The sequence below is a fragment of the Lysobacter antibioticus genome (genome assembly GCF_001442535.1).
GTDB classification, from domain to species: domain Bacteria; phylum Pseudomonadota; class Gammaproteobacteria; order Xanthomonadales; family Xanthomonadaceae; genus Lysobacter; species Lysobacter antibioticus.
Genome location: NZ_CP013141.1, coordinates 2,883,245 through 2,940,915, shown reverse-complemented (window position 1 = coordinate 2,940,915; position 57,671 = coordinate 2,883,245). Strand labels below are relative to the sequence as shown.

General features: G+C 67.1%; 39 protein-coding genes (2 of these 39 running past the window's edge). 22 read left to right on the top strand and 17 right to left on the bottom strand.

Translation table 11 applies throughout. The features are described from left to right. Positions 1 to 219, bottom strand: the 5' portion of a protein-coding gene (locus GLA29479_RS11835; RefSeq protein WP_057971712.1) for an OmpA family protein. It extends 1,008 nt beyond the left edge of the window; 219 of the gene's 1,227 nt are visible here — the first part of the coding sequence; its start codon is at positions 217 to 219; its stop codon lies off the left edge, out of view. A 222-nt stretch (positions 220 to 441) separates the two neighbouring features. Between GLA29479_RS11835 and GLA29479_RS11830 the strand changes: the two genes are divergently transcribed. Further along, complete coding sequence (locus tag GLA29479_RS11830; RefSeq protein ID WP_057971711.1) at positions 442 to 1,509, top strand: DUF5694 domain-containing protein; 1,068 nt, start codon at positions 442 to 444, stop codon at positions 1,507 to 1,509. A gap of 139 nt (positions 1,510 to 1,648) precedes the next feature. On the opposite strand, the gene GLA29479_RS11825 is transcribed toward GLA29479_RS11830, so the two are convergent. Together GLA29479_RS11825 and GLA29479_RS11820 are read right to left on the bottom strand one after the other, a co-directional pair. Continuing rightward, positions 1,649 to 3,295, bottom strand: coding sequence for a hypothetical protein (locus GLA29479_RS11825; protein WP_057971710.1), 1,647 nt, complete (start codon positions 3,293 to 3,295; stop codon positions 1,649 to 1,651). 218 nt (positions 3,296 to 3,513) lie between these two features. After that, positions 3,514 to 4,590, bottom strand: coding sequence for a type 1 glutamine amidotransferase domain-containing protein (locus tag GLA29479_RS11820; RefSeq protein WP_144436485.1), 1,077 nt, complete (start codon positions 4,588 to 4,590; stop codon positions 3,514 to 3,516). A gap of 172 nt (positions 4,591 to 4,762) precedes the next feature. On the opposite strand from GLA29479_RS11820, the gene GLA29479_RS11815 reads away from it, so the two are divergent. The 12 genes from GLA29479_RS11815 to GLA29479_RS11760 all read left to right on the top strand — a co-directional run bounded on the left by GLA29479_RS11815 (position 4,763) and on the right by GLA29479_RS11760 (position 22,119). Beyond that, positions 4,763 to 5,125: a gamma-glutamylcyclotransferase family protein gene (locus tag GLA29479_RS11815; protein WP_057971709.1), complete on the top strand. Its 363-nt coding sequence runs from the start codon at positions 4,763 to 4,765 to the stop codon at positions 5,123 to 5,125. 108 nt (positions 5,126 to 5,233) lie between these two features. Continuing rightward, entirely contained in the window at positions 5,234 to 6,025 is a 792-nt protein-coding gene (locus GLA29479_RS11810; protein ID WP_057971708.1) for an aldolase, read from the top strand. Positions 6,026 to 7,230: 1,205 nt separating this feature from the next. Then, positions 7,231 to 9,372 carry an aminodeoxychorismate synthase component I gene (gene pabB, locus GLA29479_RS11805; RefSeq protein WP_057971707.1) on the top strand — a complete coding sequence of 714 codons (2,142 nt, stop codon included), beginning with the start codon at positions 7,231 to 7,233 and terminating at the stop codon, positions 9,370 to 9,372. A 2-nt stretch (positions 9,373 to 9,374) separates the two neighbouring features. Next, positions 9,375 to 12,095, top strand: a complete 2,721-nt coding sequence (locus GLA29479_RS11800) for an AMP-binding protein (protein WP_057971706.1) — start codon at positions 9,375 to 9,377, stop codon at positions 12,093 to 12,095. Between the two features lie 10 nt (positions 12,096 to 12,105). Next, positions 12,106 to 13,770 carry a class I adenylate-forming enzyme family protein gene (locus tag GLA29479_RS11795; RefSeq protein ID WP_057971705.1) on the top strand — a complete coding sequence of 555 codons (1,665 nt, stop codon included), beginning with the start codon at positions 12,106 to 12,108 and terminating at the stop codon, positions 13,768 to 13,770. Between the two features lie 32 nt (positions 13,771 to 13,802). Further along, entirely contained in the window at positions 13,803 to 14,615 is an 813-nt protein-coding gene (locus GLA29479_RS11790; protein WP_057971704.1) for a Phenylacetic acid catabolic protein, read from the top strand. Positions 14,616 to 14,619: 4 nt separating this feature from the next. Beyond that, positions 14,620 to 15,990 carry a hypothetical protein gene (locus GLA29479_RS11785; protein WP_057971703.1) on the top strand — a complete coding sequence of 457 codons (1,371 nt, stop codon included), beginning with the start codon at positions 14,620 to 14,622 and terminating at the stop codon, positions 15,988 to 15,990. A gap of 6 nt (positions 15,991 to 15,996) precedes the next feature. Then, a complete protein-coding gene (locus tag GLA29479_RS11780; RefSeq protein ID WP_057971702.1) occupies positions 15,997 to 18,357 on the top strand; it encodes an efflux RND transporter permease subunit in 2,361 nt (786 codons plus the stop codon). Next, positions 18,354 to 19,172: an outer membrane lipoprotein-sorting protein gene (locus tag GLA29479_RS11775; RefSeq protein WP_057971701.1), complete on the top strand. Its 819-nt coding sequence runs from the start codon at positions 18,354 to 18,356 to the stop codon at positions 19,170 to 19,172. The genes GLA29479_RS11780 and GLA29479_RS11775 overlap by 4 nt, the downstream gene beginning before the upstream one ends. Before the next feature lie 8 nt (positions 19,173 to 19,180). Next, positions 19,181 to 20,485 (top strand): DUF1302 family protein, encoded by a 1,305-nt coding sequence (locus GLA29479_RS11770; RefSeq protein ID WP_057971700.1) that lies wholly within the window; start codon positions 19,181 to 19,183, stop codon positions 20,483 to 20,485. Beyond that, positions 20,482 to 21,390 (top strand): aminotransferase class IV, encoded by a 909-nt coding sequence (locus GLA29479_RS11765; protein ID WP_057971699.1) that lies wholly within the window; start codon positions 20,482 to 20,484, stop codon positions 21,388 to 21,390. The genes GLA29479_RS11770 and GLA29479_RS11765 overlap by 4 nt, the downstream gene beginning before the upstream one ends. Before the next feature lie 9 nt (positions 21,391 to 21,399). Continuing rightward, positions 21,400 to 22,119 carry an iron-containing redox enzyme family protein gene (locus GLA29479_RS11760; protein WP_057971698.1) on the top strand — a complete coding sequence of 240 codons (720 nt, stop codon included), beginning with the start codon at positions 21,400 to 21,402 and terminating at the stop codon, positions 22,117 to 22,119. Between the two features lie 185 nt (positions 22,120 to 22,304). Here the strand turns inward: GLA29479_RS11760 and GLA29479_RS11755 are convergent, their stop codons facing one another. Both GLA29479_RS11755 and GLA29479_RS11750 read right to left on the bottom strand, forming a co-directional pair. Next, positions 22,305 to 22,799, bottom strand: coding sequence for a nuclear transport factor 2 family protein (locus GLA29479_RS11755; RefSeq protein WP_237051733.1), 495 nt, complete (start codon positions 22,797 to 22,799; stop codon positions 22,305 to 22,307). A gap of 353 nt (positions 22,800 to 23,152) precedes the next feature. Continuing rightward, positions 23,153 to 24,607: an XVIPCD domain-containing protein gene (locus tag GLA29479_RS11750; protein WP_144436483.1), complete on the bottom strand. Its 1,455-nt coding sequence runs from the start codon at positions 24,605 to 24,607 to the stop codon at positions 23,153 to 23,155. A 904-nt stretch (positions 24,608 to 25,511) separates the two neighbouring features. On the opposite strand from GLA29479_RS11750, the gene GLA29479_RS11745 reads away from it, so the two are divergent. From GLA29479_RS11745 to GLA29479_RS11725, 5 genes are all read left to right on the top strand, one after another. Continuing rightward, entirely contained in the window at positions 25,512 to 26,393 is an 882-nt protein-coding gene (locus GLA29479_RS11745; RefSeq protein ID WP_144436482.1) for a hypothetical protein, read from the top strand. Positions 26,394 to 26,587: 194 nt separating this feature from the next. Beyond that, the gene (locus GLA29479_RS11740) at positions 26,588 to 34,867 is read left to right on the top strand and encodes an RHS repeat domain-containing protein (protein ID WP_057971695.1); all 8,280 of its coding nucleotides are present in this window, start codon (positions 26,588 to 26,590) and stop codon (positions 34,865 to 34,867) included. Positions 34,868 to 35,193: 326 nt separating this feature from the next. Continuing rightward, entirely contained in the window at positions 35,194 to 36,006 is an 813-nt protein-coding gene (locus tag GLA29479_RS11735; protein WP_057971694.1) for a C2 family cysteine protease, read from the top strand. A 217-nt stretch (positions 36,007 to 36,223) separates the two neighbouring features. Next, complete coding sequence (locus GLA29479_RS11730) at positions 36,224 to 36,754, top strand: hypothetical protein (protein WP_057971693.1); 531 nt, start codon at positions 36,224 to 36,226, stop codon at positions 36,752 to 36,754. 697 nt (positions 36,755 to 37,451) lie between these two features. Further along, the gene (locus GLA29479_RS11725) at positions 37,452 to 38,054 is read left to right on the top strand and encodes a hypothetical protein (RefSeq protein ID WP_144436480.1); all 603 of its coding nucleotides are present in this window, start codon (positions 37,452 to 37,454) and stop codon (positions 38,052 to 38,054) included. A 47-nt stretch (positions 38,055 to 38,101) separates the two neighbouring features. Here GLA29479_RS11725 and GLA29479_RS11720 read toward each other — a convergent pair whose 3' ends face one another. Genes GLA29479_RS11720 through GLA29479_RS11705 form a run of 4 tightly spaced genes read right to left on the bottom strand, consistent with a single transcriptional unit; the run spans position 38,102 to position 42,514 of the window. Continuing rightward, positions 38,102 to 38,761: a DUF2894 domain-containing protein gene (locus GLA29479_RS11720; RefSeq protein ID WP_211264973.1), complete on the bottom strand. Its 660-nt coding sequence runs from the start codon at positions 38,759 to 38,761 to the stop codon at positions 38,102 to 38,104. 6 nt (positions 38,762 to 38,767) lie between these two features. Then, complete coding sequence (locus GLA29479_RS11715) at positions 38,768 to 39,400, bottom strand: OmpA family protein (RefSeq protein ID WP_057916506.1); 633 nt, start codon at positions 39,398 to 39,400, stop codon at positions 38,768 to 38,770. Next, positions 39,397 to 41,778 (bottom strand): DUF802 domain-containing protein, encoded by a 2,382-nt coding sequence (locus GLA29479_RS11710; RefSeq protein WP_057971690.1) that lies wholly within the window; start codon positions 41,776 to 41,778, stop codon positions 39,397 to 39,399. Before GLA29479_RS11710 ends, GLA29479_RS11715 begins: the two co-directional genes overlap by 4 nt. Before the next feature lies 1 nt (position 41,779). Next, the gene (locus GLA29479_RS11705) at positions 41,780 to 42,514 is read right to left on the bottom strand and encodes a DUF3348 domain-containing protein (protein ID WP_425599930.1); all 735 of its coding nucleotides are present in this window, start codon (positions 42,512 to 42,514) and stop codon (positions 41,780 to 41,782) included. A 328-nt stretch (positions 42,515 to 42,842) separates the two neighbouring features. Here GLA29479_RS11705 and GLA29479_RS24530 point away from each other — a divergent pair, with 328 nt between their 5' ends. Then, positions 42,843 to 43,394: a hypothetical protein gene (locus GLA29479_RS24530; RefSeq protein ID WP_144436479.1), complete on the top strand. Its 552-nt coding sequence runs from the start codon at positions 42,843 to 42,845 to the stop codon at positions 43,392 to 43,394. 305 nt (positions 43,395 to 43,699) lie between these two features. Here the strand turns inward: GLA29479_RS24530 and GLA29479_RS11695 are convergent, their stop codons facing one another. The 4 genes from GLA29479_RS11695 to GLA29479_RS11680 all read right to left on the bottom strand — a co-directional run bounded on the left by GLA29479_RS11695 (position 43,700) and on the right by GLA29479_RS11680 (position 50,257). Next, the gene (locus GLA29479_RS11695) at positions 43,700 to 44,176 is read right to left on the bottom strand and encodes a hypothetical protein (RefSeq protein ID WP_144436478.1); all 477 of its coding nucleotides are present in this window, start codon (positions 44,174 to 44,176) and stop codon (positions 43,700 to 43,702) included. A gap of 216 nt (positions 44,177 to 44,392) precedes the next feature. Next, positions 44,393 to 44,863, bottom strand: coding sequence for a DUF4019 domain-containing protein (locus tag GLA29479_RS11690; RefSeq protein ID WP_057916501.1), 471 nt, complete (start codon positions 44,861 to 44,863; stop codon positions 44,393 to 44,395). Between the two features lie 77 nt (positions 44,864 to 44,940). After that, positions 44,941 to 45,777: an OmpA family protein gene (locus GLA29479_RS11685; protein ID WP_057971686.1), complete on the bottom strand. Its 837-nt coding sequence runs from the start codon at positions 45,775 to 45,777 to the stop codon at positions 44,941 to 44,943. Positions 45,778 to 45,934: 157 nt separating this feature from the next. Then, positions 45,935 to 50,257, bottom strand: a complete 4,323-nt coding sequence (locus GLA29479_RS11680; protein ID WP_057971685.1) for a YadA-like family protein — start codon at positions 50,255 to 50,257, stop codon at positions 45,935 to 45,937. 431 nt (positions 50,258 to 50,688) lie between these two features. Between GLA29479_RS11680 and GLA29479_RS24525 the strand changes: the two genes are divergently transcribed. After that, entirely contained in the window at positions 50,689 to 51,030 is a 342-nt protein-coding gene (locus GLA29479_RS24525; protein ID WP_144436477.1) for a hypothetical protein, read from the top strand. A gap of 357 nt (positions 51,031 to 51,387) precedes the next feature. Then, complete coding sequence (locus tag GLA29479_RS11675) at positions 51,388 to 52,848, top strand: sensor histidine kinase (RefSeq protein ID WP_057971684.1); 1,461 nt, start codon at positions 51,388 to 51,390, stop codon at positions 52,846 to 52,848. 55 nt (positions 52,849 to 52,903) lie between these two features. On the opposite strand, the gene GLA29479_RS11670 is transcribed toward GLA29479_RS11675, so the two are convergent. The 4 genes from GLA29479_RS11670 to GLA29479_RS11655 form a co-directional block, all read right to left on the bottom strand. Then, on the bottom strand, positions 52,904 to 55,255 hold the full coding sequence (locus GLA29479_RS11670) for a ligand-binding sensor domain-containing protein (protein ID WP_082638576.1): 2,352 nt from the start codon (positions 55,253 to 55,255) through the stop codon (positions 52,904 to 52,906). A gap of 42 nt (positions 55,256 to 55,297) precedes the next feature. Next, the gene (locus tag GLA29479_RS11665; protein ID WP_082638575.1) at positions 55,298 to 56,011 is read right to left on the bottom strand and encodes a response regulator transcription factor; all 714 of its coding nucleotides are present in this window, start codon (positions 56,009 to 56,011) and stop codon (positions 55,298 to 55,300) included. 348 nt (positions 56,012 to 56,359) lie between these two features. After that, positions 56,360 to 56,653: a DUF2177 family protein gene (locus GLA29479_RS11660; protein ID WP_144436476.1), complete on the bottom strand. Its 294-nt coding sequence runs from the start codon at positions 56,651 to 56,653 to the stop codon at positions 56,360 to 56,362. A gap of 72 nt (positions 56,654 to 56,725) precedes the next feature. Then, a complete protein-coding gene (locus GLA29479_RS11655) occupies positions 56,726 to 57,217 on the bottom strand; it encodes a hypothetical protein (protein WP_057971680.1) in 492 nt (163 codons plus the stop codon). 265 nt (positions 57,218 to 57,482) lie between these two features. Between GLA29479_RS11655 and GLA29479_RS11650 the strand changes: the two genes are divergently transcribed. After that, on the top strand, positions 57,483 to 57,671 hold the 5' portion of the coding sequence (locus GLA29479_RS11650) for a class I SAM-dependent methyltransferase (protein WP_057916493.1). 489 nt of this gene lie beyond the right edge of the window; only the first 189 of its 678 coding nucleotides appear in the window; the start codon lies at positions 57,483 to 57,485; the stop codon falls past the right edge of the window.

Below are 57,671 nucleotides of genomic sequence, written 5' to 3'. Positions count from 1 at the left end.
GATCTCCGGCACCACGATCAGCGGAATCGCCGGGAACGCATCGGCGGCCGCACGATCGGCGCTGGTTTCGGTGTCGGTCTCGCTATCGGCGGCCGCGGATGCGGGCGAGGCGGTTCGATCCGGCTTCGCCGCGGGCACGACCTCGGCGGCCCGATCCTTGCCGCAGGCGGCGACGACCAATGCGCACGCTATCGCCAATAGCCATCCTGAAATACGCATCGCATCCTTCCTTGATGTAGTCGACGCGCATAGATACACGAACGTCCGTGACAGTGGCAAGCGAAGGCGGCGACCGGAGCGGCCGGGAGGGGCCGCAGCCATCGCGCCCGCCCCACCGCGTCTCGCACGCAAGACCGCGCCGATCCGCTCCCTGGTACCTCCCTGCGTGCCTGAGTACCATGCCGGCTCGTCGTCCCGACTGTCGTCACCAGGAGTAAGACCTTGCAAAAGTCACTTGCCGTCTGTGGTTTGTTGATCGGCCTGTTCGGTTGCGGCGATGCCTTCGCGCAAGTCGACCTGTCCACGCTCGACCGGCGCATGGCCGGACCGCCGACGCAGGTGCTGGTACTGGGCTCGGTGCACCTCAGCGGCCTGCCGAAGGACTTCAAGCACGATTCCCTGGCGCCGGTGATCGATCGTTTGGCCGCATTCAAGCCCGAGGTCATCACCATCGAAGCGATCTCGGGCGAGCAATGCGACCTGGCCGCGCGTCATCCGGCGATCTACGGTGCGCAAGGAATGGCGCCGTACTGCCGCAAGACCGACGCGGCGAAGGCCGCAACCGGGCTGGACGCGCCGGCGGCGATCGCCGAAGCGCACAAGATACTGAAGCACTGGCCGGCGGCGCCCTCGCCCGCACAGCGTCGCCATCTCGCAGCGGTGTTCATGGCCGCCAACGACAAGGCCTCGGCCTTGGTGCAATGGCTGCAACTGCCGCAGGCCGAGCGCCGCAGCGGCGACGGCCTCGATGATGTCCTGGTCGCGTCGCTCGAAAAGGCGATGCTGCACAACGACGAAAGCCTGCAAATCGGCGCTCGCCTGGCCGCGCGCCTGGGCCTGCAGCGCCTGCATGCGACCGACGACCATACCGGCGACAACGTCGCTATCGCCGATGAGGCCGCGTACGGAAAGGCGGTCCAGACCGCCTGGGAAGCGGCCGCCGCACCGATGGGCCAGATTCACGAACGCGAGGAAGCCTTGATCAAGAGCGGCGACATGCTGGCGCTGTACCGCTATGTCAACCGACCGGACGTCTTGCGCACCGTCGTCGACGGCGATTTCGGCTCCGCCTTGCGCGACACTTCGCCCGAGCACTACGGCCGGTTGTACGTGGCCGGCTGGGAAACCCGCAACCTGCGCATGGTGGCCAACATCCGCGAGGCCTTCCGCGAACGACCCGCCGCGCGCGTGCTGTCGATCGTCGGCCGCACCCACAAGCCCTGGTTCGACAATCTGCTGGGACAGATGCAGGGCGTGGAGATCGTCGATGCAGAACGGGTCTTGAAGTAAGGGCCTTGAGTAAGCCGCCGATCCCACCGCGGCGAACGGCGCGGACGACGCGCCGGGCGCGAGCCCGGCCCGTCGACGACGCCGCATAGCGATAGCTGCGCAATGGCCGCGACCCAGTCGAGTCGCGGCCGTCCCCGCCTCACTGCGTGATCGCGCGCCGGGTCTGCTCGCCGACGACCTGGACCTGCGTTTCCGCTGGCGCCACCTGCGCGACGGTCGGCGCCCGCTCCAGGCCTTGGGTCGGAGTGAACTTCTCCGCCCGGCTGATATCGACCGGGCCGGACACCATCAACTGCGGGTACTGGTACAACTTGATCGCCGCCAATGCCGCCTTGTCCTGGCGGTGCGAGCATTCTTCCGCGGTTTCCATCTTCCCGTCATTCTTCGGGCGTGGCTCTGCGGTGATGTCGTTGACCAGATGACTGAATCCTTCCAGCTTGCCTTTCGCCTGCTCCAGCCTTTTTTCTCTCCCCGCCTCGCCCTCCTGGCTCGTCCCCGACGAACTAGGAGCTTTGCTCGAGTTCGCCAAGACCTCTTGATACAAACCATAGTAGGTCTTGTACAAGCCGACATGGACATTCATGGTCAAAGCTTGGCGCGCGTGCTGGCCGGTGAACAATCGGCTGGACGTTTCGTACTCGTCGACTTCCGTGCCGAAGTGGCGTTTCGCCTTACCCGCCGACGGTTCGGCGCCGCCGTAGGTGGCGAATCCGTCGGCCCCTTCCATGCGCTTTCTCGCATCCGCTGCGGTGGTGCCGCCGGCGGGATATACCGGGTCGCGCAGCGTCATTACGCTAAGCCTCTCCGGCGCGGTGAAATCGCCCAACCCGAAAGTGAAGGACTGCGCCTTGGCCGCCATCGCCGAGGACGCCACTTCCGGCGTCTCGCGCAGATAACGGGTGGCCCCTAGCATCTCGCGCTTCAGAGTATCGTTGGTTTCCGGGTACACATTGAAGAACGCGTAATCGTGCGTCGCCAAGTGTTGGGTATTGGTGTCGGAAGTATGGGTGACCTTGGCCGCGCGACTCGCGTCGCCGGTCAAGCCCTTGGCGAAATCCTGGATCGCATGGCGATCGGCGGTGGGCAGGATATGACTGGCGATATCGCCGTTGGTCGCATGCGTGGCCAAACCGCCGCCGCCGTAACGCTTCCAGACATCCATCGACGTAGCACCGACCAACTTGTCGTAGGTGGCCAACTCGGGATCGGCGGCGAACAGCTTCTGATACTTGTCGAGCTCGGAGGCGAGCCCGTCCAGGTTCTTCGCGGAAATCGCAGTGAGTTGCTCCTGCGCCCCCAACTTCTTGAACCCCGGCTCACGCGAAGCCGGATGGCCTTTCAACATCGGGCTGGCGACCAGAGTGCGCGCATCCGCCTCCGGGTCGTGCGCGGGCGCGTAGGCCGCGTACAGCTTGGACTCGACCTGGCCGCGCGTCAGCTTGCCATCGCCGTCGCCATCCGGGAAACGAGCGGCCGCGAAGATGTTCTTGGCCAGCGCCTCGCCTCCGTGCGCCTTCGCTTCGACCATGCCGGACAGCCGCTCGGACAGCTTCGCCAGCTTCACCTGCCTGGCATCGCGGTCCGCTTCGCTGGCGCCGTCGAGCAGGGCCGCAGGATAGTTCCTGCCTATCTTCAGCTCCTTGTCCCTGTCCGGCAGCAGTTGCTTGAGCAGATCGGGGTCGTTCTTCTTCAAGTAATTATTGATGTCGGCGACGACTTTCTTATCGCTGAAGTAGAACCCACTCGACCCGTCCAACAGAACTTTCAGTTGCGCGCTCGTGCTCACCCGTTCGATCTCCTTTGCGCTGTTCGGCCTGCGTCGTCTTCGGTTCTGACTTAGCAAGCGCAGTGTTGGACAGCAATCCTATTACAACGAAGGAATCCAAGCACAACGGCCAGCACATTCGTGCCATGCCGCACAAAAGCAAAATCCGCAAAGTTCATCGCCAAGGTGTGGCGCGCCCGGCACGTCGATCGTTCGCGCCCCGATCGCACCAGCGAGCATCACGGCCGGGCCAGACGCTGGATATGGAAGGCATCGCTCCATCGGTACTGCATGGCGGCGACCAGCGCATGCATCAGCAGGATCCGGCGATCCGCCTGCGCGCCGTGGGCCTTGGCGCGATCGGCCGCGTCTCGGCCGTCTCGGTAATAGATGTTCAACAGTCGCACGCCGACCTCTTCGCTGGTGCGCTCGCGCGGCACCGGCGCGTGCCCCATCGCGGCGACCATCGACTCGGCCACCGACCAGGTCGACCACGGGTTCTGCCCGGTGACGAGACGACCGTCGACCACCGTGTTGTCGAGATAGATCGGACCTTCGACGTAGCGGGCGCCGTGGCCGGCGATGCGATCCTGCAGCAGGAACGGAAACAGACGGCGCGCATCCTTCAGCAGGAACAGCTCTTCGTCGTTGCTGAACCCGGTCATGCGCTTGCCCTCGATCAGGCGTCGGCCGCTGCCGAGACGCACCTCCAGCAGGGCGGCGGGGCCGTGACAGACCGCGCCGACGACGCCGCCACCGTCGTGCACCGCGCCGACGATGCGCTGTATCTCGCGATGACCGGGGAAGTCGAACATCGCGCCCTTGCCGCCGACGAAATACACCGCGGCGTAACGGGACGGGTCGACCTGCGCCAACGGCACGGAGCGATCCAGCTTGGCGACGGCCTGCGCATCGTTGAGAAAGGCGTAGTCGGCGGCGACCAGTTCGTCGTCGAGCCGCATCGGCGGTTTGCCGCCGAGCGGGCTGGCGATGTCGACCTCGAAGCCGTTCGCGACGAACACGTAATAGGCGCGCGACAACTCGGTCAGTTCGAAGCCGGCCTTCTTGCCCGAAGCGCCGATGGTGGCGGTGCTGGTCAGCACGGCCAGGATGCGGCCGCGCGATTCGCCGACGCCGGCCCGCACGAAGGCCAGATCGGTCGACCGGCTGGCCGGATCGGCCAGCGGCTGCTCGTCCAGGCGGAAGCCGTCGGCATACCAATAGCCGGCGAGGGCGAGCAGCGACAGCGTGCACACCGTCGCCAACAACGCGGTCTTCATTTTTTTCCAATAGCCGGTGCGCATCATCGCCGCCATCTCTTGATTGCCGTCGCAGGCACCTTAGACAGCCGATGTGAAACGAACTTCAAATCCCGGCTGCGTCGACGACGCCGGTCAGGACGCGTTCGAGCGCCTGAGGCATCGCCGCGGACGCGACCTGCCGGCGCAGGCATGCGAAGCTTGGCGCTCCCCAACTTCCGACCGAACCATGACGCATCGACTTTTCGTGTATGGAACGCTCGCGCCGGGACGGCCGAACGAGCACGTCCTTGCCGGCATCCCCGGTACCTGGGAGCCGGCCAGCGTCACCGGCACCTTGTTGCAGGAGGGCTGGGGCGCCGCAGTCGGCTATCCCGGCATCGTCCTCGACCCGGACGGCGCCGAGGTCGATGGCCTGCTGTTCGAATCCGAGCGCCTGCCCGAACACTGGGCGCGCCTCGACGCATTCGAGGGCGAAGGCTATGAGCGCGTGCTGACCACGGCGAAGCGCAAAGACGGCCGTTCGGTCGACGCCTATATATACAAGCTCAGCGAGCACGGCACGCCGCCCGGCCCGACGGGTGACAGCTGAGGCCGCACTCGGTATGTTCTGCGCCCTGGTATTCGAAGGCGCTGGTTCGAACACGCCAGCTCATCTGTCGCACGAAGCGACGCGAACGGCAGCACGCAAAGGAAGCCCATGGCCACTACCCTGCAGTTAGGCAAGGACGAACTGGTCGCGAAAGCGCTGCGCAGCATGCAGCACCTGCTGCCGGAAACCACCTGGAGCACCCGCCAGAAGCTCGCCCTGACCTGCCGGATCCTGTTCGACGCCGGTCACGACTCCGGCCTGGCCGGCCAGATCACCGCCCGCGCCGAAGTCCCTGGCACCTACTACACCCAGCGGCTCGGCTTGGGGTTCGACGAGATCAGCGAGCGCAACCTGCTGCTGGTCGACGAGGACTTGAACGTGCTCGAAGGCGACGGCATGGCCAATCCGGCCAACCGCTTCCACAGTTGGATCTATCGCGCGCGTCCGGACGTCAACTGCATCATCCATACCCATCCGCTGCACATCGCCGCCCTGTCGATGCTGGAAGTGCCGCTGATGGTCTCGCACATGGACATCTGTCCCTTGTTCGACGACTGCGCCTTCCTCAAGGACTGGCCGGGCATCCCGGTCGGCAACGAAGAAGGCGAGATCATTTCCCAAGCCCTCGGCGACAAGCGCTCGATCCTGCTCGCCCACCACGGCCAGCTCGTCGCCTGCGCCAGCGTGGAAGAAGCCTGCGTGCTCGCCGCGCTGTTCGAGCGCGCCGCCAAGATGCAGTTGCTGGCGATGGCGGCCGGCGAGATCAAGCCGCTGCCGCCGGCGCTGGCGCGCGAAGCCCACGACTGGATCTCCACCCCGAAGCGCAGCCAGGTCACCTTCGCCTACTACGCTCGCCGCGCGCTCAAACAGCACGCCGACTGCCTCGACGCCGCCGGCTGATCCTGTCTACCGATCCGGCGCCGGCCGATGCCGCAGGCATCGGCCGGAGGACGCATAGCGCGGCCTCGTCCATTCCATCGCGTATCCAACACTCGCCGCAGAGGCGTGTGCGCTGACGGCCCGACCGGCGGCTCGCCGTTTCGCGAGACGCGGCCGGCACACGGCTCCGTCGAAATCGCTGGTGCCGCGCATAGCGGATGCTTCGATCGCGCATCGCCATCACCATCGACGTCGACGTCGACGTCGACGTCGGCGCCGAACTTCGGCGTACGGAAACTTGTGCCGAGCCCGTGGTTTCCGCACCGCATCGGCGATGCAATCGCCGACCTCATCACATCGACACCGATAACAAGACGCGATATCGGCCGGTGCGACGAGGCTTTCGTATATCTCGGCACAGGGAACCGACACGTCGTTCGGAACGCATCATGCACCCGGCTCGCGAAGCCGTCGGGCGCATCCGGCGCGCGCGTCGCAAACATGATCAGCGTTATTCATCGCCGATGAACGCAATCACAAATTTGCGATGCAAAAGGCAACCCACATCAAGTTGAAACATCGACGCCTCTATCTATCGAACGCTTACTGCAAAGCCGGCAATCGATCACTTTCGAACACGCCGCCCTCACATTTCTTCATGCCCGGCGATCTCCGAACGCGCAAGACGACAGTCACACGGAAGCCGTACTCCGAAAGTCTTATATCGACCTTCGACTAATGAAAATCCGTATTTTTCACGGCTTTCGCACAAGCGATCGATCAGTTATGAAACACGCGAATATTCCTTTTTTTACGTAGATTCGTTTCCTCAGTTCGGATCACAAAATTTAGTCAACTGCATCGAACAACGCATGTTGACGTTGTTGCTTTGGATAATCGATAGTGAATCGACATGGAGTGCAACGCACAGGGATAGATCGAAAGTGCTTCTGTAACGCCACCCTTCTCCACGACCTCGCGCATCGATGCGCGAAGCCGACGGCATGCCGCCCATAGCGGCCGCCAAAGGCTTCGTCTCCGCGCAGTCGCTGGTTTCAGGGGTCAAACGCAGCAGACCTGTCGCCGCATGAAAATGCGGCCCGGGTGAGTCATTGCCCGAGTTTTATTCGTTTCCGATCGCACGGCGCGCCGCTTCGCAGCGACGCGCAACGACCGACTCTCCACGAACATCCGCCCCCAGCCGATCAGCAAGGAGCCAAGCGCACATGGAAAAGTTGAGAGTGCTTCTGGTCGACAACTACGACAGCTTCACCCACAACATCGCGCACTACCTGGGCGAGGCCAACGGCACGCCGCCCACGGTGGTCGCCAACGATCGCATCGAGTGGGCGCAGATCGACGCCGCCGATTACGACGCGATCGTGATTTCCCCGGGCCCGGGCCGCCCCGAACGCGCCGGCGACATGGGCGTGAGCAACGACGTGCTCGCCATGGCCACCGTGCCGGTGCTCGGCATCTGCCTGGGCCATCAGGCGATGGTGCATGCCTTCGGCGGCACCATCGTGCACGCGCCGCAACCGATGCACGGGCGCTTGAGCGCCGTCGAGCACGACGGCAGCGCGCTGTTCGCCCACATTCCCTCGCCGTTCGACGTGGTGCGCTATCACTCGTTGATGGCGGCCGAGCCCTTGCCGGACGGGCTGCGCGTCACCGCGCGCACCGCCGACGGCCTGGTGATGGCGCTCGAACACGCCAGCCGCCCCCTGTGGGGCGTGCAATTTCATCCCGAGTCGATCCACACCGAGTTCGGCCACCAGATCATCGACAACTTCATCGAATTGGCGCGCAGCCACACCTTGCGTAAGCGCAGGCGCCGCAGTGGCGACAGCGCCGCCGGCAGCGAGCAGGAGACGGCACGGCCGGCGCCGTCGCAGGCCTGGCGCATCCAGTCGCGACGCATCGCCGTCGAGGTCGATCCGCAGTCGGTGTTCCTGGATTGTTTCGCCGCCAGCGATGCCGCGTTCTGGCTCGACTCCAGCGCGGTGCGTCCGGGCTATTCGCGTTTCAGCTTCATGGGCGACGGCAACGAGCCGGGCGCGCACAGCCTGGTGCATCGCGTCGGCCAAGACGGCGACGATGTCGGCGAAAGCGAGCGCTTGTTCGGGCAGATCCGCGACGGCCTGGCGGTCGCCTTGCACGGCGGCGAAACCCTGCCGTTCGATTTCGTCGGCGGCTGGGTCGGCTACTTCGGCTACGAGCTCAAGGCCTTGACCGAAGTCGGCGGCCCGCATCGCTCGCGCCAACCGGACCTGTTCCTGCGCTTCATCAGCCGCTTCCTCGCCTACGATCACCTGGAGCGCTGCTGGCATGCGGTCGCAACCGGCCCGGCCGAGCGCTCAAACGAAGACGCCGCCTGGCTCGAACGCATGGCCGCGCGCTTGGATGCAGTGCCGCCCGCGCCGCCGTTGCGCCACGGCGAGCGCGCAACGCCGGTGGAGTTCCACCTCGAACTCGACCGCGCCGCCTACAGCGAGCGTATAGGCCGCTGCTTCGAGCAGATCGGCGACGGCGAAACCTACGAGGTTTGTTTGACCAATCGCCTGCGCGCACAGGTCGATCTGGACCCGGTCGAGCTGTACCGCCACCTGCGCCAGATCAACCCAGCGCCGTATTCGGCCTTGCTGCGCCACCACGGTTTCGACGTACTGAGTTCCTCGCCCGAGCGCTTCCTGCGCCTGAGCCCGAACGGCGTGGTCGAGATCAAGCCGATCAAGGGCACCCGCCCGCGCTCGGCGCGCGACGAGGACGATCGCGCGGTCCTGGCCGAACTCAAGCACTGCGAAAAGGACCGCGCCGAGAACCTGATGATCGTCGACCTGACCCGCAACGACCTGGCCCGCGTCTGCGAGGTCGGCTCGGTATGGGTGCCCAAGCTGATGCAGGTCGAGAGCTATGCCTCGGTGCATCAGCTGGTGTCGACGGTGCGCGCGCAGTTGCGCGCCGGGCTGGACGTGATCGACCTGCTCCAGGCCACCTTCCCGGGCGGCTCGATGACCGGTGCGCCCAAGCGCCGCACCCTGGAGATCATCGACACCCTCGAAGCCTCGGCACGCGGCATCTATTCCGGCGCGATCGGCTATCTCTCGCTCAACGGCGCCGCCGACCTGAGCATGGTGATCCGCACCCTGGTCCATCAGGACGGCAGCCTGGAGCTCGGCGTCGGCGGCGCGGTGATCGCACTGTCGGATGCCGACGGCGAATTCGAGGAGCTCCTGGTCAAGGCACGCGCGCCGATGCGTGCGGTAGCGCGCTGCGCCGGCGGTGACGCCGAGGCCTGGCGAATTCCCGGCGAGCTTTCGCCGCACACCGACGCACCTGCCGTTCCCGTCGCTCAGCTAGGGACTTAAGCATGCAACGCAGTCATATCGTCACCGGGGCCAATGGCTACCTGGGCTCCCACCTTGTGCTCGAACTATTGCTCGGCCAGCCAGAGGCGCAGGTCGTCTGCATCGCCCGCAGCGATGGCGGCGACGCGCGGCAGCGGGTCGTTACCGCCGTGCGCCTGGCCGCACAGACCTGCGGCCAGGCCCTGCAGACCCAAGCACTGGCGCGCCTGCAGGTGGTGAGCGGCAATCCCTTGCGGCCCGAAGCCAGTCTCGCCGAGCGCATCGCCCAGGCCGTCGCCGGCCGCGGCGACGCCACCTTCTGGCACGTCGCCGCGACCGTACGCTTCACCGAATCCGAAGCCGGCGAACTCGAGCGCATCAACACCCAGGGCGCGACCCACGCGCTGGAACTGGCGATCGCCGCCGGCTGCGGCGACTACAACTACGTCAGCACCGCCTACGTCTGCGGCGACCGCAGCGGGGACATCGCCGAACAGCTGGAGCCGCAGGCGCCGGCCACGTTCTCCAACCCCTACGAGCGCAGCAAGTTCGAGGCCGAGCGCCGCATCGTCGCGCGCGCCGAGGCCGCCGGCCTGGCCTGGCGGATCCTGCGCCCGAGCATCATCGTCGGCCATTCGCGCACCTGGCTCAGCGCCAGCGACAGCGGCCTGTACAAGTTCTGCGAGCTGCTGGAAGACTTCTGGTCGTCGCAACGCGGCGCGGCGGCGCCGCGCAGCCTGCGCTTCGCCGCACCGGAGAACGCGCACCTCAACCTGGTGCCGGTCGACGTGTGCGTGGCCGAGATGCTCGCCATCGACGCCAATACGCACAGCCGCAAGGGCATCTATCACCTGGTCTCGGCCAGCACGGTGCCGACCGCCGACTTCCTGTCCAGCGTGGCCGCGGCCACCGGTATCCCGCTGACGATGGCGAGCGCGCAGGAGCTGGTCGAACAACCGCTGTCGCGGCGCGAAGTCGAATTCGCCCGCCGTGTCGCCCATTACCGCCCCTATCTGTACGGCGACAAGCGCTTCGAGCGCGCCGCGAGCGTGCGTGCTTGCGGCGGCGATCTGCAGGCCGAGCGCCGCATCGATCGCCAAGCGGTGCTGTCGTGGCTGCAGGCCTTCCTCAAACGCAGCCGGGTGCATAGCGATGCTTCGCCGGAAGCGCGGCTGTTCACCCAGCAGCGCGCGTTGCCGGCGCACTTCAACGTCACCGAGCATCTGCTGCAGGGCGCGGCGCGCGCCTACCCGGACAAGATCGCCATCCGCCATGAAGGCGGCGAGATCCGCTACGCCGAACTCGCCGAGCGCATCGCCGCCTGTGCGCGGCGTTTGTCGGCGGCCGGCGTGCACTACCAACAGCGGGTCGCGCTGATCTCGCACGACGGCATCGAGCACGTCGCCGCCTTGCTCGCGGTGATGCACCTCGGCGCGGTCTGCACGCTGATCAATCCGCTGTTGCCGGCGCGCGACATCGCCGCTTTGCTGGAACAGGCCGAGGTGAGCTTGGTGGTCGCCGACGTCATGGCGCGCCAGCGCCTGGCCGAGATCGATGCCGGCGCGCCGCTGCTGCCGCTGGAAACGGTCTGCGCCGCGCCGAGCGGCCCCGAATGCGAACCCTTGTTGGCCTCGCCGACCGGGCCGCTGGACCATGCCTTCGCGGTGTTCACTTCCGGCTCGGTCGGCCAGCCCAAGTTGATCGAGCACCGCCACCTGGACCCGATCGTCGCCACCGAACGTTATGCCGCGCACCTGCTCGACCTGCGCGTCAGCGACGTGCTGTTCTCCGCCTCGCGCACCAGCTTCGCCTTCGGCCTGCAGAACCTGTTGATCGCCCTGCTCAAGGGCGCGACCGCGGTGATCGCACCGCAGAAGATTTCGGCCGCGGTGGTCGCCGAGTTGATCGTCGCCGCGCGTCCTACCGTCATGTTCGCGGTGCCCACCGTCTATCAGTACCTGCTCGACGACGAAGCGCTGTCGAACCGGATCGAGGGTCGCAACAGCCTGCGCCTGTGCATCGCCGCCGGCGAACGCCTGCCGCAGGCGGTGGCGACGCGTTGGTTGCAACGCCACGGCATCCGCCTGCTCGACAGCCTGGGTTCGACCGAAGCCTTCTCGACCTATCTGAGCAACGTCGCCGACGGCGACTACCAGGGTTCGACCGGCAAGCTCGTGCCTGGCTTCGATGCGGTGCTGCGCCACCACGACGGCCGCCCCTGCCGCAAGGGCGAACGCGGGGTGATGTGGCTGCGCGGGCCGTCGCTGTCGGTATCGCGGCAGGACCGTAACGCCGGCAGCCGCTTCCATGGCGGTTGGTACTGCACCAACGATGTGTTCTGGCGCGACGGCGACGGCTACTTCCACTTCTGCGGCCGCCACGACGAGATGTTCAAGGTCGCCGGGCAGTGGGTCTCGCCGCTGGACCTGGAGGAAGTGCTGCTGAGCCATCCGCTGGTGCGCGAGGCGGCGATCACCTCCAGCGCCGACGGCGTCGCCACCGAGGACTCCAGCACCCTGCGCACCAAGGCCTGGGTGGTGTCCGACCAGGCCTCGCCGGGCCTCGCCGAAGAACTGCGCACCCTGTGCAAGACCCGCCTGGATGCGCGGCGCTATCCGCACCTGGTCGAGTTCGTCGACGCGCTGCCGCGCACCAGCACCGGCAAGCTGCAGCGCGCTCCGCTGCGCAGACGCGCCGAGGAACAGTCGGCCGCCGCGCACGCCGCCGAAACCATTCCCGCCTGAGGTAGACCCCATGCTGTCCCGATTGAAGTTCATCTTCGATGGCGGCCTGACCGTCGCCAATGCGCTGGAGAAGTCGATCGCCGTGTATGGCGAGGACTTCGAAGTGCTGCGCTTCTCCGGCTCGCTGGAACGTTTCGGCGTCGGCGGAGGGGCCATCACCGTCGGACAGCTGCGCCGGCTGTCGGACCGGCTGTCGCAGACCCTGCTCAATCTGGGCCTGAAACGCTACGACCGGGTCGCGATCTACCTCGACAACGGCGTCGAGTACCTGATCTATTCGCTGGCGATCATGCGCGCCGGCGCGATCACCGTGCCGATCAACGGGGGCATGCGCAGCGAAGACCTCAACGCCTACCTCGACTACACCGGCGCGCGTCTGGTGTTCATCGACCGCGAGCGGCTGCCGCGGCTGGACGCGGATGCGCTGGCGCAGGGCCGCCGCGTCGCCATCGTCACCGACGCCGTGCAGGCCGGCGGTGCCGGCACCGTGGCCCTGAGCGAATGCCTGGCGCCGCGCGCCGACGGTTTCGCGCCGGTACGCATGCATCAGCACGACGACGTGATGATCGTCCACACCTCCGGCACCACCGGCTTCCCCAAGGGCGTGCTGCACGGTTCCTACAGTCTGGTCCGCGCCACCAAGGGCCAGCTGATGATCCAGCCGATCACCCGCAACAACCGCATCCTGCTGGCCTCGCCGACCAATCACCACATCACCCAGGCCAGCATCGTCAGCTGCCTCGCCGCCGGCGTACCCGGCTACGTGCCGGCAAAGGAAACCCCGGAGCAACTGCTGTCGATCATCGAACGCGAGCGCTGCTCGCTGATCCTCTCCTTCCCCGACGTTTACCAAGGCATGTGCGACGCCGGCCTGTCGCGTTTCGACCTGTCCCACGTCAAGGCCTGGATGGCCGGCGGCGACTCCAGCCACGAAGTGCATATCCGCCAGCTCACCGCGCACGGCGCGATGGCGCGGGTATTCGGCAAGCGCCTGCTGAGTTCGATGTACCTGGAGTTCTTCGGCACCTCCGAAGTCGGCTTCGCCGCCTTGATGAAGGTCAGTTTTTCCTTCACCAAGCGCTTCGACCGCTATGTCGGCAAGCCGACCATGGTCAGCCCCAAGGTCAAGATCGCCGACGAAGACGGCCGCGCGCTGCCGGTCGGCCAACCGGGCCGCCTGATGGTCAAGGGCCCGACTCTGTTCAAGGGCTATTGGAACGCCCACGACCGTTTGCACGGCGTGCATTTCGACGGCTGGTGGTGGACCGGCGATGTCGCGGTCAAGACCCGCGGCGGCGGCTACTACCACCTCGACCGCGAAGTGGATTCGATCCGCGTCGGCGACGGCCGCGTCTATTCGCTGCAGTGGGAGGAACGCATCCTCAAGCACCCGGCGGTGGCCGACGTGGCCGTGGTCGAGCTGAGCCACGCCGACCGCAGCACCGGCGCCGGCGCGGTCATCGAATGCCGTCCCGGCCAGCCGACCGATGCGAACGCCTTCGAAACCTGGCTGCGCCAGCAGGTGCCCGGCAGCGACAGCCTGCGCATCGAAGTGCTGCCGCCCGGCGAACGACTGCCGCGCGGGCTCACCGGCAAGGTGCTCAAGCGCCACGTCCGCGAACGCTACGCCTGCGCGCTCGCCGCGCCCTCCGCTTCAGCCCCCGCATCGATCTGAAACCCCATCACTTCACCGACAAGGACTTCCGCATGAGCAGCACCGTTACCGCCATCGCCGACGCCCACGCCGCGCCGTTCGACTACGCCCCCGGCTCGATCGACTTTCCCGACCTGCCCAACGTCCCGGAAGAGTATCGCCACGAGCTGATCCGGCTGATGGCGATCCAGGCCTATTCCGAAGAAAAGGCCGCCACCGAAGGCATCGAGTGGATCGCCAACGCGCCCGACTACAAGCGCCGCCGCGTGTTCGCCAAGATCATCGCCGAGGAAGCGCGCCACAGTTATCTGATCTACAACCTGCTCGAGCGCATGGGCGTTGCGGAAAAGCAAGCCATCGCCATCGCCGAAGGCCGCGCCCACCGGCCGATGCACGATGCCTCGCTGGAAGGCCCGCTCAGCGTCGGCGACGAGAGCAACGAGTGGATCGACATCATGTTGAACCACATGTTCCTCGACCGCGCCGGCAAGTTCATGGTCGGTAATTTCTGCGAAGCCAGCTTCAAGCCTTGGGCCGAGGCCAACCAGACCATCCTGCGCGAGGAACGCGGCCACATCGGCTTCGGCTTCGCCGAGCTGCGCACCTACCTGGCCGAAAAGGGCGAGACCAACGAGGCGCGGATCAAGATCTCCAACTGGTACGCCAAGGGCCTGAACTTCTTCGGCCCGCCGTCGACCTCGCGCGGCGCGCGGCTCAGCGCCTATGGCCTCAAGCGCAAGGACAACGAGACCCTGCGCAACGAGTTCCGCGCCGAAGTCGAGGACGTGTTCAACGAGCTCGGCCGCCAGGACCTGATCGAGCTGGAGAAGAACGACTTCCCCTACCGCTCCGGCAACGAGGGCTGAGCCCATGGCGCCGACCGCCTCTCGCGACTATCGCCTCGGACGTTTCAATCAGATCTACGCCCACCTCAACCTGATCTGCAACGCCAATTCCTGCGACTGGATCGAGCTGGACTCGGCGCCCGACCTCGCCCTGCTCAAGCGGGCGATCGAGCACACCATCGACCGCCATCCGCGCGCGCGCTCGGTCCAGTACCAGCGCGGCGTGATCCTGGGCTGGCGCCACCTGGCCCAGCGCCTGCCGATCGAGATCGAGCAGCGCAGCAGCATCAACATCGACCCGGCGCGGCTGCGCGCCGAGTTGCTCGGCAATGCCTGGAACGAACGCGTGCCGACCCGCGACGGCCACCCGTTCCGTTTCATCTACACCCGTACGCCCGAGAAACACATCCTGCAATTCCTCACCAGCCACACCTTCACCGACGGCAAGGCCGCGCAGCTGTTCTCCGGCGACATCGCCGAGGCCTACGGCCGCCTGTCGGCGGGGCTGCCGCTGGACGAGGAGATCGTCGACCTGCCCGAGCACAACCACGACCGCTTGTTCCTGGCCAAGCTGCGCGGCGCCGAAGCGCTGCGCCTGGCCTGGAAGGGCGTGGCCGGTTTCTTCCACGACCTGGTCATGCCGGCCGGGCGCCTGCTGATCTCCGGCAAGCGCAGCGGCGAGACCGACGTGCTGATGATCGAGCTGCCGACGCCGATGCTGGAGGCGCTCAAGGCCGCCGGCGCACGCCGCGGCAGCACCATCCATCCGCTGCTGCTGCTCGCTCTGTTGCGCACCGCCCAGGCCGATGCCGGGCGCCAGGGCAAGCGCCTCAAGCACGGCCTGCGCATCGTCGACAACTTCAGCCTGCGCCGCTTCGTCGACGATCCGCGCGTGCACAAGCTGTACGACTGCGTGGCGGTGCCGTACACGCTGGAACTGGACCCGGACGAAGACGACGAGGCGGTGATCCAGCGCGCCAACGCACGCCTGGACGCACTCAAGAGCGGCGAGATCCTGTCCGAGCTGTACCGCTTCCGCCTGCTGTTCCAAAGCTCGCTGTTGCTGCCGAAGGCGGCGACGATCCGTTTCGCCGCCAACGTGCTGACCCGGGCCAATCTGATCTGCACCAACGTCGGCCCGATCGACACCCGCCTGGAGCACTTCGGCCCGATTCCGGTGCGCACCTATTACTCGTTCCCGCAGTTGTTCCCGCCGGGCGAGGTGATGGTGCAGGTCAGTGCCTTCCGCGGCCACCTGCGCCTGGTCTATCTGTACGACAAGGGCCAGATGAGCGAGGCGCAGATGCGCGAGCGCTTCGTCTATCCGCTGATCGCCGAGCTGAGCCGCATCACCGGCGCGAGCTCCCTTCCCGAACACATCGCCGCCCACGGCTGAGCCCCCATGCGCACCCTGATCCTCCGCATCCTCGCCTACCCGCGCACCTGCCTGGTCCTGCTGCTGGCGCTGCTGGCGTTGTCCGGCCTGGCCCTGACCCAGTTGCGCTTCGACAACACGCCCGACTCGTTCTTCATGCGCGACGACCCGGCGCTGATCAAGTACACCCAGTACAAGGCCGACTTCGGCAGCGACGAATACAGCTTCCTGGTGCTCGACGCGCCGGCGCAGTGGACGCCGGCCTTCATCGCCAGCGTGCGCGACCTCGGCGCGCGCATCGAGGCGATGGACAACGTCAACAAGGTCACCACCATCGCCAGCGTGCGCCACATCGCCAGTGTCGGCGACGGCGGCCTCGACGTCGGCCCCTTCCTCGGCGAAGCGCTCGACGCGTCCGCCCTGGCGGCCAAGCGCAGCGAAGCCTTGGCGCATCCTTACTACCGCAACTTCCTGATCAGCGGCGACGGGCGCCATCTCGGTATCCTGGCCGAGACCGGGGTCAGGCCCGGCGAGATCGTCTATAAAATCGAGCTGGCCAAGAAGATCCGCGCCTTGGCGCAAGCGCCGGAGTTCAAGCACCTCGACCTGCGCGTGGTCGGCGCGCCGATCATCGACGCCGACGTGTTCACCATCATCAACCGCGAGAGCGCGATCTTCGGCACCCTGTCGTTCATCCTGGTCTCGGTCGGGTTCTGGCTGATCTTCCGCTCCTGGGCCGTGGCTTTGCTGCCGCTGGTGGTCGCGTCCTTGTCGATCGTGGTGGCGATGGCGGTCAGCGCCCTGATCGGCGCGCCGATCGGCATGCTGACCGCGATCATCCCCTCGTTCCTGATCTCGGTCGGCGTCGGCTCCAGCATCTTCCTGCTCGCCGAGGTCTATCGCCAGTACGCCGCACGCGGCGACCTGCGCACGGCCATCGTCGAAGGCTTCAGCCACTCCGCCGGCGCCAGCGCCTTGTCGGTGCTGACTACCGCCGGCGCGCTGCTGTCGTTCTCGTGGTCGGAGATCCGCCCGGTGCAGGGCATCGGCATCTCGATGGCGGCGGGCCTGGTCGCCTCGTTGTTGATCGGCTGGCTGCTGATCCCGCTGGCGCTGAGCCGCTTCCGCCTGCTGCCGGATGCGCAGCGCGCGGCGCGCTTGCTCGACGGCCGGGTGCGCGGCATGCACTGGCTCGCCGGCTTCGTGACCCGGCGCTGGCGCATGCTGCTGCTGGTGCTGGCCGGGCTGATCGCGATCGCCGGCTTCGGCGTCGCCCGCGTCACCACCGACTACTACTACGTCGGCCTGTTCAAGCCCCACACCGACATCTACCGCTCCTATACCTACGTCGACCAGACCCTGCGCGGCGCCGCCTCGATGGAGCTGATCGTCGACAGTGCCGGCGTGGGCGGCGAGTCGATCAAGGACCCGGCGGTGCTCAAGCGCATGCGCGAGCTGCAGGACCGCCTGGAAGCGCGCTACGGCGCCCTCGGCCTGAAGACCTACAGCATCGCCGACGTGGTCATGGAGATCAGCCAGGCCCTGCACGAGGGCGACAAGGCGGCCTATCGGATCCCGGACTCGCGCGCGGAGGTGGCCGAGTCGCTGATCCTGTTCGAGTCCTCCGGCACCGACGAGCTGACCCGCCTGGTCACCGGCGACTACGCCAAGGCGCGCATCAACCTGCGCATGAAGTACCGGCCCGATTCGCAGTACCAGCCGCTGTTCCGCGACATCCAAGCCGAGGCCGAACGGATCCTGCGCGAGACCCCGCAGATCCGCTCGATCGAAACCACCGGCGTGGTGCCGCTGTGGTCGCGCCTGACCAACTACCTGGCCAGCAACGAGATCCGCAGCATCGGCCTGTCGTTCTTCGTGGTGTTGACGGTGATGGTGCTGGTGTTCCGCTCGGCCACGCTCGGCCTGACCATGGCGCTGTGCAACCTGGTGCCGGTGGGCATCGCCCTGGCGGTGATGGGCTTCGGCGGCGTGTTCCTGGACCCGTTCACCCTGCTGGTGTCGGCGATCGCGATCGGCATCCTCGACGACGACACCCTGCATTTCGTCAAGACCGTGGTCGACCACTACCGGCGCAAGCACGACATGGCCGCGGCCCTGCGCGACACCTTCGCCAGCACCGGCCTGGCGATGCTGCTGCTGTCGAGCGTGCTGGTGCTCGGCTTCGTCATCTACATGCTGTCGGAAGTGCAGAGCCTGGCCAAGTTCGGCGGCGTCACCGCGCTGGCGATCGGCGCCGGCGCGCTGTGCGAGTTCCTGTTCACGCCCGCGGTGCTGATGGGCCTGGAGCGCGTCGGCCTGCTGCGCCACCTGTTACCGCGCGAATCCGACGGCGCCTCGTCGACCCACACGATCCAGGAGACCCCATGATCCGTCCCCTCACCCTGCGCCTGGCCGGCGCGGCGCTCGCCGGCGTCGCGGTCGCGATCGTCTCCTTGGCCGCGCCGGCCCAGGACGGCGCCAAGCCGAGCGCGCAACAGATCTTCGAACGCAGCAGCGCGACCGAGAAAGTCGCCGACTGGCAGGCCGACAGCCAGCTCGGCATCCGCCAGGGCGAACGCGTGCGCAGCCGCGGCGGCGTGGTCTACAACAAGCTGCAGGCCGACGCGGTCGACAGCCATCGCCTGTTCCGCTTCGCCACGCCGGCCGACGTCGCCGGCACCGCGGTGCTGGTGCACGAAAACGCCGCCAGCCAGGACGACCTGTGGATTTATTTCCCCAGCATGGGCAAGACCCGGCGCATCCTCGCCTCGAACAAGAAAGACAGCTTCATGGGTTCCGACTTCGCCTACGCCGACCTGATGGCGCAGGACAGCGCCGATTTCACCCATAGCCTGCTCGCCGACGAGCCCTGCGCCAGCGCGACCTGCTATGTGGTGCAGTCGGTGCCGCGCGATGCCAAGACCGCCGCCTCGCTCGGCTATTCCAAGCTCGTCGCGACCGTGCGCAAGCACGATTTCGCCGCGGTGTTAGTGCGTTACTTCGACAAGTCCGGGCAGGAGTTCAAGCGCCAGACCATCTCCGGCCACCTCGCCGTAGCCAACCAGCCCGGCAAGCTCATCGCCACTCGTCGCGAGATGGTCGCGGCCAAGGGCGGCCGCAGTTCGGTGCTGACCCTGAAGAACGTCAACAGCAATCGCGCCCTGCGCGAAGACCTGTTCATCGAATCGCGCCTGGGCCAGTGATGCGCCGTATGACCCTCGCCGCCGCCCTCGCCGCTGCGTCCTGCGCTTCGCTGCCGGCGATGGCGCAGGCCGGCGTGGACGTCGGCGTGGTCGCCGAGCCCGACGCGGAGTCCACACCCGAACCAGCCGCCAGCGCAGACGTTTCCGAGGATGCAGTCGGCGGCGTGCGCTGGACCGGCACCGCCTCCGGCGCCGCGCTGGCCGCCAGCGGCAGCCGCGATCTCGACGACGTCGGCTCGCGCCTCGGCCTGGCGGCGCGGCTGCGCAGCGAATTGCGCGGCGAGGCCTGGCGCGGCCTGATCGAAGCAGTGGGCGGCACTCGCCAGCTCGCTTATGACGACGCGCCGGTCCTGCGCCAGGGCTTCGTCGAATACACCCACGGCCCGCTGCAACTGCGCGCGGGGCGACAGATCGTGGTCTGGGGTCGCGCCGACCGGCTCAACCCGACCGACAACCTGTCGCCGCGCAATATGCGCGCCCTGGTCAGCGACATCGACGAGGATCGCATCGGCACCGATCTGGTCTCGGCCCGCCTGCAGTTGCACGAACGCTGGTCGCTGGCGGCGCTGCACCTACCGAAGTTGCGCGCGAGCATCCTGCCGGCCTCGTTGTGGAAGCCGCTGCCCTCGCTGCATGGCGACCGCGTCCGCGCTCCCGGGTCGACCAATGCGCTGCGCCTGGACTACGCCGGCAACGGCCTCGATGCCTCGCTCAGCGCCGTGCGCGGCTACTCCATCCTGCCCGCCTTCGCCTATGCCGCCGGCCCGCAGCTGGCGCAGGCGGAAGTGCGCGTGCTCGGCGCCGACTTCAGCGCTTCGCTCGGCGAGCGCTGGGGGCTGCGCGGCGAGATCGCCGACACCCGCTTCGAGGGGCCACCGCCGCCGGGCCTCGGCGATCATTTCTATGCCGTGCTCGGCCTCGAGCGCCATTTCGATGGCGGCTGGCTCGGCCTGGCCCAGTACGTGCATCGGCGCGCCGAGCGCGCACACCCGGCCGTCGCCCAACCCGACTTCGTACTGCGCGCCAATCGCGCGGTCTGGTTCCAGAACCACGCCAACAGCGATGCGCTCTACCTGGGCCTGACCCGCGCGCCGCTGGAAGGCGACCTCAGCGGCGACGTCGGCCTGCTGCAGACCACCCACGGCCGCGGCCGGGCCTGGTTCGCCAATCTCGAATACCGCCTCGACGATCGCTGGAGCCTACTCGCGCGCTGGCAGCACTTCACCGGCCCGGCCAACTCGGACCTCGGCGCCTTGCGCAAGGACCGGCTGATGCTGCTGGAACTGCGCCGCACCTGGGGTTGGCAACGGTGATCTGGCTCGACGGCCAACTGGTGGACGCCGAACACGCCAAGGTCTCGGTGTTCGACCGCGGCTTTCTCTATGGCGACGGCCTGTTCGAGACCTTGCCGGTCTACGACGGCATGCCCTTCCTGCTCGACGAACATCTGCGCCGCTTGCAGGACGGCGCGCGCGCCTTGCGCTACGTCGACCCACCGTCCGAACAGCACTGGCGCGCGGCCGCGGCCGCGGTGATCGGCGCCTGCAAGGAGCCGTCCTCGACCCTGCGTCTGTGGATGAGCCGCGGCCGCAGCGCCGGCCTGTCCTGCAGCGGCGCGCATCGGCCGACCTGGGTCGCCGCCTGTCTGCCGGCGCGTCACTACGAGCCGCACATCCACGAGCAGGGCACGACCCTGTTCGCCAGCCAGTGCGTCCACCCGCTGCCCGACCAGTCGCCGACCGCGCACAAGCATGCCAACTACCTCGGCTCGATCCTGGCCTTCGACGAGGCGCAGACCCACGCCGCCGACGAAGCGCTGCTGTGCAACGCGCGCGGCCAGGTCTGCGAAGGCGCCTACAGCAACTTGTTCTTCGTGCTCGACGGCGAGCTGATCACCCCGCCCTTGAGCGAAGGCCCGCTCGCCGGCATCGCCCGCGCCTGCGTGCTGTCGCTGGCCGCGGCGCTGGGCCTGCGCCACGCCGAACGTCCGCTGGCCTATGCGCGGCTCGGCGAAGCCGAAGAGGCCTTCATGACCAATTCCCTGATCGGCCTGGCGCCGATCCGCCGCGTCGTCGACGCGCGCGGCACCGTGGCCGAATGGGTCCCGGGCCCGATCACGCGCCGCCTCGGCGCGGCCTATGCCGACCTAGTCCGCAAACGCACCGGTGCGGCCTGGCCGCCCGTCCACCGTCCTTCCCACACAACGCAACGATCCTAAAGGAACGCCATGCACGTCATCGAAGACATCCATGCCCGCCCGGACGCGCCGCCCGCGCTGTGGGGCGACCTGTTTCCGCCGGGGCTGCTGATGGAACTGGAACGCCATCCGTTCCTGCGCCGGTGCGGCGAAGGCGAGCGCGCGCTGGAGATGCTGCGCGCCTTCCTGGTCCAGCACAGCTATTACTCGGAAAACTTCACTCGCTATCTATGCGCGCTGATGTCGCGCATGCCGAGCAACGAGGACGTGCGCGCGCTGGCGATGAACCTGGTCGAGGAAACCGGCCTCGACCGTCCCCATGCGGTCACCCACGCCGAGCTGTACCGCCGCTGCCTGGCCGAGATCGGCGTGCAGCCGCGCAGTGCGCCGATCCTGGCCGAAACCTCGGCGCTGATCGAAAGCATGTTCCACTACTGCCGCTCGCCCGACCCGCTCGACGGCCTGGCGGCCCTGTGCCTGGGCGCCGAAGCGATCGTGCCGACCTTGTACGGCGGCATCCTCGACGGCCTGCGCGCGGCCGGCTACAGCAACGAGCAACTGCACTTCTTCGTCCTGCACGTCAGCGAAGACGAAGACCACGCCCTGGTCATGCGCGACATCATCAACCGCCTGCTGCAAGACCACCCGCACCGCCGGGCCAAGGTCGTCGCCGTCGGCGAAGACATGATCCGCCTGCGCATGAGCCTGCTCGACGCGGTGCTGGCGCGGCATCCGGCGGTTAATGGTTGAGGGGCGAACGGGGAGATGCCCGCACGCCTCCCCTGCTCGCTGGCGACTCGACGGCGAACCAGTCCGCTTCGGCTACCGACAACGCGACGGTCGCCGCCCGGAAAGTAGAGGAGCCGCGAACCTGATCGCCGCGAGGGCGGAACACGCTGTCGCTCCACCCCGATACATGCCGCAGCGGAAGCGACCTACTTGCTGGAGCGATGGCCATAACTGAGGACGCGGGTGATCTTCCAGTCGCCGCCCTGCTTGCTCCAGACGATGGTGAAATCGGCCAGGCCGTCGCAGTTGCCGCTGGAAAACTGGCAGAACCGGTGGGAGCCCATTTCGATGGCGCCGAAATCCTTGATCGGATAGACCGTCACCGAACCGGGAATGAGTTCGCGCCGGAATTTTCCGCAGACGTACTTCTCGGTATTCGCGAGCATCTCCTGCCGCGACCACGTCACGCCTCCGGTGTCGTGATAGAACTCGACGTCCTGCGAGAAATACTCGGCGTGCTTGCGAAGCTTATCCGGGGCGCTGCAGTGATTGAAGGCGTCGAATGCGGCCCAGTCCAAGGCCATGATGGTGTCGAGCAAGCGGCTGTCCGCAGGCTGCGCCTCGCTCGAAGCCGCTGGCGCAGACAGCGTCATCGCTGCGGCGACCATGAAGGCGCCGGTCAGTTTTCCGATAATTCTCACGCAGGTCCTCGCAGTGGGTTGACGGCCTAGGCATTCGAGCGGACTGGGCCGTAGCCGCTCCGTCCCGGGAGATCGCTGGCATTCGCGTCGATGACCCGGCCTCCCCCGGCCCGATCGCGCGCGGTCGCGGGCGTTTGCCGGACCAGCCATCCTCGATGCGGTGGAGCATAGGGCCTATCGCCCGGCCCGAATCGGCCGATGCGACGAAACCGGCCCCTCGGCGACGAAAGCCGGGCGGGAAGGGACGAACACGGGATCGCAGGACATCGCCTGGCGGCTTGCCAGGGCACGCCGGGGCATCGCGGCCTCGATGCGACCGCACCGAGGCTCGCCGGGCCGCCCCTACCCCCGCCCTACATCGTCATCGCGTTCTGGGTTCGCTGCTGGGTCTGCTGCTGGCCTTGCTGCTCGCGCTCGTAGGCCAACTGATTCAAGCCCACGGTGCTCTGCTCCAGGCTTTGCTGTTTCGCGCCCTCGACCGGAATCCAAACGTAGTTGGCGTTTCGAGGGTCGCCTTGGATCGCGAACAGCTTGGACTTGTCCTGGTTGTCGGTCGCTACCGCATCGATGCAATCGAGGTTGAAGTTCTTCGCCGCCAGCGTCAGGCTGCCGGCGGCGTTCTTGCGTTCGGACTCGCTCATGCCGCGGCCGACGTCCGTGTTCCCCAGGCAGCCCAGGGCTTGCGCGTAGAGGTCGTGGTCGCGATGCCCCGGGTTGTCCACCCGCATCTCCGGCACTCGATACGCCCGTCCCAAGGCCTGCAATTCGCCGATCGTCTCGGGCGAGAGTTCCTCGTCTTCGTCGTCGCTGGCGATCAGCCCGTCGAACTCTCCCGGCTGCTCGGGCTCTTCCTCGTCGCGGTAGTTGCCTTCCGCATCCATCTCGTATTCGTGCGAGCTGTTGACGCTGCGGCCGACCAGGCGCAGGTTGCTGGTCTCGTTATAGCCGTCCAGGGCGTCGGCCTTGCTGAGCCCGTCGGGCCCGCCGTGCTCTTCCATCTTCTTGGCCAACAGCTCGAACGGCACTTCGTGGTCGATGTCGAGCGCGTCGCGAGTGCACAGTTGGCCGGAGGCCGCGCAATAGAACAACGGCACCGGGATCATCTTGCCGCTGGTCGGGCTTTTCAAGGTCACCGTGTCGACATGGGACTCTTCCAGCTTCGACTCGTACCACTTGCCGAGCACCGCGGCATCGAAACTCAGGCCCTTGCGGCCGTCGTCGGCCGACCACGACTGCTCCATCGTCGTGCGCTTGCGTTTGGCGCCGTCGTTGTCGGGATCGAAACCGGGGCGGTCGGCATCCGCATCGAAGCCGAAGCGCTTCTCGACCCACCCCTTCCACTCCTCCGAATCGGCACCGTGTTCTTCGAGAATTCGGAAGGCGGCTTCGCGCGCGCGATTGACCGGCGCCGGCAGCAAGCGCAGGTTGCTGGTGTCGTTGTAGGCCATGTGCGCATCGGCGTGGCTGGCCACTTCCAACTTATCGAAGTGGTCCTTCCATTGATCGACATGGTCGATGTCCAAGGCATCGGCGCTGTGCCAGGTGTCGGTCTCGGCATGGTGATACAGCAGCAGCGAGCCGGCGTCGGGCACGGTCACACCCTGCGGCGACATGTGCTTCTGCGCCCAGTCGTTGTGCATGTACTCGGAGGTCGCGTCGTAGAAGCCGAGGCTGGAGCGGGTGTCGCTGTCCTTCCAGGTCCGCTCCTGCAAGGTCTCCCCGTGCTTGGTCGGCGACTCGTTTTCCCAATGCACGAGCGTGACCTTTTCGCCGCTGCTCAAGGTCTTTTCTTCTAATCGAAAGCCCATCTCGCCTCTCCTCGTCGGGGGCGCCACAGCGCCCGGGCCGCGAACCGGGCGCATACCCCGGCCACAGCTGAACGACCTCAATTACGCAAAACCGAGCGCAGGCCGGCCAAAGGGCGGCTTCGGCGCGAGCACGTCTGTCTGCAGGTCTCTGGGCACGGGCAGCCCGGCGTTTCTGAATGGGCAGGGGTCGCCGCGTGCGGCTTATGCCTGCAAAGGCTCGTTCAACAATGGGCGCGCAATCCATTGCCCCCTATGAAGAAGAGGGCAAGCGCCCGACGCACGCACGAGATCGACCGCCGCTTCAGCGCGGGGGATTTGCTCGCGCGGCAACGTAGGCCATCGGCATCCATCGCTGTCTCCGTGGCGGCCGTCATTTCGCAGCGTCGACCTTTCGAATGGCACCGTTTCGAGCGCACACCGGCGAGACGAAAACGCGCGCGCGAGAAAGCAATAGCGCGCCGCATTCGCGGCTCACCGCCATCGGTATTTTTAGTCGCTTTCATCGAGCGCATCGACCAGAATCGATGCGAGCGTTTGCGATTTCTAGACCGCTCGTCGCCTGCCGCAAACGCGGATTCCACCGCTTCGCGGCCCGCCGATTCGTCCGATATTTGACCGAACGCAAGTTCGTTCCGCTCAGTCGCTAGCAGTTTCGAATCCCACTGGCGCGACGATGGCCGCGTCGGCGTTGCGGCGGCGTTTCACCTTGACAATCGCCGGCCCGCGGAGGACCCGTCAGCCAACCGTCGTTGCAACCGTCGTCCGGCGCCGATCTCCGATGCATGGAGATCCCGCCCGTCTCCTGCCGCCCGAGCAGCGTCCGATCCCGGTGCGGTAATCGCTTGTTTTCCACACAGCGTGAACGCGGCCCTCGCCGAGGGCCGCCCCTGCCAAGGAGAGTCCCATGGCTTTAGAGATCGCTTCCGGAACCGTGCGCCCCGGCAAGACCTTCGCCCACCAGTTCGCCAACAACATCGCCGCCTACGTGGTGGGCATCCGCTCGTTCAACCTCAGCTACGGCACCGGCACCGACCACTGGATCCGCACCGCCAGCATCAGCCTGTCGCCGAGCGCCAGCGGCCAACAGCTGTCGGTCAACGTCGACGCGACCCTGGTCGACTCCAGCGGCAACAGCATGAACGTCGACGATTCCTATATCGAACTGGTGGCACTGGCCTGGACCGGCACGGCCGATTCGCAACTGTTGTTCACCAACGTCGACGGCGTGCCCAACGGCAGCAGCAGCCAGTCCTATCCGATCCCGGGCACGACCACGCTGATCGACACCGCGGCGCTGGCCGGCTTCGATCTGTCGTACGGCAATTCGGATCACCAGATCCTGCACATCGCCGCGCGCGCCGGCGTATCGACGTCCTCCAGCAGCGTAGCGGTGACCTCCGCCGCCTCGATGTACGACGGCCACGGCAACAACGTGTCGACCGCGACCGTCGACGGCGGCCTGATCGTCAATTGCGATTCTTCGCTGAACATCCAGGCGATCACCTTGCCGAACCTGCAGAACGCCTCCAGCGACACGCGGATTTCATTCGGCGCCAACTACAACAGCTTCCTGTTGCTGCTCACCGGCTTCCAGGTGCAGTTCAATGGCAGCACCGATCACAACGTCCGCTCGTTCGGCGCCGGCCTGATCCTGGGCAATACCGGCCAGGGCTATGCCGAGGTCAACGGCTCGGCCTGGATGCAGGACAACAGCGGCAATCACCAGAACGACGGCGCCAGCTACGCCAGCGGCATCATCATCGGTTACACCAGCACCATCTCGTGAGATCGGCGGCGCGCCACGCGCGCGCCGAGCGGCCGTTCGCGACGACAAGTCGTACGGCCCGCCGCAGGCGCCCTGCTCACTGCAGGGCGTCTGCGGACAGCGCACCGGCAATCGCCTCGCCCGCCACGCACTAACCGAAACCGTCTCGCGCCACGCCGCGAACGCTGGCCGCGCGCACTTTCAGGGAGAACACCATGGCCAGTCCGTCCGGCACCAGCGCACCGAGCATCCGCACCTTCCAGATGGACGCCAGCAGCGTCGGCGTGCTCAAGAACAGCGTCAACCTGTTTCGCGGCGACGTGAACTACACCCAGGACCTGTTCTCGCTGCCGGGGCGCAGCAACAACGACGGCCTGCAGATCCAGCTGACGATGCAGTACCAGAGCAACGTCAATCAGCAGGCGATGACCTGGAACCGCGACCAGCCCACCGGCGTGCTCGGCATGGGCTGGACGCTGCCGCTGGCGCAGATCCGCATGGACGACGGCAACTGCCCCACGCCCGGCCAGCGCAGCTACACCTTGTCGGTGAGCGGCAACGCCAGCGCGATCGTGTTCGACCCGACCGCGCCGCCGTTGTTCTCCATGGACCCGACCTTGGCCTCCCAGCTTCAGGACGGCCAAGCCGTGCCGGCGGCGATCCGCAACGAGTTCGTCTCGCGCGGATTGCCTCTATCCGCCACGGCCGTGGTGGTCGTCGACGGCAGCGCTACCTGGACCTTGCAGGACGATGCGCTGGAGCAGGAGTTCGCACTCAGCCTCGGCGATACGCTGGTCGCCGCCGACGGCGGCGAGGCCTATCAGCTGGCCAGCTACCGATTCTGGAAGGTGCTGTATTACCCGCGTTACGAGCGCTGGTGTGTCACCAACGATTCGGGCCAGCGCATGTCGTTCGGCGGCGGCGTCGCCGCGACCGACGCCGGCTACGCGACCAGCGCCGGCGACAGCATCGAATGGGGCGTGCAGTGGACCGACGCCAACGGTCGTGCGCTGTGGCAGGGCAACAGCAGCCTCGCCCAAGGCCAGCGCCAGTTCGCCCGCGCCTGGCACCTGCAACGCGTCTACAGCATCTTCGGCGAGTCGGTGACCTACGCGTACAACTGTTTCGAGCGCACTGCCGCGGGCTTGCTCGACCAGGTCGAACAGCTCGTGGCCGAGGGCGGCAAGCCCTACACCAAGGCCTGCTACCTGGGCCGCATCAACGACGTGTTCGGCCGCAGCGTGGTGTTCAACTACGGGCAGAAACTGTGGAGCGATGCCACGCCTTCCAGTCCGCGCGAGTACGACGACCCGCACAAGGCCATCCCCAATACCGACCCTAACGGTTTCCAGGACTGCTACGAGACCTTGTATCTGGCGTCCATCGACGTGTTGCAGCCGAGCGGCGCGCCGTTGTTCGCGGTCGAGTTCGAGTACCAGCCCCTGCCCGCCTCGCCGGTGGCCAACGTCGCCGGCGCCTCCGGAGATACCTGCAAGCGCCTGCTCACTTCGATGACGCTCAGCAACGCCGACGGCGACTCCTTGCCGGGCTATCGCTACGGCTACGTGCTCGATGGCGGAACGGACGACAATCTCGGCGCGCTCAACCGCATCGTCTGGCCCAGCGGCGGCAGCGCGACCTACCAGTACACCCAGCAAGCGTTGGCGATCTGCGACCGCACCCTGCCCGCGGGCCCGCCGACGCAGATGCCGAACGGCTCCAACGCGCGGGTTTGGTTCGGCCCCGACTACGCTGTGGTGCTGTGGTGCAACGACGGCCAGGGCAGTCTGTCGATGCAGGTCTACACCTGGAACGGCCAATGGACGGTGTGGCCGCCGGAGGGCAACTCGCCGCTGTTGCTCGACGGCAGCCAGGGCCAGACCGCCTCGAACCTATTGTCGGTGCAGGCGAGCCAGGACTTCATCGCCGTTTCGTATCTGACCAGCACCACCACCAACCTGCATTTGTTCCGCCAGGACATGGCGAGCCCCGGCCGCTGGATCGCCGCTTCGGGCGGCCAGGGCTCGGGCGGCCTCAACTCGCCGACCTGGAGCTGGAACAACAGCAACGGCAGCGTGCAGATCCTGGCCGGCGACTCCTTCGCCTTCGCGGTGCAGTCCAACCCCGCCAAACTGACCTGCGATACGGTGAGGTTCAGCTGGTACTGGCCGGGGCAGAACTGGAACTACCAGCAGCAATCCGGCTTGAGCTACCGCTGGTTCGCCAGCGGCCACGACTACGTCGCCAGCCTGGATATCGGCGCCAACGTCAATCTGGATTGGCTCGACGCCAGCGGCCAGTGGCACTCGGCAACGCCGCTGGCACTCGGCTTCTCCATCGCGAGCACCGATTCGATCGCGCTGGCCGGCGACGCCTCCCTGCTGGCGATCTCGCATCTGCTGGTCGCCGGCACCAACCGCAACAACTACGACCTGTGGCTGGTGCAATGGAACGACCAATACCAGTTCGCCCAGCCGGCCACGAAGTTCTCGTGCACGGATAATTTTTCCGCGCAGCACCCGACCTCGTGGGCGCCGACCAGCGTCGCCAATTCGATGGTATGCGTGGCCGCGAACGTGGCCCGCTTCGACGGCGCCAGCTGGTCGATCGACAGCGCGATGGTGCCGGTGGGTACCACCAACGCCGAACAGCGTTACGGCTACGGCCCCGACTACGTCGTGCAGGTGTTGGTGCAGAGCAATGGCATGCCCTCGGCGCAGGTGCTCGGCTACGACCCCACCGCCGACGCCTTCGGCACGCCCACCAGCGTGAGCGGACTCAGCATTCCGAACAGCCATGCCGCGACCGCCAACTGGGTCGGCGCCGGCAGTCCGGACTATCTGGCGATCGGCACCCAGCTGTTCTTCCGCGGCGTCGCCACCGATTGGGGCGACGCCGTCGCCACCAGCATCGCCGACCTGCAAACCCTGATCGACACCGCGGCGCCGGGCCAGGGCCCGTACGTGCTCAATTCGGCCTCGCTGCTCAACCAGGGGCCGACCTTCATCGCCTGCTCGCTCTACGACCAGGGTGTTCCCGGCGGCACCGCAAGCGCCACCTCGGCCTTCGTGCTGCGCAACGGCGCAGTATTCGGCGGTGCCCAGGTGCTCGGCGAACAGGCGATGTGGACCGCGCAGCAACCGGGCCAGGGCGCCGGCACCTGGCCCGGCGGGCCGATGGCGTTCTTCACCTATCCGGGCAGCGCCGGCAGCCTCGACGCCGCCACCAGCGTCAATCTCAATCGCTATGCCGGCAACGGCATTCTCGGCCCGATCCAGGATTGGCCGGTCGGCAGCATCGCCCTCGACGACGGCCTGTCCGAGTCTTCGACCACGGCCTATGTGTTCGATGCGAGCAGCGCCGCCTGCGACGCCACCGGCAGCATCGTCAAGTACTACCAGTCCACGGTCTATCCCGATGGCAGCGCACAAGACAACGCCAATGGCTCGGTGGTCAGCCGCTATTTGAACGGCAACCAGATCGTCACCGGCGACGATTGGTACGGCATGCTCGATGGCCTGCTCTACAGCGTGACCGCGATCGATGCGAACGGCAGCGAGGTCGGCTCGATCACCAATCAATGGACCGCCTATGTGCAGCGAGCCGGCGACCCGACCGATCCAGGCGTGCCGGTGCGAACGCTGTACGGCGCCTACGTGGTGCAGACCGCGCAGCAGAAACTGGCCGACGGCGTGGCCTCCAGCCGAACCACGTCCTACGTGCCCGCGGGGCTGTCCGCGCCGTATTCCGGCCAACCGGTCAGCGTCCAGTCCACCGTCGTCGACGGCTCCGGCAACAGCGAGGTCGACACCATCGACTACCGCTATGCCTGCGATGCCTATGCGGTCAGCTGCACGCTCAACGATCTGACCTCCAAGATCGAACAACGCACCACTCAGGCGGGCGTCACCACCTCGGTCTCGGCGATGGCGCTGTCGAGCTGGCCGACGCTGTGGGACGAGGTGAGCACGCTCGCCGAAGCCGCCGATTTCGGCTGGACCGCCGGCAGCGATGCGTTTGCGTTCGCCGATTGGACGCCGGGACAGATACCGGCGGGTTGGCAGCCGCTGAGCCTGATCCAGACGCGCGCGGCCGACGGCACGGTGCTGCAGAACGCCGACGGCGCAGGCGTCACCTGCGCTACCACCTATTCCGCCAACGGCAGCGGCCTGCCGATCGCCGCGTTCCGCGGCGCCGTCGCCGGCGAGTGCGCCTGGTGCGGCTTCCAGACCTACGAAAGCACCGATGGCTGGCAGTTGAGCGGCACCCAGCCCGATCCGCAACAAGCCTGGCTCGGCGAACAAAGCTTGTCGCTCGCGGTCGCCGGCAGCGTCTCCACCGCGGTGACGCCGAGTGCAGGCCGAACCGCGTACCGGTTCGCGCTGCGCTATCTGACCGCATCCGGCTACGACGGAGGCAGCGGCGCGATCACCGTCACCGCGGGCGCGACTTCGTCTTCCTTCGATTTGCCCGACACCCAGGGCGAGTGGAGCTATCTCAGCGACATCGTCGCTCTGCCGCAGGGCTGCGACAGCGTCGGCCTGTCCATCGCCAACCCGGGCAACGGCGCGGTGCTGCTCGACGGCGTGCTGCTGATTCCGGTGGGCTGCGATGTCACCGTGCAATCCTGGCAGGCCTCCACGCGATTGTTGCTGGCGAGCATGAACCTCGCCGGCGCCTGCGATTTCATCCGTTATGACCGCTTCGCCCAGACCCTCGGCGCGGTCGGTGCCGACGGCCAATGGCAGGAATTGGACCTGCGTTTCCTGTCGCGCCTGGGCAATGCCGAAGACGTTTTCGACGACGCCAGCCCCAACTGCGAGCTCACCTTGCAGTTCGCCCAGGGCGGCAACACCGAAACCTTCCGCAACGGCAACGATTGGCAGACCCGCTGGGCGCCGAGCGATGCGGCCGACTGGCAGTGCGGCAACGGCACCCTGCTGAAACAGAACGCCACGCCCGCGACCCTGACCTGGCAGGGCGGAAACCCGCCCGACTCGGTCGCATTCTTCATCGAGCTCAAGCCCCTGGCCGCGCCCGCCGGCACCCTGGCGCTGCAATTCGGCGACGGCGAACGCATCGCCTGGAGCACCGCCTCGGGCTGGTCCTGGACGCTCGCCGACGGCAGCGCCGGGCCCGCGCCGCTGGCATCGGCGCCGGGCCTGGGCAGGCAATGGTTGCTGCTGCTCGGCGGCGGCCAAACGCTGTTCTTCGTCGACGGCCAAGTGGTGTTCAGCGCGGCCGCCGCCACCACGCCCGCGCAAGGGTTCGCTTTCGACACCGGCCCCAACGCGCTGCGCATCAGCCAACTCGGGTTCGGCGGCGATCCGCGCACGCTGCTGTCGTACAACGACGGCGCCGCGCGGCTGCGCCAGACCCAGCAGCGCAACGGCGGCGACAGTCTGGTCGCCGCCTCGGTGTACGACGGGCTGGACCGTCTGCTCGCCGGCACCAAGGCAGCGCCGGGCAGCTTCGGCAGCGGCGCGCAGGCGCCGATGCTGACCTATCGCCCCGCCTTCCTGGATGTCGCGGCCTTCCTTGCAGCAACCTCGGACAGTTGGCTCATGCAAGGCGACGTCGCCGATTACTACGCAGGGCAAAGCGACGACGGCGGCATGCGCTCGAACGATCAAGGCTATCCGTACTACGGCTCGCGCTACGAAGCGGCGGCGACCTCGCGCGCGGTCGAAGGCGGCCAGCCGGGATTGCAACTGGCCATCCACGACATCCTCAGCGTGCCCGAATCGCAGCGCCAGACCATACGCACCGCCTACGGCGCCAGCACCGCGACCGATCCGGTAGCGCCGGGCAGCTTCTACGCGACCACCAGCCTCTCGCCCGGCGGATACAGCGCGCGGCAACTGGTGGACACCAGCCAGCGCGCGACCGCGATGGTGCAATCGGGGCAATCGGGCCAACAGGCGGGACAGAGCCTGGCCTTGCCCGGCTATGCCGATGCCGGTGCCGCGGCCACGACGATCTCGCTGCAACTGCCGAACGCATTCACCGCGACGCCGCAATCGGACCCGAGCGCGTATGTGCGCACCACCGTGGTCGACCCGCTCGGACAAGTGGCCAGCTATCAGGATTCCGACACCGGCCAGACCCAGGTGCTCTACAACGGCAAGGGCCAGCTGCGCTTCGTCCAGCCCGCACTCGATTCGGGCCAACAGTACTTGCTGTATCGCCGCTACGACGCGCTCGGCCGCGTGCTCGAAGAAGGCGTGCTCGAAGCGGCGTGGGACCCGGCCGCGTTGAACCCCTACCTCGATGACCCCAACTGGCCCGCCGCGGCCGACGGTGCCGTGCCCGGACGCGTCTATCGTTATGACGGCGATGGCAGCGACCCCAATGCACTCGGGCAGTTGGTCGAAACGACCACCTACAACCCGGATCCCGGCGACGGCCTCGGCGCCTGCACCGTGGTCGAGTCCTGGAGCTACGACGGGCTCGGTCGCGCAATCACCGCGCGTTTGCAGATCGACGGCGCCGCGACACAGGATGCGACGGTAGGCTTCGCCTACAACAACCTCAACGAAGTGGTGCGCATCGACCTGCCCGACGGCGCGCCGCTGCCGGCCATCGTCTACGTCTACGACGACCTCGGCCGCATCGTTTCGATCGGCACACCGCAGGCGCCCGATGCCATCGCCCGCTACACCTGGACCGCCAACGGCCAGTTGCAGACGGCGGTCCGCGGCGCGCTGTCGGAACTGTGGAACTACGATTCGCCCGGCTGCGTGACCTTGCACCAGGCCAGCGTCGGCGGCGCGGTCGCATTCGCGCAATCCTTCAGCTACACCCCCGACCGCCTGGTGCAACAACGCACCACCCAGCTGGCCACCGCGATCGCCACGGGCACGCGCCAGAGCAACTACGTCTACGACGATCAGCAACGCCTGGCGACGGCCACGGTGGTGTCGGGCGATACCGGCAACCTGAGCATCGACAGCATCGATGCGAACGGCAATATCTGGGCCTCCACCGCCGACGGTGTCACGCTGTCGACACCGTGCAGCCCCGGCAACAACCGGTTGGCTACGGCGACTTTCGGCAGCGGCCCCGCTTCGACCTTCGAATACCACGCCGACGGCGCGCCCTCGCAATGGCGCGGCCTGGACATCGGCTACGACCCCTGTTTGTTCTCGACCGCGACCGTCGCCTCGCCGGGCTTCGACACCATCCGTTACGCACGCGGCATGAACAACCACTGCGCGCTGCGGCAGCAAGGCGACACGCGCCGGATCTATTTCTACGGCGCCGGCTCGGCCCCGCTCATGGTCTGGAACGGCGACGCATTGCAAGTCTGCGTCTGGGGGCCGGGCGGGCTGGTCGCGGTGCACGACGGCGCCCTGCGCTATCCGGTCAACGATTATCAGCAAAGCGTCTGGGCGGTATTCGACGACGCCGGCAATGCACAGAACGCGTTCGACTACGCGCCGTTCGGCGCGGTGTTGTCGAGCGCCGGTCCGGGCGACTGGAACCTGTTGTTCGCCGGCAAGCAATACGACTCCGACAGCGGTCTCTACGACTTCGGCGCGCGCCTGTACGACCCGTCGCTGATGCGTTTCCTCGCCCCGGACTCGGCGCGCCAGTTCGCCAGCCCCTATCTGTTCGCCAGCGACAACCCACTCAACTACGTCGACCCGACCGGCAACATCTCGTTGTGGGCCCAAGTCGGCATCGGCGTGGCCATGGTCGCCGTCGCCGTGGGCGGACTGGCGCTCAGCGTGGTGACCGACGGCGCCGCCGCGCCGGAGGCCATCGATGCCGAGATCGACCTGGCCGGCGCAGGTGGCGCCACCGATGTCGCCGCCGGCGCCGGCGCCGATGCCGTCGATGCCTCGGTTCCGCTCAAGACCGCTACCGCGGTGGCCCGCAACGCGCTCAGCGTGGTGATCAATTCCGCTTCCAGCGCCATCTCCGGCGCGGGCATGCAGGGGCTGGAGTACGACGCCCTGCACGGGCGCGACTTCACCGCCAAGGGCTTCTTCTCGGCGATGGGCGTCGGCGCGCTCAGCGGCGCGGTGACCGGCGGATTCAACGGTCTGGCGTCGATGCCGGCGGCGATGGGCGATGCCGCCGCTTGGGGCACGGCCAAGACGATCGCGTTCCGCACCCTGACCCGCGCCGCGACCGGCTTCGTCGGCTCGGCGGTTTCGGAGGTGATCACCGATGCCGTCACCGGCAAGAAGATCACTGCGAGCGACGTGCTGCTGAGCGCGGCCGAGGGCATGGTCGAAGGCGCCGCGGTGAGCATGTACAACGGCTTCACCAGTCTCAGCCCCGCCGACAGCGCGATCACCAGCGAGTCGAGCCGGCTGGTGAAGGCCAGCAACTCCTGGAACAACCTGCTGCAGAGCGCGCAGAAACTCGCCACCACGCAAGAGGCCGTGGTCGGCTACATCGCCGGCGGCTGGCTGTTGGCATCGGGGTACGCGGTGTGGGGTGTCGCCACCGCCACCAAGGGCCGCGGCCAATCGGGCGGCGGCTGATCGGCGGCGACGCATCGGCCGCGCCGAACAGGGACCGGCAATGCTCCCTGTTCGGCGGCAGCCCCCATTGCCGGCGTTCGCCGATACGGCGGCTTCTATCCGCCGCATCGATGCATACCGCGCTCGCGGCCTCGGGCCCGCTTCGCCGAATCGCAGGCCTCGCGGGCGATTCGCGGCACAAACGAGCGTTGTATGACGCACCGATTCGTCGCTCGTCGGCAACGCATCCTGGGGCCATCCCTACTGGGGTACGCCCTAGTTTTGCCAGCCCTCATCATTACGTAACCTGCGCCGGAATCCTCGACAGCTTCCCCCGGAGCAGACTCATGGAACTGAGCAACGCCAATTTCTACGCCTACCAGCCGGTCAACCTGCCCGCCGAAATCGATCACGAGAAGGCCGCCAAGGCCAACGCCACCGAAACGCCGTTCGTGCAGGGCGAGGGCGACAGCAACGCCATCGATCCCAACGACGTCAATCAGGACGGCTACGGCAGTTGCGCGGTGTTGTCGACGATCAAGTCGATCGCGGCGCAGAACCCGGACGTGCTCAAGAACATGATCCGCGACAACGGCGACGGCACCTACACCGTCACCTTCAACGAGTACGACAACGGCTTCCTCGGCATCGGCTCGGGCTGGGACAAGAAAGAAGTGACCGTGGCCGGCCCGTTCGACGGCAAGGCCGCCGACATCGGCGACATGGGCAAGGACGGTCAGGGCGAAGTGTGGCCGGCGATCATCGAGAAGGCCTACGCCCAGTACGCCGACGGCGGCTACAAGACCTACGACGACGGCGAGAGCCCGGCCGACGTGCAGGAGGCCATCCTGGGCCGCGACTCGCGCACCGAAAGCCCGTCCGAGTACGACTCCGGCGAGCTCAGCGACAAGCTGAAGAACGGCGAGGCCGTGGTCGCCTGGACCGCCGGCTCGGACGGCTGGAACGACGAGCAGAAGAAGCTGGCCGCCGACTACGGCGCGGTCGGCGGTCACGCTTACCGGGTCGAGGACGTCTATACCGACGCCGACGGCAACACCCGCATCAAGCTCGACAATCCCTGGGGCCACAGCGACGTCGACATGCCGTACAGCGATTACCAGAAGCTGTACCACGAAGTGAATTCGACGCCCACCAAGTAAGCACCCGCCGCTGAATATCCACGCAAGCCGCACGCCCGTGCGGCTTGCGCGTTCCTGGGCCAAGTGCTTACATGCCGTTGCCGTTCCCATCCAGGCGATCACGCAGATGAACAACAGACTTTTCCTGGCCGTCACGGCCGCGATACTGGGTCTTGCGCTGTTATCCCGCGTCGACGCGCACGAGTATCCACACGCCGCCAAGAAGGCAGGAGCCAGCATGAGCGACAGCATCCAGATCATCCAGGGCCGCACCGCCACGCACAGCCATACGCGACTCGGCCTGGTCAACGTCTTCGACCGCCAGGACGTGCGTTTGGACGTATGGAACGAGGACAAGCGCTGGCTCGGCAAACTCAAGCTCAAGCGTTCGGACGTGTTCCCGATCGCCGGCGGTTTCCTGCGCGTGCAGGACGTCGGCAACGACGGTCAGCGCGACAACGTGTCGCTGGTCGAATTCAGCGCGCCGGGCATCGATGCGCCGGCGAACAAATCGCTGGTCCTGGTCGAAGGCGGCGAACTGACCATCGGCGAGCAAGCCCTGCGCATCGTCGCCCTCGATCGCGACAGCGTCAGCATCGAAACCTGGCCGAAATTGCATCCGCGCGACGTGGTCGATGCCGTCAAGGTCCACCGCCACGACATCGCCCGCGACGGCGAGCTGAAGCTCGACACCGGTTCGCTACGCGTCGCGCGCCTGCAGCCGCGCGCCGGCGAAATGCTGGGCTTCGTCGAACTCGTCCAGCCCTGATTCGAAGCCGCAAGCGACCGTGCGGTCGCGTTCGAAAGTGAGCCGCCCGCAAAGGCCCGAGCCTTCAACCGGCCCGGGCCTTTGCTTTGGCTTTGGCTTTGGCTTTGGCTTTGCCTTTGGCTTTGCCTCTGCTTACGCCGTTGCTGTGCGACGCTTAAGCTTCGCGAAGGCAATAGAAGACCCGGAGGGCGGCGCGCAGGGATGCGCGCCGTTTTTCATCGGGACAGGGATGTCCCGTATGAAAAATCCCTGCGCATGCATCGCTCGTGCGGGCCTGTGATTCAAAGAAAAGCATTTTTCTTTGGTTACCTTTCTTTTGTTGCTTATGACAAAAGAAAGTAACCCGCCGCTTTAGTGGCGGAAGCTTTGAGCGTTTGATCCTGATCTTGCTTCAGAGATCCGTCGCGAGACCGAAACGATGCGGTCGCGGCTTGTGACCGAAGGAAATCCAGTAGGACACCGCCCCTACCCTGGGCTCTATCCGGCAGCGGCGGTAGATTGATACGTCGCGGTCGCGACTTACGTCGCTCCTACAGGAGCATCACCCGGTGACGACGCGAGATCGGGGCATGGCGGTCGCGACTTACGTCGCTCCTGCAGGGGATGGCCTCGCAGTGGCGAGAGCAGAGCTTCCGTCCGCGACGCGACAACCGGGCACCCCGGCCCCGCCACCGATGGTCATGCCCACTTCCTGCCTATGGCCTGCGAGCGATCCTCGGAGGATATTCATCGGCGTTCAGTCGATGAGGCCGCACCGATGACATCTTCCTATCGCCTGCCGCTGGCCGGGGCGCTCCTCGCCCTGGCCTTCGCCTGCATGCACCTCGGCTCCGAGTACTTCGATGGCGGCGTTCGCAGCCATCATGTGTTGAATCGGGCCGACCTGCCTGAGATCTCCAACTGGTTCGGCCTGATCATCCTGCCCGTGCTCGGCTGGGCCTTCGGCGTGCGGCTCCGCAATCGTCCCGGCACGCACAGAAGCATCTGGGTCGGACTGATCACGTCGTTGGCGTACGGCGCGGCCCTGGCCACCAGCTTCGAGCTCGGCGCCACCGACATCACCAAAGCGATCTTCTTCGGCCTGCTGCCCTTGGCGATCATCGCTCCGATCTATCGCGCCGAGTGCATGCTCGGTTTCGTCGCCGGCATGACCTTCATCTTCGGCGCGATCCTGCCCTGCATCTTCGCGGTCTTGTTCGCGAGCCTGTCGGCTGCGCTGCGCGTCGGTTTCCTGGCGATCCGCAAACGGCTCCGCCCGAACCGTGGCGCCTCGACACCCGCATCAGGGAGTAGGCGTTGAACTCCGACGCTGCGCCGCGCCGCCGATAGCGACGAACCGAGCCGTGCTCACTCGCGCCGCTTGCGCGGCTTTTCCCGCACGCGTTTGCCGCCGCTGCCGCTGCGCTGGGTCTCTTCCAGGGCCAGCACGCCGCTGTCGTTCATCTGCTCGATCCAGGTCAGGGCGTCGACGTAGGCCAGGAACTGCTGCAGATACCCCGGCGACAACTCGCTCATCAGGGTCAGCGAGCGGTGCACCAGCCTGCCGGAATTGAGCGGACCGGCATTCGCAGGCGACTGCTCCAGCGACTGTCGCAACTGGCTCTCGACGCGGAGCTTCGACCACAGCCGGCGGAACTCATCGAGCGCGCCGAGTTCCGGAAACGCTGCGCCGCTCGAAGCGCCATCGGCTGCGAGGCCATCGCGCAGCGTGGCCCGGTCGGCGATGTAGTCGACCAGACCGCTCAAGCCAGCGTCGGCACACGCGTCGGCGGTTGTGACGCCGGCAGCTTCGGTCTTGGACGCAGCCTGCTCGAGATCGCCGGCGTAGGCGCCGATCAATTCGGCCAAACGACTGTCCAGTAGACGCCGCACTTCGCCGCCATGCGCGGCGGCGCGGCGCGCCAGGGCGTCGATGCGATGAAAGCGCATCGGGCTCATGCGATCGGCGCCTTGCTCGCGCCAGGCATCGAGCATCGCTCGGGCCTGCAGTGGAGGATTACGGCTCACGGCGTGTCACATCGCCTTGGACGGCTTCGGGATCGGGGCGATTTCCACGCGCCGGTTCTTGGCCCGCCCCGCTTCCTGCGCGTTCGAACTCACCGGCTGCTCGGAACCGAACGCGGCGGCGAATACCGACGAAGCGGGCACGCCTTCGGCGATGAGGGTGCGGGTCACGGTCAGCGCGCGCCGCGCCGACAGCTCCCAGTTGTCGGCGAACTGGCGGTTGCCGTCGCGCACCTGGCGGTCGTCGGTGAAGCCGCTCACCATCAGGATCTCGTCGCGCGATCGCAGATATTCGGACAGCGGGCCGGCGAGGGTCTTCAACAGTTCCCGGCCTTCCGGCTGCAGGTGCTCGGAGTTCAGCGCGAACAAGACGCTGCCGCTGATGCCGATGCGGCCGTTGATCAGGGTCACCCGACCCGCCGCCAGCGGCACCGCCAGCGCCTGCTCCAGGGTCTTGCGGCGTTGCGCTTCGAGCTGGCGCTGCTTCACTTCCTCGCCGAGCTTGTTCGAAAGCTGCAGTTGCACGCCGATGACGCCGACCAGGATCAGCACGAACACGCCGACCAGCACCGACATCAGGTCGCCGAACGCGGCCCAGATCGGCGCATTGGATTCGGCGTCGCCGTCGATCTCCACGTTCATGCCGCTTGCGCTCCGACCGATGCCTGCCGGTCGGCCAACTGATGGATGTCGTCGATGATCTGCTTCTGCGCCAGCATGCTCAGGTCGATGACTTCCTTGGCCTGGGCCACGTAATAGGCCAGTTGCTCGTCGCTGCGCGCGAGCGACTTGTCCAGCGCGACCTCGACGCCTTGCAGGCGCTCGGCCAGCTTGTCGTTGGTCTCGCCGAACTGCTGCACGGCCGCGCCGAAGGCATCGCCCAGGCTGGCCACTTCGACCGCGCCGGCGGCGATCTGCGCGCCGACCGTGCCGAGCTTGCCGGTCTCGGCCTCGATGTGATCGGTGAAGCGGGTGCCGACGCGATCGAGCAGATCCGCCGAGGTCGCCACCAGCGCGTCGACCGCGGTGCGCTGCTCGGTGGAGGCATGGTTGACCGCGTCGAGCAGGGTTTCCAAGGTGGCCAGCAGGCGATTGCGCTCGTCCAGCATGGCGGTGTCGCGGACCATGCTGTCGGACAGCTTCTGGCGCAGTTCGGCGATGACCTCGGCCGCCGCTTTCGGCGCTTCCGAGGCGGCGTCGACCAGGCGCGTAATCTCGGCGATCGTGTCCTGAGCCTGGGCCTGGGTCCGCGTCGAGATGTCCTGCGCGGTGCGCGCCAGCGTGTCGCAGATCTCCTGCTGCCGGCTCGCGACCTGTTCGCCGGTTTGCTGCCAACGCTCGCCCAAGGCGGCGGTCATCGAACCGAAGTTCTCGGCCCAGGCCGCCAGGCGCTGTTGATCGCGCGATTCCAGCGCGTCCTGCAGTTGCTTATGCGCATCCTGCAGTGTGCCCACCAGGGACACGGCATGGCCCTCGAACGTCGCCGCGGCGGCGAGCAGCGCCTGCTGGTTGCGCGCCGCCATCTCGTCGTTGGCGCTGAGCTGCTGCGACAAGGCTTGTTTCCAGGCGTCCGCGGCCTGGCCGGTGCTGGCGTCGAAACGTGTCGACAAGCTTTCCAGCAGGCCGGTGGCCCCCTGGTCGAAGCGGCCGCTGAAGCCTTGCAAGGTGTTGCCCAGCTCCTCGATCAGACCTGCGTTGGACTGTCGCTGTTCGAGCAGCGCCTGGCTCCAACTGGTCGCGGCGGTGGCGGTGGCCGTGGCGAAGCCCGCCGACAGCCCGTCGACCTGCTGTTGCACGGCCTGGGCGACGCTCTCGCGCAGCGCGCCGGTCTCGCGGGTAACGGTCTCGTGCAAGACGCCTGTCTCGCGCGTGAGGGTCTGGTGCAGCGCGCCCGTCTCGCGCGCGATCGCCGCCATCGTGGTTTCCACGACCGGCTGCAGTACGGCGCTGGTGACACGGACGCTCTCGCCGATGCTGTCCTTCAGCGACCGCTCCACCGACGCTGCCAATTGGGCATAGGCTGCTTCGGTCCTGGCATGGAACGCGTCCTGGCCGGCGACCTGGCGCTCGTGCGCGAGCAGGCTCTGCTGCTCGATGGCCGCCATCGCCGCGGTCTCGCGCGCGATCGCCGCCATCGTGGTGTCGAGGATCGGTTGCAGCGCCGCGCTGTTGGCTCGCACGCTCTCGTCGATGCTCTGCTTCAGCGACTGCTCGACCGACGTCGCCAGGCCGGCATAGGTCGCTTCGGTCTTGGCATGGAACGCCTCCTGACCGGCGAGCTGGCGCTCGTGCACGAGCAGGCTTTGTTGCTCGATCGTCGCCATCATCGCCTGCAGGCGATCGACCAGCGCCGGCATCGTTTCGGTCTGGCGCTGCAACAGCTTGAACGCCTCCTCGCGCTGATGAACCTGCGAATGGCCGCGCAGCGTCGTCGCGATGGCGAGGTCCAGGCCTTGCACCGCCAGGCCGCGTTCGCGCCGGCACAGCGCGGACAGCAGGCCGAGCATCGCCGAGGCGGCGACGCCCGCGATCGAGGTGCCGAACGCGAACGCCAGGCCGGTGACCGGAGCGGCGATCGATTCGCGGATGGCCTGCAGGTCGGTCGCGCTTTGCAGCGCCATGCCGGTGCCGCGCAGAGTCGTCATCATGCCGAGCAAGGTGCCCAGCATGCCCAGCAACACCAGCAGGCCGACCAGATACGGCGTCAACCCCGGCGCCGGCAAGGCCACGCGCTCGCCTTCGATGCGCAGGCGCGCGGCATTGCGCAGCGAAGGATGCAGACGCCCGAGCCAGTCGCCGAGGCTGGACGGCGGCGCCGACAACTCGGCCACGGCGCGCGTCAGGGTGACGGTGGCTTGCCGATAGCGGTACAGCTCGAACCCGCCGGCGAGATAGCAGACGGCGATCAACGACGCGACCGACAGCGCCAGGGCATTCGAACCGACGTAGCCGGCACCGACCCAGACTACGGCGAGCAAACCTGCGAGAAAGACAGCGGGATAGAGCGAATTTCTGAACATGTTATCCGTGGGGACTGGTGCAAAGGGCCGCAAGCAGGCCCTGCGCAGGTTGTAGGCGAACATCCAATTCGGCGAGCAGCACCTTGTGCATGTCGTTGCGGAACGCCTCCAGCCAGACGTCGGAGACAGCCGCCGACGTATCGCCCGAGGTTTGCGCGTAGGCCGCGGCCTGACGCAGACGCTCGAAGTGCTGGCCGAGCAAGACCGGCCCGGCCGACCACAGCGTCCGCTCGCGCCGGCTCAGTGCCCGCTCCATGACCGTATCCACCGCCGCGAGCCGCTCCAGGCCGTCGCTGCGCAGCGCCAGTCGCGCACGCAGACGCTCGCGCAGGCGGCCGACGCCGGCCTCCATGCCCTGCTGCATCGCCAGATAGCGCTGGCGATAGAACGGGTAATCCAGGCTTTCCTCGGCCAACGCCTGCTCGGCCGCCGACAAGCCGGGCCCGCTCGGCCTGGCGCCGAACGCACGATCGCCGGCGATGGCCTGCGCCAAGGCGCCGCGCACGCGGGCGCATTCGTCTTCGTCGATGCGGGTCAGGGTCCGTTCGTCGAGGACGGCCGCGGGCGGCTTGCCGTCCAGCGCAGTGGACAACGCCACCGCGTGAGTCCAATCGATCCATAGACTCAGTTGATCCGACAACGATCGCGTGGGCTGGGGAAGGTCTGCAGCCGTCAGGCGAGCGAGCGAGCGGATGAACGTCGGGCCACGAACCGTCGCCCGTCGGGGTGCTTCCATCATTACTACTGGCTAAAAGATCGCCATTTTACACGTAAATGAAAAACGCCCACGGCTTGACAAGCCGCGAAGGACGGCAGGCCCGGAGCCTAAATACGGCCCCGGCGGCCGATTCAGCCGATTCATAATGATGTGTGCCATGCCCTGGGCAGGGCGCTAGCGGCCCGGAGGGTGATCCATCGCTGCGCCATCGGTGGCCTCTACCCGCCGGTTTGGCGCACCTGCGGCGGCGTGAGCCCGTTACAGGCCCCTCGCTTGCCGAGCTCATTACGGCGCGAGATGATCCCCTTCCCCGCAGGCGGTATGCCTCGACTCCGAGACAAGACGCATGGATCGACGTCGATTTGTCGCAGGATTGATACTCACGTCCTTATCGGTGCCGCTGCTAGCCAGCGATGCATTTTCCGCTTGCCCGATATGCAAGCAGGGGCACCTCGTCGACTCGGCCAAGCTTGCCGATGATCCGCACCGCCCTAGCAGGAACCTGGAGGTCTGGAGCCGGGCAGCCGATTGCCTGGCCATCGGGGAAAAGGGCGGACGGATATGTACGAACTGTTGGTACGTTTCGAGAGAAGGCTCTTGGCTGCGCTCGTCCGAACAGCCCGACGATTTCTATCGCCCTCTCAGTTACGCCATTTCCACTTTTCCAATGCCCCGGAAAGGCCGCATCAAAGGCCGAGCGATCTACGAGCAGAAACTCCTGGGCTCCGACGGCGCTCAAGGCTTCGTCGAAACGCTGCGATTTTGGAGCGTCAAGTCGAACGAATATGTGGCAGCGATCCAGAAGCACGCGGAGGCTCATTCCATCGAAATGACCCTGGAAGAGCACCCCAGCGAGCCAGGAGAGATCTACGTAGTCGCCGAGATCGAAGGCAGCTAACCGCTGTTTCGGCACAGAACTGCCAACGCAACCTCTGCACGCATCCGTTTTCCCGACTATGAAGCCAGGCGGCGGCCGAGCCCACACCGCCTCCAATGCGGCAACGCCGTGATCAAGGTCGCCGAGCGATCACTTGGCTCGGCCGACGAGGCTGGCACAAACGTCTTCCAGGTGATTCGCCGCGGCCAGTGCTGCCGCTCGTCAGGCCTCATGGCGAACGGCGAGACGGTGACGCCGAGTTGTCCGCTCCTGTAGCAGGAGCATCGCCCATGGAGGGAGCTGAAACGGCCGGCGCGAACGGACCGTCAGGCTGCTTTCTCGAATAATCCGAGAAACGCCCCGAATGCATCGCCGACCTGCTCGCACACCATGCTCCCGCGCAGATCGAACCAGTTGCAGCCGAACCAGCCGAGCGGCACGCATAGAACCGCAAGGATCAGCAGGCTCGTCATCGACGCGGCAATGCGTTTCCTGGCGATCTGAACCATGAGATCGACCAGGAACGAAAGTATCAGGCTGACGCAGACGATGGCGAGCAGGATGGCAATGCCGAGCCCCGTGTCGCCACGATGCTCCTGCGCGCGGGCCTGCCCGAAAGCGTATTGGGCGTAGAGATACAGGCCGGCCAGCGGGGCGCTTGCGAGAAATACGCGCAGCGCGATGGCCGTGGCGGTGCTGCCTGATTTCGAAGTCATCATGCCGGGAGCCGGTTCGCGCCGCGATGCGCCATCGGGCGGATCGCCGCCAAGCCGCGCGACCTCGTTTGCGATTTCCCGTTTCATGACACGCATTCCCTTGCGACTCGACGATCCAGTCTAGCCGGTCGGACACGCCCCGGGGCTCCGAGCTGAAGCATTCAGAGCGGAACCATGGTGGCCCGGGTCACCGCACATGCCAGCCCGATGGTCCGGACAAGCCGGACAGGGCAGCCAGAATGTCTCAGGGCGCGAGGGCGCGAGGATACGATCCGCACCCGCTTGCAGACCGCATCGAACGCATCACTGAATGACGTAGCCGGAGAACCGCCACAGACCGTCTTCGTCCTGGCGCAGGGAGATCAGCTCTTTCGCCGCTCGCTTGCCCTGGAACTGGCTGGAGAACTCGATGCTGGCGTACAGGCCGGGCGGAAGCGGGGCGCCGTTGCCGACCACTTCGCGGCGTACCCCTATCCAGCTGCGCGAACCCGCCGTGCCCAGGGGCTTGCGAGTCCTGCCGACATAAGCGACGAAGTCCTCGCGCTTGGCCGAACGCTTGGTCACGTTCGATGAGGCGTCCCACAGCGCACCGGCCTGGTCGCGATCGATCGCCTGCAGCAGTTGCAGCGCGGTATTGGCCAGCGTATTCGGATCGACGTCGCGCGCAGCGGCCTGTTGCGCTGCCGGCGCCGGCCGCTGCGCTTGCACCGGTGCCTGGGCGAGCGCCGTCGTGGATAACAGGCCGATGGCCATCGTCAGCAGGAAGCATTTCATGGGCCTGATCTCGATCTCTTCGTACGCTGGGGAATGATGGATGCAGCGGCGGTCGGACGGCGCGCGGCCGCGCCCGCTTACTGCTCCACGTCGGCCGAAATCTCGACACGACGGTTGGGTTGCAGGCAGGCGATCAACGCGTCCCGCCCCTTCGCGCCGTCGCAGTGGTCGACCACCGGTTCCGACTCGCCCCGACCTTCCGCAGAGACGCGTTGCTCCGGCACGCCTTCGGCGATCAGCAATCGGCGCACCGTTTCGGCGCGTTCGCGCGACAGCGCCCGGTTGGCGGGTTCGCTGCCGATCTGATCGGTATGCCCTGTCACCCGCACGTTGCGCACGCCTTTGGCGCTGCGCAACTCGCCAGCGACGCGGGCCACTTCGGCCCGACCGTCCGGTTGCAGATCGTCGGACCCGGCCCGGCCGAACGCGAACAAGGCATCGGCGGACAGGGTGAAACGACGGGGCGTAGCCGCGGCGGGCGACGACGACGGCTCCGCCGCGGCCGGCTCGCGCAGCAGATCGCCGCATCCTTCCGGCAGCCAGTAGAAACTTCGCGCGAGATAGTTCTGATCGAAGACGACCTTGTATTGGCAGGTAGTCACGCCGCCCTCGCGGCGGAAGTGAAACAGGTAATCCCACTCCCGCACGCCGGCATAGCCTTCGCGGAAGTGCGGCCGCCCCAGCAGATGATAGAGCTGCTCCTTGCTGACGCCCGGCGCCACCTGGCGCAGGTCGTCCAGGTTCGGAAACGTTCCTTCCTTGAGCACAGCGCGTTCGACCGCCGGGAAGACCACCTCGCCCGGCACGCCATCGGCGGAAATATCGCGGCTGACATGGCGGGTGCCGCATGCGGACAGCAGTCCCATCGCGACGCTGCATACGATCGCGACGCCGGCGAACCGTTTGGCTTCCATAGATGATTCCTCGCTTTGACGGATGGCCATCGTCGGGCGCGTTTGGATCCGCGCTACCGGACAGCGTTCTGATACGTTTCGAATCGGTGGCCGAGGCGGTACTCGGCCGCTCGCCATCGGTTAGCGCGCCCCGCCCGAAACCGGGGCGCGCCGGCTCTCACCACTGGATGCCGGCACCGACCGAGAAGCCCCAGTCGCGCGCGGTGTTGCCGCTGGCCTGGGCCTTATAGACCCAGCGGCCGTTCTCGGTGATGCCCGACAGGCCGACCGCCATGCCGTATTCGCCCTGATAACCGCCGGCCGCCACCGCGAGCATGCTCTTGCCCGGCAGATAGGCCTGCGGCAGGCCCGCCATCGCCATCGCCGAAGAGGTGCCGGCGCGGAAATCCTTGCGCAGGGCCCATACGTCGTTGTCGAACTGCTCGAAGCGCGCGTCGGTATAGGCCTTCGACTGATCGACGGCGTGGTTCACGCCGGCGTTGAGCTGGCTGACGTTGACCGCATCGGTGCCGGCGATGCCGGGCGCCACGCCGGTCAGGGTGCGGCCGCCCATGTTGACCTCGCCGGTGGAGTTGCTGCTGCCCACGTAGGCGGCGTTGTAGCCGCGCTGCGCGCCGACCGTGGTGGCCGAGCCGGCGCCGAGCGCGACGCTGTTGGCGTGGATCGCGGTCGCGCCGGTGCCCACGGCGGTGCTGCCGCTGCCGCTGGCCGTGCTCTGGTTGCCGACCGCCAGCGCGTTGTTGCCGCTGGCGACCGCACCGTCGCCACCGGCCGATGCGTTGGTGCCGGTCGGGCGCGGCTTGACCACCGCGTCTTCCTGGCTGACCTGGAACATGCCGTCGGAGCCGTTCTGCACCCCGGTGATGCGACCGTCGAAGGTGTTGACGGTGTTGGTCAGGTTGGCCACGTTGCCTTCGACCTGGGTGATGCGGCCGTCGAAGCCGTTGATGGTGCCGCTCAGATTGGCGATGTCGCCTTCGACGTTGGTGACCCGACCGTCGAGCGCATTGACGGCCTGATTGGTCGCGTGCAACTGCGAGCCGTTGACCGCATCGGTCGAGGTCTCCGACAACCGGCCCGCGGCGACGTTGGTGAGGGTGCGTTCGGCGCCGACGCCGCCCACGCTCACCGTGCCGACCGGTGCGCCGCCGGCGAAGTTATAAGCCGTACCGGCGATGGTGGCGCTGGCGGTGCCCACCGCCGCGGCGGTGGTCGAGCCTGCGCCGAGCGCCACGCTGTTGGCGTCGCCGGCGGTGGCGCCGGTGCCCATCGCCACCGCGTCCACCGCGGTCGCGCTGGCGTTGACGCCCGACGCGATGGCGCCGGTCGCGGTGGCGCCGTTGTTGGCGTAGTTGCCGCCGGCGATGCCGCCGTCGTTGACGCTGTAATAGTGCGTCGCACCGGCCGTCACCGCCTGGTTCAACTGATCCAGGTTCACCGCATCGGTGCCGTTGATGCCGGCCGCGACGTTGCTGATGGCGGTGCCCCCGGCGTTGATGCCGACGTTGGTGATGCTGGGGCCGCCGGCGATGGTCAGGCCGTTGGTGGTGATCGTGGTATTGCCCACCACCACGCTGTTGAAGCTCGGGTCCGGCACCACGCCCACCGTCAAGGTACCGGTGCCGTCGTCGTAGGCGACCGTCGCATTGCTGCCGGCGGCCACGGTCAGGGTTTCGCCCGGGCCGATATTGCCGCCGTTGCCGCCGGCCGCGATGTTCCAGCCGGCGCTGGCGCTGTCGTTGATCTGGGTCAGCGCGTCCTGCACGTTGTTGTAGGTGTTGCCGCCTACCGCCAGCCCGGCGGTTACCGTGTGGGTGACCGGGTTATAGACCGAGCTGCCGCCCAGCGAGGCCGCCGTGCTGTTGCCCAACTGGTCGAGGTTGCCGCCCAACGCGCCTACGGCCTGATTGGTGGCGAACAGTTGCGAGCCGTTGATCGCATCGGTGGAGGCGGACGACACCCGGCCTGCGGCGACGTAGGTGATGGTGCGCTCGGCGCCCGCGGCACCGACGCTGACCGTGCTGGTCGGCGCGATGCCGGCGTAGCCGTAGGCGACGCCGTCGATGCTGTCGCCGGTCGTCGCCACCACCGTGTCGGTGGTCGAGCCCGAACCCAGCGCCACATCGCCGGCCTGGGCGCCGGCGCTCGCGCCGAAGCCCACGGCCGTCGCGCCGTCGGTGGCGGCACTGGCACCGACGCCCGCGGCCAATGCGTTGATGCCGGCGGCGCCGTCGTTGTTGTAGTTGCCGCCGATCGTGCCGTTGTCGTTGACGCTGTAGTAATGCGTCCGCACGGCCGTCGTCGCGTCGGTCAACTGACTGACGTTGACCGCATCGGTAGCGGCCACGCCGGGCGCTACGTTGGCGATGACCAGACCGCCGGCATTGATGCCGGTCGTGGTGATGCTGGGACCGCCGGTGATGGTCAGGCCGTTGCTGTTGAGCAGGCTGTTGCCGGCGCTGACGCTGTCGACGGTGATGGCGTCGGCCAGGTCGAAGTTGACGTTATCGTCGGCCGCGATCTTGCTGACCACGATGTTGCCGTCGGTGTTGTGCAGATCGACGGCTTCGCCCGGCGCCACGTTGCTGGCGTTGGCGCCCTGTGCGCTGAGGTTCCAGCCGGCGCTGGCGGTGGTCGCGACCGCCTCGATCGCCTGGTTGGTCGCGAACAGCTGCGAGCCGTTGATGGCGTCGGTCGACGAACCGGAAATTCGGCCCGCCGCCACGTTGGTGAGGGTCCGCTCATTGCCGGCCGTGCCCACGCTGACCGTGCTGGTCGGTGCGACACCGGCGAAGTTATAGGTCACCCCGTCGATGGTCGTGCTCGGGGTGGCGACCGCGACTGCCGTCGTCGATCCCGAGCCCAGCGCCACGTCGCGTGCGTTATTGGCCACGGCGGTGTCGCCGAAAGCCACTGCGCCGGCCGCCAGCGCACGGCTGGTGTGGCCGATGGCGACGCTGCCCTGGCCGACCACGGTGTTCTGGAAGCCGATGCCGACCGCGCCCTGCGCGGCGATGCCGGCTACGCCCACGGCCTGGCCGCCGCCGCCGACCATGTTGGTGTTGCCCATCGCCACCGAGCCGTTGCCGGTGGCGGTGTTGTCGAGGCCCTGCGCGATCGCGCCGTTGCCGGTGGCGGTGTTCGGATCGCCGATCGCCACCGCGCCGTTGCCGCTGGCGAAGTTGCCGGCGCCGATCGCGACCGCGCGGCCGCCGGTGGCGGTCGAGCTGGTGCCGATCGCGACCGCATCGGCCGAATCGGCGAGCGCACTGCGACCGGCGGCGATGGCATTGTCGGCGCTGGCGTTGGCGCCCCAACCGGCGGCGAAGGCGTAATTGCCGCCCGCGGTGGAGCTGACGCCGACCGCGGTGGCGTTGCCGCCGGTGGCGCTGGACAAGGTGCCCAGGGCGCTCGCGCCGGCCCCGGTGGCGCTGGCGCTGGCGCCGAGCGCGACGGCATTGATGTTGTTGGCGACCGTGCTCCTGCCCAGCGCCATCGAGCCCTGGCCCGATGCGGCCGCGGTCATGCCGAGCGCGATCGCCGTCTGTGCGGAGGCATTGGCCTGCGCGCCGAGCGCGAGCGAACTCAGTGCGGTGGCGCTCGCGCTCGGCCCGATCGCGGCCGAGTCGACGCCCGTGGCCGCGCTCAGCCGCCCCATCGCGATGGCGTATTGCTCCGAAGCGGTGACATCGGTGCCGATGGCAATGGCGCCGAAGCCGGTGGACCCGGTGCCGGCGACGGTGCGCGAGCCCAGGTACAGCGAATTGAGGTTGGAGGCGATCGACTGGAAGCCGATCGCGACGGCGTTCTGGCCGCCGGCGAAGGCGCCTGTGCCTTGGGCGATGGTGTCCAGCACCGCGGCGTTCGCGAAGTAACCCATGGCGACGCTGCGCAGTCCGGCCGCGGTCGAGTGGTCGCCGAAGGCCACGGCGACCACTCCGGTCGCGCGCGATACGCTGCCCATGGCGATGGAGCCGTCGGCGTTCGAGGTCACGTCGGTGCCGATGGCGATCGAGCCGCCGCCCAGCGCGCCGGTCCCGGCCGCGGTGCGCGCGCCGAGGTAGAGGGAATTGGCGCCGGTGGAATAGGCCCCGAACCCGACCGAGATCGAGTTCAGCGCGGTGGTGCGCGCGGTATAGCCGACCGCGACCCCGCCGAGCACCTCGGCGGTCGCGAGCGAGCCCAGCGCGGTCGCGCCAGTCCCGGACGCGCGCGAGTTGAAGCCCATGCACGAGGCGGTGCCGTTGTAGAAGTTGTACGGCGGCCCGCTGCAATCCACCGCCTGCGCCTGCGCGGCCGGGGACCACCCCACCGCGCCCATCGTCGCCAGCGCGGCCAGGATCCCGGCGCACAACGTCGCCGCCGAATACGAAGCCCTGTTACCGCTGCCGATGGCTTGGCCGCGCGGCGCGGCCAGTTCCGAAGCGACCACCAGCCGATTGAGCGACCGGCTCCATACCACGCTGTAGATTCTGTTCATTACTCGTTTCCCCAGTTGCACGCCAATCCGATGGGCCGTGGGATGAAGGTGATGCGGTGTCGCCTGTGAAGTTTTCCGCGAGGCATCGCGAAGGTCGTCATGGCGACGCGGCGCCGCTCGCGTAACCGACGCGGTCGCGTTCTCGACGAAGCGCAGGCCGGCTACGGGTGAGGCGCTATCGGCAATCGCGTCGTACGAAGCGCGAGCGGTTGCGCGCCTCGCAACAGCCAACGAAGCAGAACAAGGCGCCCGCCCTGCGTCGTACTGCCGACCTGTGCGCCGTGTGCAGGGTTCATGCATTGCCCGGCCCGATGACGGCCCGGAGCGTGCGGTTCCTGCGATACGGAGCAACGCGCTGCGTGGCAAACACTAGTGACCGCGCAAAGCGATTACACGCACGAGGATTCACGAAAAATTTCAGCCGGTTGCGCTTGCGTCACACGCGATATCGCGATAGCCGTCGCGTCCGCACCGGATCGAGCGTCGACTTCGTGTGCGACCGCTTCGACATCGACGCCGCGATCGTGCCGCGATGCGTGCAAGCGTCGGTTGCCGTCGGCATCGCATCCAGGACGCGCGCCATCGCGGCCTCGAAGCGCGTCGGCGCGCATCGACGCAGCGAGCCGTCGGAGCTCCCGCGCGCGTTCGCACGGCCCGATGCCGCGGCATGGCGGCGACTTACCGTCGCCTGCGGCCGCGCAGCGACGACGCGACGGCTTGGGCAAGGGGTGGATGAAGACGCCATCGGCGATCGTCGGCGCGTCTTCGGATGACGGCCGCCGCCGACACGGGCCGCGGCGATACGCCACGGTATCCATCGGCGAAGTTTCAAACGCTCACCGATGGTGAGAAATTGATGGCCGAGCTTGCGTGGTTCGGCAGCCCGGGAGCCGCATGAACGGTGATATGGATCGCAATTCTTCGCCGAGAGCGGTCGTTGTCCACGTCCTGTCTGATCGCGGTGCTAGGCTGTCCACCGGTAGTCATACAAGGAAGGGGACCCGTCCTGTCAGGCCCGGCGCAGCGACCGCGCGGGCGCCGGATCGGACCGGTCCGACCGCTGCTCGGCCGCCCCGCCGCAACGCTCGAGTGTCCTGGCCTTCAACCGCTTTTCTGCGTCAACCGTCCCGATGACCGCACGCGAATCGTTCCCTCCCCTTTGGCATCGCTTCATCGGCTGGATGCAACGCGTGCCGATCCGCGCGGCGCGCGACAAACGCAACGCCATGGCGCTGCAAGCGATACTCGCCGTCGTCGCGGTCACCACGCTGTTGATGGCGATCGGGTCCTGCGCCGCCGCGCCGGACATGGCGAGCTACACCGAGCACTGGCTGCTGCTGATCGTCAGCGCCTATACCTGGGCCTGCCTCTATCTGCTGCGCCACGGGCTGTTCCGCTTATCGACCAGCCTTACCGTCATCGGCGGCGTGATCCTGATGGCCGTGAGTTACCACGCCTACGGACTGCGCTCGCAGTCCGGCCTGCAGATCACCCACCTGCTTCCCCTGCTGTTGTCGGGATTGTTCCTGGGCAGGACCGCGGTCTGGTGGACCGCCCTGGCCTACGCCGCCGCACTCGCGATCGGGGCGCGCACCGACCTGCAACTCGCGACCGATTCCATGCAGGCCTCGGAAGCCTCGACCAACCTGCTTCTGTCGGGGATGAATTTTCTCGTCCTGGTGGCGATCCTGGACCGCTTGATCCTGTCGTCGCGACGGGCGATCAGCCGCAGCGAAGAACTCAACGCGCTGTGCCTGGAGCTCCAGCGCCAGGTGGAAGAGAAAGAACGCGCTTACGAGCGTCTGGTGCAAACCCAGAAGATGGAAACCATCGGCCGGCTTTCGACCGGCATCGCCCACGATTTCAATGCCATCCTCAGCGTGATCCTGGGCCACGCGACGTCCGTGGGCCGGCGTGGCGACATCGACGCGGTCCTGCCTGGAATACGCCAGGCGGCGCGCAGCGGCGCCACCCTCACCCGGCGCCTGCTCAGCTTCAGCCGCACGCATACGCGACACCTGTCCACATTCGATCTCGCCGAGGCGATCGAAGAAGTGCGGCCGTTGATCCTGCCGGTGTTCCCGCGCGCGATCGAGGTATCGCTGGACACCTCGGCCTCGGGCCTGTGGGTCAAGGCCGACCGGGACGAGCTGGTGCTGGCGCTGTTGAACGTAGCCAGTAACGCCTGCGATGCCATGCCGCAGGGCGGTCGTTTCACTTTGTCGGTCGAGGCCGACGGAGATCACGCCTGCATCGGCTTGGAAGACACCGGCGTCGGCATGACGCCGGAAGTGCTCGCGCGCTTGTACGAGCCGTTCTTCACGACCAAGCCCAGGGACCGGGGCACCGGGATCGGCATGGCGACCGTGCATCGCTTCGTCGCCGACCACGGTGGCGCGATCACGGCAGAAAGCGCCCCCGGCGAGGGCACGCGCATCCGAATCCGCTTGCCGCTGGCCGAGCCCGAAGACAGCCTGCGGGATGAGGCCGACTGGGAGCTTGCGCAGACGCCGCACAGGACGAGCCATCGCGAGATCTCGACGGTCGTACCGACGGACCCGGCCATGACGCGCCACGCCGCCGCCCCCTGATCGCCGGGACCGGCGCGGCACTCGCTCGGTCGGCACTGGCCCAGTCGGCCCTCACTCAATCCGGAGGCTTCGCCGGCATTCTGTCCTGGCTCGTGCCGATGTGGGTGGCGGCGACCAGCACCAGCAAACCCAGGGCCGTCGCCAGGATCAAGGCCCAGGGCCGCAGATACCAGGGCTGCGGGTTGAGAATGCTCAGGCGGGCCGATACCGGCGACCAACGTCCCCCCAGGGTGCGCGCCTGCACTTCGAACAGGTGCTCTCCCCAGGGAATCAGCGGGTACAGAATGCTGCGGTTCTGTCCGGCATCCACCCAGCCGTGATCGAATCCGAGCAAGCGAAAGCGAAAATAGGTTTCCCGCGGCCGGCTCAGATTGATGGCGGTGTAATGAATTTCCAGGCTGCGCGCGAAAGGCTCCAAGGCCAGCGAAGATCCTGCGATCTGCTGGGTGCGTCCGGTGACCGCCACCTGTTCGATGCGGGCTCTCAGCGGGACCGATGCAACCACCGGAAAATCCTTGGGGTCGACGACGGCGAAGCCTTCGACCAGCGAGAACCACAGCCGCCCCTGGGTATCGCGGTGGCACGCGGTCGAATGGCCGCCGTTGATTTCGGCCGGGACCAAGCCATCGCCCGCGGCGTAGCCGACCGACTCGATCTTGGCGCCGGCTTCGCCCGGCGTCGGCAACACGGTGATGCCGCGGTTGCCGCCCAGCCATAGACGCCCTTGGCCGTCGGGCAGGATGCACGACACCGTGTCGTCGAACAGGCCGTTGCGGCTGTCGTAACGCTGCACTTGTCCGTTGCGGATCCGGTTGAGACCGCCGCCGTAGGTGCCCACCCACAACGTGGCGGTGGCCCGGTCTTCATACACGGCGCGTGCAAAACGCGACGACAAGCCCTCGCGGGGCGTCCATCGCTCGACAACGCGGTCGCCGAGCAAACGCCACACGCCGCGGTCGCCGACGAACCAGTCGCCGCCGCTCGCCGCCGGGACGATGGCATTGATGCTCATGTCGCCCAGCGCCTCGATGCGGTGCTGCCCGGAGATACGCCGTTCGCCATCGATCTCGACCGCGAGCACGGAGCGGCCCGAGCTGACGAGCAGACGTCCCTCGCTTCTTCGCCAGACATTGACCGCCCCGCCCCCCGGCCAATTTCCGACGAGCTTCGGCCGGCCGTCGGCGATGCGCACCAACAGCCCCTCCGCCGTACCGGCCCAGAGCGCGCCGTCGCCGTCCAAGGCCAGGCTGGTGACGCATTCGTCGCCCGCGGCTCGCAGGACCGGCTGCCGCAGCATGCGGCCGTCCTGTCGCCAATGACGCAGCCCTCCGCAAGCCGAACCGAGCCATAGGCCGCCCTGTCCATCGGCGACGATCGCGCGGCCGGCCATGTTCACGCCGCCATGGAAAGCGGGGATCTCTCCGAACACCGGCTTGCGTACGCGCAACAGCCCCTTGCTGCCGCTGCCCAACCACAGGTTGCCCTCGTCGTCCCGCGCCAGGCTGATCACGCCCATGCCGAACAGTTCGGGAATATCCTGCCAGCCGCCGCCACCGTCTTCCCTCAGCATTCGCCCGGACGCCGTCGCCACCCACCATCGCTCATCGGCATCCTTTATCGCCGCGGTCGGGCTTGCCACACCCAAGGGCTGCCATTGGCCTTGACCGGGCCGGTAGCGATAAAGCGCACGGTTGGTGCCGACCAGCAAGTCGTCGCCGCTGGTTTTCAACACCTGCACCCATCCGTCCCCAGCCGGCAACGGCAGGCGACGAAGCCGTCCATCGTCGACAACGAACAGGCCTTCCCCGCCGCTTACGTAAATATGCCCCTGCCGATCGCGCACCAGCTGCGTATGGCCGGTTCGTTGCGAATCGATCCAGGTCGGCTGCCGGCGCACGGGGTCCAGCGTGAACAAGCCGACATTGCTGAGGATCCACAGCGTCCGGTCGGGCGTCTGCGCGATCGCGTTGACCTGGCAGGTACCGCCGCAGAGCGGCAGGTGATGGAACGCCCCTTGCCTGTACACGCTCAAGCCGGCGTCCTGCGTCCCGATCCACAGTTGCTGGCGTTCGTCTTCATGCAGCGCCAGGATGCGATCGCTCGCGGGCCCGGCTTGCGGCTCGCGCTGCGGACCGGAGGCATCGAGCGACGGCTCGGCGCGAAAGATACTGGATGCCAAACCGTCGAAACGCGCCAGGCCGCCGAACGTACCGATCCAGAGATAGCCGTCGCGGGTCTGGAGCACGGCATTCACGCCGCCTTGCGGCAGCCCGTCGTCTCCGGTGAACGCGTGCACGCCCACCCGATAGCGCGGCTGCACCCCCGGCGAGGCCGAAGCGGAACCCCACAGGACCAACAGAAACAGCGCCGACCACGTCAGCCGCAACCCAGCCTTGAGACTACTCACACCGCGCCTTCCCCATCGCCGGCAGGGCGCCCGCGCGACCGGCTACCAGTTGAGCACATAGCCGATGCCACGCACCGCGCGCAGCGGCAGCTCTTCTTCCGCCAACTGCTGGCATTTCTTGCGCAGGCGATGAACCAGCATTTCCAGCCGGTGCGGATCGAACTCGTAGGCGTTCTTGACCAAGCTCGCGATCAAAGTCTCGCGCTGCACCGGAATGCCGGCCGCTGCTGCCAGCATCGCCATGACTTGCCGCTCGGCCAGGTTCATCTCGATCTCGACACCGCCGGGAGTCAGGATGCACCAGCCCCTGTCGTCCAGGCGCCACTTCGTCCGCGCATGAGTGGGGTTCGCCTCCGGCACGACCCATCGCGCCAGATTATGCAAAGTCGTCACCACCTCTTCCATATCGACCGGCTTGGGCAGATAAGCATCCGCACCCGCGCGCAGCCCGCGCATCCGGTCCGGGCCGGAGTCGTATCCGGTCAACATGACGATGCCGACACGCGGAGACAGCTTGCGCAGATGCGCTGCGATGCTGACGCCATCCTCATCGGGCAGGCCGACATCGAGCAGCACCAGATCGTAGGAGCGAAGCGTCATCGACCGGTACAGATCCAGCGCGCCCGCCATCCCGAAGACGGAGAACCCGGAATGCGCCAGCACCGGCAAAAGAACGTCTTCTCGGAATGTTCGATCGTCCTCCACCACCGCCAGCGTGGGCAGCCGCCGGGCGGCCTCCATCGAGCGAGCGTCCATCGTTTCCCCCCAAGGAAATCCGGGCCAACTTGCGAAAAACGCGGGGAGCCCGACCCGCTTTGCGCGCAGGAGTCAAAGTAGCATCGCGTTCTTCGAGCGAACGGCGACGAACCTGCTTTCGTGATAATTGTCACACCCGCTGAGCGACTGCGAAAGCCTGCCTAGTTCGCCGAACAGGACACAGGCTCGGCGCCTGCGTGCAGACCAGGCTACGACCGCGAGCCGTGCACAGGCAACGAATGCGAAGTGACTCGACCCGGCAGGACCGGACCCGGCATTCGACTGACAAGCTGCGACCGCCCCGGCGTGCCCGTTACCGCCGGAATGACCGGCCGCGACCCGAAGCCGTCAGCGGGACAACTCGGCAAGCCGGCGCTTTATACGCTCGCGGTCGATGTGCGGCGCCACGACGGGCCACTGCCGGAGCAGCATGGACCTGCAGAAGTCGTAGGCGAAAACCAGCCCCAGCCCGAAGCAGCCGGCCGCCAACAAGATGTGAGGCCAATGAAGCTCGGCACCGCTGCGGAATACGACGAAGAACATTGCGGCGGTAGCCAGCCACAGTCCGGCCCATAGCAACCGATAACGCCAAGGACGGCCGCGTTGCGAGGTATCCATCGCCTTCAGCAGTTCCTTCAGCACGTGAACTTCCTGTTCTCTATTCATTGCCGTACTTCCACGCAGATTCTGCAGAGAAAACCGGTCTCGACAGGGTCAGGTACGCTTGCAGAGCGACTCGACCTCGGCCTCTTTGTACGTCGATTCCACCGGAATGATGCGGAGCGTCCGCCCGGTGAACTTCAGTATGCGCGACCGGTACACCGACTTCTTCTTGAGCATGTCGTCCTGTACTTTCTGCCCGCGCTCGTTGCTGATCCACGAATCGGACGACGACAGGAACTTCACCTCCTCTATCTTGGAGACGAGGATGTCGCCCTCAAGCAGCCAGGTGCCCGATGCCCGGTCCCGGATGACCACCGGCGACTTGCCGGGCTGGGTGATCACCGAGGTGGTCAGGCTGGTGTAACGGCCATCGGCCTGATTGATCGTCTCCGTGCTGACGACCAAGTCGTAATTCGGGTCGGGCACCGCGATCGGCCCACAGCGCCAGGTGCCTACCAAGGACTGGCTGCTGAGCCCAGCCGGGCGGTTGGTCGCGCAGCCAGCGAGCAGGCCGGCGGCGGCGAAGACCACGATCCATCGCATAAAACTCTCCAATGAAGTCCAACGTTTTTCGGTCGATCCGCTACGCAAAGCGGCTTCGCATTATCGTTTGTCGCATCGATTCCGTCCGCCGCAGCAGTGCGGCATCCGGCTCTGCATGCCTCAAGCTTGGACTATGACGGCTTTGGGACGCGGCCAGAAGCGACACGCCTCATCGAAGCCGGCGGCCTCGGCCTGCCTCCGGGTCGAGTCGGAAATGGGCATCTGCAGTAGCATCAGTCGCCTTCATCCGCGCAGGAGCCCAGTCTTGTCGTCGTTCTCCGATCCCCAGGCGGTTGCCCGCTACGCGCTCGGTCCGGTCAGGCAAGTACCGGGCTTTCAGGCGCTGCAACAGATGGCCAGGCTGCTGCTCGCCGAGAGCGTACCCCGCGACGGCCAGGTACTCGTCCTCGGCGCCGGCGGCGGCCTGGAGTTGAAGGTTTTTGCCGAAGCGCAG

Coding starts and splice junctions, on each gene's coding strand:
- GLA29479_RS11820 (WP_144436485.1), bottom strand. CDS start 4,590: ATGGCGGCGATGATGCGCACCGGCTATTGGAAAAAAATGAAGACCGCG.
- GLA29479_RS11815 (WP_057971709.1), top strand. CDS start 4,763: ATGACGCATCGACTTTTCGTGTATGGAACGCTCGCGCCGGGACGGCCG.
- GLA29479_RS11810 (WP_057971708.1), top strand. CDS start 5,234: ATGGCCACTACCCTGCAGTTAGGCAAGGACGAACTGGTCGCGAAAGCG.
- pabB (WP_057971707.1), top strand. CDS start 7,231: ATGGAAAAGTTGAGAGTGCTTCTGGTCGACAACTACGACAGCTTCACC.
- GLA29479_RS11800 (WP_057971706.1), top strand. CDS start 9,375: ATGCAACGCAGTCATATCGTCACCGGGGCCAATGGCTACCTGGGCTCC.
- GLA29479_RS11795 (WP_057971705.1), top strand. CDS start 12,106: ATGCTGTCCCGATTGAAGTTCATCTTCGATGGCGGCCTGACCGTCGCC.
- GLA29479_RS11790 (WP_057971704.1), top strand. CDS start 13,803: ATGAGCAGCACCGTTACCGCCATCGCCGACGCCCACGCCGCGCCGTTC.
- GLA29479_RS11785 (WP_057971703.1), top strand. CDS start 14,620: ATGGCGCCGACCGCCTCTCGCGACTATCGCCTCGGACGTTTCAATCAG.
- GLA29479_RS11780 (WP_057971702.1), top strand. CDS start 15,997: ATGCGCACCCTGATCCTCCGCATCCTCGCCTACCCGCGCACCTGCCTG.
- GLA29479_RS11775 (WP_057971701.1), top strand. CDS start 18,354: ATGATCCGTCCCCTCACCCTGCGCCTGGCCGGCGCGGCGCTCGCCGGC.
- GLA29479_RS11770 (WP_057971700.1), top strand. CDS start 19,181: ATGACCCTCGCCGCCGCCCTCGCCGCTGCGTCCTGCGCTTCGCTGCCG.
- GLA29479_RS11760 (WP_057971698.1), top strand. CDS start 21,400: ATGCACGTCATCGAAGACATCCATGCCCGCCCGGACGCGCCGCCCGCG.
- GLA29479_RS11750 (WP_144436483.1), bottom strand. CDS start 24,607: ATGGGCTTTCGATTAGAAGAAAAGACCTTGAGCAGCGGCGAAAAGGTC.
- GLA29479_RS11745 (WP_144436482.1), top strand. CDS start 25,512: ATGGCTTTAGAGATCGCTTCCGGAACCGTGCGCCCCGGCAAGACCTTC.
- GLA29479_RS11740 (WP_057971695.1), top strand. CDS start 26,588: ATGGCCAGTCCGTCCGGCACCAGCGCACCGAGCATCCGCACCTTCCAG.
- GLA29479_RS11735 (WP_057971694.1), top strand. CDS start 35,194: ATGGAACTGAGCAACGCCAATTTCTACGCCTACCAGCCGGTCAACCTG.
- GLA29479_RS11730 (WP_057971693.1), top strand. CDS start 36,224: ATGAGCGACAGCATCCAGATCATCCAGGGCCGCACCGCCACGCACAGC.
- GLA29479_RS11725 (WP_144436480.1), top strand. CDS start 37,452: ATGGCCTGCGAGCGATCCTCGGAGGATATTCATCGGCGTTCAGTCGAT.
- GLA29479_RS11715 (WP_057916506.1), bottom strand. CDS start 39,400: ATGAACGTGGAGATCGACGGCGACGCCGAATCCAATGCGCCGATCTGG.
- GLA29479_RS11710 (WP_057971690.1), bottom strand. CDS start 41,778: ATGTTCAGAAATTCGCTCTATCCCGCTGTCTTTCTCGCAGGTTTGCTC.
- GLA29479_RS11705 (WP_425599930.1), bottom strand. CDS start 42,514: ATGGAAGCACCCCGACGGGCGACGGTTCGTGGCCCGACGTTCATCCGC.
- GLA29479_RS24530 (WP_144436479.1), top strand. CDS start 42,843: ATGGATCGACGTCGATTTGTCGCAGGATTGATACTCACGTCCTTATCG.
- GLA29479_RS11695 (WP_144436478.1), bottom strand. CDS start 44,176: ATGAAACGGGAAATCGCAAACGAGGTCGCGCGGCTTGGCGGCGATCCG.
- GLA29479_RS11690 (WP_057916501.1), bottom strand. CDS start 44,863: ATGAAATGCTTCCTGCTGACGATGGCCATCGGCCTGTTATCCACGACG.
- GLA29479_RS11685 (WP_057971686.1), bottom strand. CDS start 45,777: ATGGAAGCCAAACGGTTCGCCGGCGTCGCGATCGTATGCAGCGTCGCG.
- GLA29479_RS11680 (WP_057971685.1), bottom strand. CDS start 50,257: ATGAACAGAATCTACAGCGTGGTATGGAGCCGGTCGCTCAATCGGCTG.
- GLA29479_RS11675 (WP_057971684.1), top strand. CDS start 51,388: ATGACCGCACGCGAATCGTTCCCTCCCCTTTGGCATCGCTTCATCGGC.
- GLA29479_RS11665 (WP_082638575.1), bottom strand. CDS start 56,011: ATGGACGCTCGCTCGATGGAGGCCGCCCGGCGGCTGCCCACGCTGGCG.
- GLA29479_RS11655 (WP_057971680.1), bottom strand. CDS start 57,217: ATGCGATGGATCGTGGTCTTCGCCGCCGCCGGCCTGCTCGCTGGCTGC.